The organism is Mesorhizobium sp. WSM4887, assembly GCF_029625865.1.
Classification (GTDB): domain Bacteria; phylum Pseudomonadota; class Alphaproteobacteria; order Rhizobiales; family Rhizobiaceae; genus Mesorhizobium.
The window spans coordinates 1,559,526-1,612,370 of the sequence record NZ_JARTVP010000001.1; the positions used below are offsets into that span (position 1 = coordinate 1,559,526).

A 52,845-nucleotide genomic window follows, 5' to 3' on the forward strand; every position below is an offset into this window, starting at 1 on the left:
TCGAAGCCTTCACCGATCTGAAATACCTTTGTCTGGACGTCGCCTAGCGCACGCCGGAAGAATTCCCTGCAAGGAGAAAAAAGATGCTCGAACAGTCCAACGAACTTTCGGCCTGGGATCGCGACCACTTCTTCCATCCCTCGACGCATATGGGCACGCATGCGCGGGGCGAGTCCCCGGCACGCATCATGGCCGGCGGCGAAGGCGTCACCGTCTGGGACAACACCGGCAAGAAGAGCATCGATGCCTTTGCCGGCCTCTATTGCGTCAATGTCGGCTATGGCCGCCACAAGATCGCCGATGCCATTGCCGATCAGGCCAAGAACCTCGCTTATTATCACGCCTATGTCGGGCACGGCACCGAGGCCTCGATTACGCTCGCCAAGATGATCATCGACCGCGCGCCGAAGGGCATGTCGAGGGTCTATTTCGGCCTCTCCGGCTCCGACGCCAACGAGACCAACATCAAGCTGATCTGGTATTACAACAACGTTCTCGGTCGGCCGGAGAAGAAGAAGATCATCTCGCGCTGGCGCGGCTACCACGGCTCCGGCGTCATGACAGGATCGCTGACCGGGCTCGAGCTGTTCCACAACGCCTTCGACCTGCCGCGCGCGCCGATCATGCACACCGAGGCCCCCTATTATTTCCGCCGCGCCGACCGCTCGATGAGCGAGGAGCAGTTTTCGCAATATTGCGCCGACAAGCTCGAGGAGATGATCCTTGCCGAGGGCCCGGACACCGTCGCGGCCTTTATCGGCGAGCCGATCCTCGGCACCGGCGGCATCGTGCCGCCGCCCGCCGGCTATTGGGAAAAGATCCAGGCAGTGCTGAACAAATACGACGTGCTGCTTGTCGCCGACGAGGTGGTGACCGGCTTCGGCCGTCTCGGCACCATGTTCGGCTCCGACCATTACGGCATCAAGCCGGACCTGATCACCATCGCGAAGGGCCTGACGTCTGCCTATGCGCCGCTTTCCGGCGTCATCGTCTCCGACAAGGTCTGGCAGGTGCTGGTCAGGGGTTCCGACAAGCTGGGCTCGCTGGGCCACGGCTGGACCTATTCGGCGCATCCCATCTGCGTCGCCGCGGGCGTCGCCAATCTCGAACTGATCGACGAGATGGATCTGGTGAGGAATGCCGGCGAGACCGGCGCTTATTTCCGCGCCGAGCTAACCAAGGCCGTCGGCGACCACAGAAACGTCGGCGAGGTCCGCGGCGACGGCATGCTGGCTGCGGTCGAGTTCGTCAGGGATCGCGACGATCGCGTCTTCTTCGATCCGGCGCTCAAAGTGGGCCCGCAGATCGCCACGGCGCTCGCGGCAAGCGGCGTCATCGCCCGCGCCATGCCGCAGGGCGACATCCTCGGCTTCGCGCCGCCGCTTTGCCTGACGCGCGAGGAGGCCGACACCATCGTCGCCAAGACCGCCGACGCCGTGAACAGCGTGTTTGCCAGCCTCTGAGGCAATCCAAGAAAGGTGTGAAACGGTTTTCCGTGGGGAATTGCGCGAAGGCAAAGGAACAGATTGACATGAATGCCATGACCAGAACCGTCCCGGCCACGATGGCCGCCGTGCAGCTCACCGGCCACGGCGGCCTGGAAAAACTCGTCTACCGCACCGATGTGAAGGTGCCGTCGCCGGCTGCCGGCGAGGTGCTGGTCAAGGTCAGCGCCTGCGGCATGAACAACACCGACGTGTGGGTGCGCCAGGGCGCCTATGGCACGGAAGAAGATGCGGCCGCGGTATCGACCTGGCGCCGGCAAGGCAACACGCTGACCTTTCCTCGCATCCAGGGCACCGATACGGTCGGCACCATCGTCGCCGTCGGTGACGGCGTACCCGCCGAGCGCATCGGCGAACGCGTCATGGTCGACTTCTCCATCTACAACCGTGACGACGATTCGCTTGCCGACATCGACTATATGGGCCACGGCCGTGACGGCGGCTATGCCGAATACCAGGCGCTGCCGGCCGAGAACGCGCATGTCGTCAATACCGATTTGAGCGATGTCGAGCTCGCCACCTTCTGCTGCGCCTATCTCACCGGCGAGCAGATGCTGGAACGTGCAGGCTTGAAGGCCGGCGAACGGGTGCTGGTCACCGGCGCCTCCGGCGGTGTCGGCTCCGGCATCGTGCAGCTGGCGCGGGCGCGGGGCGCCATTCCCTATGCCGTGGTCGGCAAGGGCAAGGAGCAAGCGGTGCTCGACATCGGCGCCGAGAAAGTGATCACGCGCGGCGTGGCCGACCTGCCTGCCGCCGTCAACGAAGCGACCGCTGGCCAACCCATCGACGTGGTCGCCGATCTTGTCGGCGGCGCCATCTTCAATGATCTGCTGCGCATCCTGCGGCCCGAGGGACGCTACACCACCGCAGGCGCCATCGCTGGGCCGGTGGTGCAGCTGGACCTGCGCACCATGTATCTGAAGCAGCTTCAGCTGCACGGATCGAGCCAGGGCACCAGGGCCGATTTCCGCCGCATCGTGCGCTACATCGAGGAGAAGAAAATCCGCCCGCTGGTCGGCGGCGTCTACAAGCTGTCGGACTTCCACCGCGCCCAGACCGACTTCATGGCCAAGGACTTCGTCGGCAAGCTGGTGGTGGTGCCGGACGCGATTGCCGACACGAACAAGTAACGGCCGATGGCGGCGGCCGACGGTTGACCTTCGCGGTCAGCCCTTGCGCTCCTGAAGGATGTTGCCGCCATCCATGACGAGGACGGCCCCGTTGACATAGCTGGCGCCGTCGGACGCCAGGAACAGCACAGCCGCAGCGACCTCCTCCGGAGTGCCGGCGCGTCCAAGCGGCGTGTTTTGCGCCGCGACGAGCTCTTCCGGCGTCGAGGCGCCCGTCGCGATCCAGCCCGGCGCCACGGCGTTGACGGTGACGCCGCTGCGGCCGACCTCCAGCGCAAGCGCATGCGTCAGCCCGACCATGCCTGCCTTGGCGGCGGAATAAGCGGCCTCGCCTTCGTTGGAGACGTAAGGGCCGGTGACCGAGGCCATGTTCACCACGCGTCCATGACCGCGCTCTACCATGCCGGCCAGAAATGCGCGTGTGGCAAGGAATGTGGTCTTCAGGCTGACATCGATGCCGCGGTCCCAGTCGCGCTCGCTGAGATCGAGAAATCGCCGCTGCAGCGCCGGCTGAGCGACCGTTCCCATCCCGGCATTGTTGACGAGGATATCGATCTCGCCGACCTCCGAGCAGAGCCGCTCGACATCCGCTGCACGCGTCAGATCGGCCACCACCGCACGAACGTCGAGCCCCTCCGCCCGCAGCTCTTCAGCGCGCTGCTCGACGCGATGCGACGAGGCGGTGATCGCGACCGCAAGCCCGGCGTCGCCGAGTGCGCGCGCCACCGCGACGCCGATGCCGTCGGCGGCGCCCGCGCCGGTCACCAGCGCCGTGCGGGATTTGCGAAACGTGGTCATGAGCCCTCCAAGGCGATGACGCCAATGCCGCGAGTCAGTATCCGGCGCTGATGCCGAAATCGATCGAAAGCGCGGCCCCGGTGATCGGCGCCGCGCCGGGCTGGCAAAGATAATGGATGAAGGAGGCGATCTCTTCCACGCCGATGAACCGTGCTCTTTCCCCTTGCGGGTAGTGCCCAAGGAGCCGGCGCTTGTAGCCGTCCGGGTCATCTCCGCCATAGGTCCTTGCCTGATACTCGATCATCGGCGTCGCCGTGTCGCCAGGACAGACGGCGTTGACCCTGATGCCGTGCCGCGCAAGCTCCAGGGCGAGAGCCTTGGTCAGCATCACCAGCCCGCCTTTGGAGGCGCAATAGACCGCCGCGCCGCTGTTGCCGACGATGCCCGCGTCGGAGGCGATATTGATGATAACGCCCTGCGCCGCCGACAGGTGCGGAATGGCGGCCGAGATCAGGAAGAAGGCGCCTTTGAGATTGACATCCAGCACCAGGTCCCATTGCTCTTCGCGGACCTCGCTTGCCGCTCCCTCGAGCCAGACGCCGGCGGCGTTGACGAGAATGTCCAGGCCGCCTCCCCACTCGCGGGCCTTGTCCACAACCTCCCGGCAGGCGGCGACGGAACGGATATCGAGCGGCAGACCGATCGCGTTCGTACCGGTCGCGGCAATCCTTGACACGGCCTCGTCGAGTTTCGCGCCGGGAAGGTCGGCGAGCACGATCCGCTCACCGTCAGCCGCAAGGCGCAGTCCCGTCGCAAGACCCATTCCCCCGGCGCCGCCCGCGATCAGGACGGTTCTTGCAGCCATTCGATAACCTCCGCTGTGCGATGAGCGTTGCGGCGAGACACAGTCCGGCATCCGAACCACGTCGGAGAGACATCTCGCATGCGCCACGCCGGACAAACAATGATCACAGCACCGAAGCCATTCGCTTCGCGATCACCCCAGCTCCAGCGTCGTGATGCCGAAAACCTTCGACGGCACATTGCCTGGTTTGCCGCCCCGATACATGCGGGTCGTCGTGAATCCGGGGACCATGCCGACAGCCTGAAGCACGGCGGTGAAGCCGATCTGGGTGGCCGGCACGTCGATATGCAGCGCCTCGCCTGCCGTCCTTTCCGTCAGTTCCGCCATCAAAGCCAGGGCTGTCTCCATGTCGTCCGCGAACAGCGGACCGATCTTGAAACCTTCGCGGCATCGGCGCGCCACGCCGTAGCCGGCAAGGCCGGTCGAGCCAGTGGACATCATCGCGATCCGGGGCGGCCGCAGCCATGCCCGCAGGAAGGCCTCCCGAGGCGCCGGGAAGCACTGGCGGTCATAGGCCAGGATCTCGGCTGTCTCGGCGGCGGCAACGGACCGGATTTCCCGACCCCCGGTCAGTCGGGCCGGACGACCAGTGAAGCGGACGGTCTCATAAGCCGGCACGAAGCCTTTGTGTTGGTAGTTGGCGCGCTGCTCGGCTACGCCGTCGAGGCCGACAATGCGGTCGCCGAGCCGAGCCATGCCGGCATCCCAGACCGCCTTGCCATGGCCTTCACCGCGCCGATCGGGCCGGCAGATATAGAGGCCGATGAAACCGAACTCCGCGCCATAGGCGACGGCCGAGATGCCGGCCACCATCTCGCCGGTGACGAAGGCGCCGATGAACCCTTCAGGATCGGCAGCCCTGAGCGCGGCGGCATCGTCGATGCCCGGATTCCATCCCTCCCTCGCCGCCCACTCGACGAGCGTTTCGACCTCGCTGGCGGTCAGCGTCCGGATCGTTCTCGGCATGGCTTCACTCGGCGGCGGCTTAGAGGCAACGGATTTCAAGCCTCCAGGATAGGTCGCCGCCAGCAGGTTGCAAAGACCGGTTTTGGACGTTGCCGACCTGTCCACTCACGAAGCCCAAGCGTCGATGCTCCTTCGCCGATTCGGCGAAGAGGCCGCCCATTGAACGCTAGACCGTCGAGCGAATTATTATCCGGGTTTTTCGAATCGATGCAAAGGGTTAGCAAGAACGCGTCGAAACATCAGCTGTTGTTCCAATGGGTAACTGGACACGACCGTGGAAGGCGGGGAATCTTCTTTGGTCGTTGCTTCGAATTGAATGGAGTGCCCGAGGAAATGCCCCTGAGCGCCGAAGAAATCGCCAGTCATCCGGCAGCTCTGCGCGGTGTCAAGGAGCAGTCGCGCGCGCTCATCCATATCTACGAAACCAGCCCGCGCCTTGCCGCCGTTTTTGCCACTCAGCAGCGCTGGCTGCTCGGCCATGTCGGACTTGCGCTGCATTTCAGGCGCGACCCCGATGACCGTCGCACCGAAATGACCGTAGCGCGTTTCATCGAGGTCGTGCGCCGCAATTCAGTCGCCAGCCGCAACACCGCCGAAGCGTTCGTCAAGGAAATGCTCCGTTACAACGTCGCCGAATATATTTCGTCGCGTGGCGATGGCCGGGCTCATCCGTTGCGGGTGACCGCGGCCACCATCGAGACCTTTACCGGCTGGATCCATGCCCATTTGCGAACGCTCGACCGCATCGATGGCGGAGCCCGGCTGACGACTTTCCTCGGACACCCCGATATGCTGGCCAAGCTGCAGCCATTGATCTGCGACGGATTGCTCGCATCCATTCCGGTGCGGGAACCCCAGCAAACCTTCTCGTTGTTCATCTGGCTCAACAACGGCGGCATCGTCATGGACTGGCTGATGTCGGGTATCGATCCGGAGGACGCCAGCCTCGAGAAGATTCCGACCGGCGTCATCTCGATCAGCGAATTTGCGCATTGGCTGAAGCTGTCGCGCACGCATCTGGCGCGCAAGCTCCGCGACGCCGAGGCGCTCGGCAGCATCGGCTGGGTCGGCCAGCGCGGACATTCCGTCATGTGGGTGTCGCGGCAGTTCTTCGACGAATACATGGCCGTCCAGGCAGCCAAGCTCGCCATCGTCGACGCAGCCTTCGAGGCGAGTTTTTCCGGCGCGAGCGAAGGCTGAGCGCCGCGGCGCCTGCTCCGAGCTTGCCGTGACGGCGCGCAAAGAGACGCGCCGTTGAGCCGCTTCGACCATGACGCGGCGCTCAGAGCAATTCCAGGAAAGTGTGAAACGGTCTTCCGTCCGGAATTGTCAAATCAAAGAGATAGGGAGGCTTGCCGTTTCCGTGGAACGGTGAACCGCTCTATGTCCTCAGTCGATGTCGAACGACACGCCTTGCGCCAAGGGCAGGGCCTTGGAGAAGTTCACCGTGTTGGTGGCGCGCCGCATATAGGCCTTCCAGGCGTCCGAGCCGCTCTCCCGGCCGCCGCCGGTTTCCTTCTCGCCACCGAATGCGCCGCCGATCTCGGCGCCCGACGTGCCGATATTGACATTGGCGATGCCGCAGTCCGAACCGTCGACGCCGAGAAAGCGCTCCGATTCCTGCAGGTCACGGGTAAAGATCGAGGATGACAGGCCTGCGCCGACCGCATTGTGCAGGTCGAGCGCCTCGTCGAAATCGGCATACTTCATCACATAGAGGATCGGCGCGAAGGTCTCTTCCGTCACCGGCGAAACCTGCTTCGGCATTTCGACGAGCGCCGGATGCACATAGTAGGCCTCGGGATGGCCGTTCTCGAACCGCTTGCCCCCGGTCACCTTGCCGCCATGCGCTTCCGCTTCGTTCAACGCCTTCTGCATATTGTCGAAGGCGGCCTTGTCGATCAGCGGACCGACCAGCGCCGAGGTCTCCAGCGGATTGCCGACCGAAACGCTCTGATAGGCCTTCTTCAGGCGCGGCAGCAGCGCGTCATAGACACTCTCGTGCACGAACAACCGCCTGAGCGTCGTGCAGCGCTGGCCGGCGGTGCCCATGGCGCCGAACGCAATGGCGCGCAGCGCCATGTCGAGATCGGCGCTCGGGCATACGATGCCGGCATTGTTGCCGCCGAGCTCGAGCACCGCGCGTGCAAAACGCTTGGCCAGCCGCGGACCGACCTCGCGGCCCATGCGGGTCGAGCCCGTGGCCGAGACCAGCGGCACCTTCGGATGGTCGACCAGCACCTCGCCGACGGCGCGGTCGCCGATCAGCACCTGGAGTAGTCCTTCCGGCGCATCGGCGCCGAAACGCCTGGCGGCGCGCTCGAAGATCGCCCCGCAGGCAAGCGCCGTCAGCGGCGTCTTTTCCGACGGCTTCCACACCACCGCGTCACCGCACACGAGTGCAAGTGCCGCGTTCCACGACCACACCGCGACGGGGAAGTTGAAGGCCGAGATCACGCCGACGACGCCGAGCGGATGCCAGGTTTCCATCATGCGGTGTCCAGGGCGCTCGGTGGCGATGGTCAGGCCGTAGAGCTGGCGGGAAAGACCGACCGCGAAATCGCAGATGTCGATCATCTCCTGTACTTCGCCAAGACCCTCGGACGGGATCTTGCCGACCTCGATCGACACCAGCCGGCCGAGCTCCGCCTTGTGAGCACGCAACTCCTCGCCGAGCAGGCGCACCAGTTCGCCCCGCTTCGGCCCCGGCACCAGCCGCCAGGCCTGGAAGGCCTTGTGCGCGGCATCGATAGCCTTGCCGGCATCGACCGCCGAGATCGACTTCAGTGCCGCGATCTGCTCGCCCGTCACCGGGCTGCGCACGATGAGGTCGCCGCCGGAAAGCGTATCCTTGGCGACGCCAAGTTTCTCCAGAAGTGAGGCCGTTTCCTTCGCAATCGTCATGTTTGTTCCTTTTCAGATCTCGCCTTGGATATGGCGAGCGTCGAAGTCTTGCGCCACGTCTTGTCGCCGCCCTGAGGCACGACGGCGCTTTCATGGCGTGGCATTACTCGTTTCAGGGAAAAACCGCCACCCCGGGATGGTCCAACCCCCGGCGCGCAAAATTGGGCCAGCAGTGAAAATGGGATCAGCGCGCCTTCTTGGCCTGCGACTTCTCGGTGCTTTCCTTGATCAGCCGGTCGATATGCATGCGGATATGAGCGGCTTCGGCGGCGGTGTTGGCTAAAGCGATCGCGCGGTCGAAGGCCACGCGCGCCTCCTCGCCACGGCCGAGCTGCATCAGCAGGCCGCCCTTCAGGCCGAAGAAGTGGAAATAGCCTGCCAGCCGATCCTCTAGCGGCTCGATCATCGCCAGCGCCGCTTCGGGGCCGCGCACCTTGCTCACCGCAACCGCGCGGTTCAGCGTCACTACCGGCGACGGCTGCATCTGCTCGAGCAAGCCGTAGAGCAGGTCGATCTCGGTCCAGTCCGTATCCTCGGGTGTTGCCGCCCGCGCATGCAATGCCGCGATCGCCGCTTGCACCTGGTATGGGCCAGGCTTGCGATGACGCAGCGCCTTGTCGACCAGCGCCAGGCCCTCGTCGATCATCTTGCGGCTCCAGAGCGACCGGTCCTGATCCTCGAGCAGCACGATCTCGCCATGCGCGTCGAAGCGCGCCGGCGCGCGTGCATGCTGGAGAAGCAGCAGCGCCGTCAGCCCCATGATCTCCGGTTCCTGCTGAAACAGCCTGAGCAGCAGCCGGGCGAGCCGGATCGCCTCCTCGCAAAGCGGCGCGCGGGCCGGCGCCTCGCCGCCATTGGTCGAATAGCCCTCGTTGAAGATCAGATAGATCATGGCCGCGACCGCCGCCAAGCGCTCGGAACGCTCGACCGCGCCTGGCGTCTCGAACGGCACGCCGGCATCGGCGATGCGCGCCTTGGCCCGGGTGATGCGCTGCTCCATGGCGCTCTCGCCGACGAGAAAGGCGCGCGCGATCTGCTTGACGGTCAGGCCGGAGACGATGCGCAGCGCGACCGCGATCTGCTGCGTCGCCGGCAGGTCCGGATGGCAGCAGATGAACAGGAGCCGCAGGATATCGTCGCGATAATGCGCGCCGTCCAGCCGCTCGGCCATATCGCCTTCGGCATCCTCGAGATCGGAGATCTGGTCCTCTTCCGGCATCGGCGCCTGCTTGGCGCGCTTGCGCACCGCGTCGATGCCGCTGTTGCGGCCGACGAAGATCAGCCAGGCCGCCGGATCGCGCGGCGGCCCGTTTTTCGGCCAGTTCTTCAGCGCCCTCAGGCATGCATCCTGGAAAGCTTCTTCCGCGGCGTCGAGGTCGCGGAAATAGCGCAGCAGCGCGCCCATCGCCTGCGGACGGGCGGTGCTGATCGCGTTGCTGATCCAGGCAAGCTCGGTCATGCGGGAACCTTTGTCGGATTGAAGACCGAGATCGGCCTGATCTCGTAGGAACCACCGCTCGCATTGACCTCGGAGAGTTCGCGAGCGAACTCGACGGCTTCGTCCAGGTGATTGCATTCGAGCGTGTAGAAGCCGAGGAACTGCTCCTTGGTCTCGGCGAACGGGCCGTCGAGCACCACCGATTCGCCCTTGACCTTCCGAAGCGTCGTCGCGGCTGTGGTCGGCAGCAGGCGCGCCACCGGCCCCAGCCGGCCTGCCCTGGCGTATTTGTCCTGTACGTTGAGGAGCTTTGCCATGACCTCCTCGTCCTGTTCCTTGCTCCAGGAGCAGACCACGTCTTCGGAGGCGTAGCAGAGAATGGCATAGAGCATGGTGCGTCCTTTCCGTATCAAAGGACGCAACAGTAGGACCCTTCCCGACACAAGGTCGACAAAAAAGTTGTAGAGCTATCGAGGGTTTACGCTATCCTCCTGGTGGTCAGGCTTCGCGCGCCTGCAGCCATCTCAGCACCAGCGTCTCCTCCTCGTCGAGGCCCGGTATAAGGCGCTTTCGTTTGTTGGCTTCGGCCATTTCGCCGAGCAGCTTCCCTTCGGCCCACGCCTCGAAGACGAGCGGATGGATATAGCACCGGCGGCAGACGGCTCGCGTATTGCCGAGTCGTTCGGCGACCTTGTCGACGATACTGTTCATCACGCGGTTTTTCTGGGTCATGCTCTCGGGCAACTCCGCCTGCGCGAACAGGGATGCCGCATGGATGGTGCCGCCCCAGGTGCGAAAATGCTTGGAGCTGAACTCCGGGCCAGATGCCTCGCGAATATAGCGATTGACGTCCTCCGACCGCAGCGGCCGGCGTGTTCCCTCGTCATCAAGATACTGAAACAGCTTCTGGCCAGGCAGGTCCTGCGCGCCGCGCACGATTTTGGCGATGCGTTGGTCGACGAGCTTCAGCTTCCATTCCTTGCCGGACTTGCCCGTGAAGGAGAAGCGCAGGCTGGAACCGGTGATTTCGACATGGCGGTCGCGCAGCGTGGTCAGGCCGAAACTCTTGTTGTCGCGGGCATAGGCGGCATTGCCGACACGGATCATGGTGTTGTCGAGCAGCCAGACGACAGAGGCGACAACGCGCTCCAGCGGAAGTCCATGACGGCGCAGGTCGGCATCGACCTGGCGCCTCAAGGAGGGCAGGCTTTGCGCGAAAGCAACGAGGCTGGAGTATTTGACGCCGTCCCGTTCCTCGGTCCACTGCGGATGATAGCGGTACTGCTTGCGTCCGCGCTGATCCCGGCCGGTCGCCTGGATATGGCCGTTCGGGTCGGGCGAGATCCATACATCCGTCCACGCGGGCGGAATGACGATCGCCTTGATACGGTCAAGGGTGGCCGCGGTGACCGCACTCCCGTTCGGGCCGACATAGGAAAATCCCTTGCCTTTTCTCAGGCGCCGGATGCCCGGATCGGCATCGCTGACATAGCTGAGCGCGGCGCGCTCGGCGGAACTCTGCGCGCCGTTCCCTTGTATTTCCAGACCACCCGCCAGGCGGCCGAAGGACGATTGTGCTCGTTGCAGCATGGTAACTCCACGGAACTGGTCCGTAGATAAGCCGCGCGACAGCGGCTGGTTCCGCCGTCCCCAGAGGGCGTCCTTCAGCTCCGCCGGTCGGCGGACACCTCAGCCATCCAAAGCCTGCCGTCGTCGACATGGGTGGGAAAGTAGTCTCGCCCGGCCGGTATCGCTTCCAGAACCGCTCCCGACTCGTCCGTCAGATAGTCGTAGCCGATCTGCTGCAAACGTTGCTCCGGATCGAGATGATTGTAGAGGTCGCGACGTGCCACGCGCCGTTTCGGCTCGATCATCTTCAAATGATAAAGGTTAAGGCCGCTGTCCCGAAGCTTGAAGCGCAGATCTTCGGGGAACCAGGCCTCATGCAGCCCTTGCGACCGGCTCAGATCCGGGTGATAGGCGGGGAAAAGCCTGTGCTGCATCTTTTGGCCCCAGACGCCGTCGATGCGATAGCTTGCCAGCGTATACATCTCCCTTAGGCGAAATCCCCAGGCATTGCGCCTGGACCCGCTGGTCAGTTGGCCTATCCGGCTTGCCACGGCATCTTCCAGCCTTTCGTCCGGATCGATTGCCAGAAGCCAATCGGCACCCGCCTCATAGGCCGCGGCAATAAGCGCGCGCCGCCTCTGCGGTTCATTGCTGAAGACCGCATCCGCCGAGCGATCGTCATAGGCGATCCAGCCATCGACGATTGCGTCGAGATTGGCGAGGAGGTCTGGCACCAGATGCGCATCGTAGCGATAGCTGAAAATGGCGACGATCCTTTGCCGCGACCAAAGCCATCGACCGCGCCGCCGGCGCGGCTGCTTCATCTCCATGGTGATCATGGCCGCGTGCCTGTCCTATCGCCATGCGTTACGCCGACGGCTGCCCCCAGCGATTTTGCGAACAATGCCGCCCATACGATCGGCAGCGATAACATCGCGAAACGTCTATCCTCTTCGGCCAGGCCTTCTTTTGCGAACTTGCCGACATTGCGCCGGTCCCGAAACACCCCTTTGAAAATCCGCAATGGCTTTCGGTGTCCAACGGATTTGAGGTAGGTCCCATATCGGTATCCGCGCAGATACTGGTCGACAATCACTCGGATCAGCCCTGTCTCGTTGCGATGGACGGTAAGCACCGCCGGCTCCCATAGCGGCACGACCGCCTTCGGCAGCCTTTCCAGGAATTCCGTGTCTTCTCCCGTCGCCATTTGTTCGTCGAACAGGCCATACCGATCGAACAATTTTCGGTCGAAAGAAACGCCGTAGCGAAGTGCCTTATGAGCGGGAAGACCTGGCAGGCGCCGCATATAGGTAACGAGATGGGCCGCGCACGCGACCAGATTGCGCGGATGACTGTTGGCGATGGCGCTTGCCACGGCCGCGACGCCTTCCCGGTGATGGCGCAGCCGGACCTCTGCCCATCGCGGGCATGCCAGGCAATCATCCGCGAGAAAGGCGATGAAAGGAGCTTTCGTCGCCGCTATGCCGCGATTTCTCGCGGCCCCGGCAAAGAGCCTTTCTTCGCACTCGATGACTGGCACGTCGAGTCCGGCATTGGCCAGAAGCGCCTGGGCATTCCCGCCGCCGGAATTCACGACCACCACCTCGAGCGGGATGTTCTGGCCGAGCACCGACCTGACCGCCGCGACCAGATCGGTCGGAGCCCGAAAACCTATCACCACGACTGCAAGTTCCGGCCCGTCGGCCATCAGGCACTTTGCAGCTGGGCGCGATGAGCCGGGAACCGGCGCCGCGCTGCGATTTTGAGCCGGTAGCGCATGCAGCGCCAGATGTCGGTGGAAACCTTGGGCGCCGCTTCGGCAACCGCCAGGAATTTTGCCGCCGTTTCGAGATCGCCGCGGGCGTAGTGAACGCGGGCGATCTTGAGCGCCACAAGCCCTTCCCTCGCTTTCAACGACGATTTCGCAATGCCGCAGTCGGCGAGTTCGCGCAGCGCCAGGCGCCATTCGAGGAAGCGACGCGCAGGCTTTATCGCGAAGCGGTCATCCGAGCGGTCCGACGATACGAAGTAGATCATGATTGGTTGCCTCACGACCGCGAGCGATGCCTTGCGCATAACCCGCGCCCAGAACAACGTGTCCTCGTCGTAGGCGAGCCCGGTCGGGAAGCGCGTGTCCCCGACCGTATGCCGCGACACCAGCGCGCTGCCGACGGCAATCGACCGTATCCTGCCTTCCACATAAGCGGAGGCATTGGCGAGCCCGGCAGTCATGTAGCCGGCCGGCGTTTTGAACTGTCGGTCCCGGCCATCGGTCCGCCGGCGGTAGGCGCCGACCACCATGTCGGCGCCTGGCTTGGTCCTGGTCTTGGACAGCAGCGTCCGCAACCCGCCCTCGATATGCAAATCGTCGGCGTCGATCATATAAATCCAGGGGAAGCGCGCCTCGGCCAGCGCAAGATTGCGGGAGCCGCCCGCGTCCCGACAATTGGACCGGATGACCCGGAACGGCAGCGCCAGCCGCGAGGCTGCGTCCGCGGCCACGGCCGCCGTGTTGTCCGTCGAGGAATCGTCGACCAGTATCACTTCGCCGATGACCTCGGCTTCCGAGCGCAAGGTTGCCAACGTGTCTGCAACGGTTGCCGACGCATTGTGTGCTGGAATGATGATGCTGACCGATGTCAACAATTGAACTCCGCGCAAGTGCCCGGCAGGCCGGTCCACGGTCCGGCGGCAAGATAGCGGCGGGATCGCGATTTGAGAAGCAGCCGCATCACCGATCGTGCGCCTTCAGGCAGCGACCGGGATGACATCGACCGCCTGCTCGCCGATCTGCTCGCCGGTGGTTTTCAGGACGCCGACAATCGGCGCCACGTCGGAATAGTCGCGGCCGTATCCCACCGTGATATGGTCGTTGCTCGCCCGCATGCCGTTGGTCGGATCGAATTCCTGCCAGCCGGCATCGCGCCCGCACCAGGCCTTGACCCAGGCATGCATGGCGTCGGCGCCTTCGAGCCTCGGCTTGCCCTTGGGAGGGATCGTGCGCAGGAAGCCGCTGACATAGCCGGCGGGGATGCCAAGCCCGCGCAGCCCGGCGATCATGATGTGCGAGAAATCCTGGCAAACTCCACGCTGAAGCGCAAAGGCATCGCTGGCGCGCGTCTGCACGGTAGTTGCCTTGCCGTCATAGGTGAAATCGCGGTGGATCCGATTGCAGAGATCGACCGCCGTGGCGATCGCCGAACCGGCGAGGCTTTCCCGCGCATAGTCCGTGATTACCGGATCGATGCTGGCGTGGTCGCTGGCGGCGAGGAAGTGATGCGGCGCCTCGGCGGACAGCGAACGCACCGCGTCGAGTTCCGCCCTCAAGCCGTGAATGTCGGGCGAGACGTCGAGGCCGGCTTCCGGCCGCGATACCGACACACGGGCGCTCATCCTGACGTGGAGCTCCTCATGCGCGTCGCGAACGGCGATCGCAGTGACGTTGTTGCCGAAGAAATCGGAAAAATCCGCGCGCTCGGCCGGATTCGGCTGGAACGACAGCGAGGCGGCGATAACCCGCTGCACGCCGGCGATCGTCTGTGGCAGCACGCGCACCTGGTGCCTGCCGCCGCCGGCTGCGGCCGCATAGCCGTAATGAAGATGGAGCCTGATGTCGTAGAGCATTTATCCGAAATAGGCCCTGGCGAGACTGTTGTAGAGATCGCCGATCTGAATGGCGAGATCGTCCAGCACCTTCGCGGTCATGTCCTGAGGCTCCATCACGGCGAGCGCCGTGTTGAGCTGCAGGATTTCTTTCGCCGCGGGCGACATATGTCCCTCGCCCCCGACGGAAGGCAGCATGCCGATCTCGGCCTTGAGCCGCTCGAGCTGGAACAGGATCGAGCGCGGGTTGAGCGGATCGAGCGCCAAGAGGTCTATAACCGTGCGCCGGCCTGACTGAACCGGATATTGCCGGCGGTGGGTCATGACGCTGTCGCCGATCTCCAGCATCATGTCGAGTGCGCCGTCGGGCGCGTCTGCCTTTGTCAGCCTGGCTAGCGTGCGCGCGATCTGGATGCCACGTTCCAGTCGGCGGCCGATCTCCAGGAAGCGCCAACCGGTGAAGCGGTACATGTTCTCGTGCAGCAGCCCCGAGAAGCCCGCAAGCTTTCGCAGCATCACGGTCATCGCCCGCGTCGCGTCGTCGCCCGGAGCGACCGTCTCCGCGAATTTGTGGATGGTCTTCGACAGATCCTTCAGCGCCAGCCAGCCATCCGGCGAGAAGCGGTCGCGGATCTGGCCGGCGCTGTAGACGGCGCTGTCCAATGTGCCGATCAATCCAAGCGGGATCGCGGTTTCGACCTCGATGCCGAACGGTTCGAGATAGTCTCTGATGTCGGCGAGCAGCGGCATCTCGGGATCGGATGTCTCCGCCAGCCTGACGTGATAAGCGCGCAGCACCCGCACCGTGTCTTCCGAGCGCTCGATATAGCGGCCAAGCCAGGTCAGGTTTTCCGCGGCGCGGCTCGGCAGGCTGCCGGGCATGGTGCGGGTGAAGCCGTCGGTCTCCTGCGGCAGCAACGTCTCCCGCTCGACAGGCCTGTCGCTGACCACCCAGACATCCGCCGCCTGACCGCCGCGCTGCATGGCCATCGCGGTCGGGTCGAGCGAGAAGCCGACGCGCGCAAAGCCGCCGGGCATCACCGTCCAGCCTTCCTGTGTTCGCGCCAGGTAGACGCGCAGGCTGGCGGGCCGCGGCTCCAAGCGGCCGCCGGCAAAGACCGGCGTAGTCGAGAGCGTGACCGCCTCCTGGCCGACGAAGCCAACCCCGTCGGCTTCGATCCGCGCGATAAGCTCCGCCCGCTCGCCGGCCGAAAGCGCCGAACCGAGCCTGGTCGCGCCATCGTCCTCGAAGGCAAGCCGTGTCGACAGCGCCGGGCCGACCACCATGCGGTCGATATTGGCCAGCACATGGTCGCGTTCGGCCTGCTGTCCGCACCACCAGGTCGCAATGTTCGGCAGCTTGAGTTCCTCGCCATGCAATTCCCGCGCGATCCGCGGCAGGAAAGAAAGCAGCGCCCGCGTTTCCGCCAAGCCGGAACCGAGCCCGTTGACGGCCGAGACGGTGCCGCGCCGGATCGCCTCGACCAGCCCCGGCGTGCCGATCTGCGAGTCCGGTTTGAGCTCCAGCGGATCGGCGAAAGCGGCATCGAGCCGCCGCCACAAAACGCCGATCGGCATCAGGCCCGAAACCGTGCGCACCATCAGCCGGCCGCCGGACACCGTCAGGTCCTCGCCTTCGAGCAGCATAATGCCGAGATAACGCGCGATATAGGCGTGCTCGTAATAGGTCTCGTTGAGCGGTCCGGGCGTCAGGATGGCGACGCGGCCGCCGGAATCCTTCGCCATGCCGTTCAGCGCATCACGGAAGCGGCGGAAGAAGCCGGCCAGGCGATGCACATGCAGCTCGCCATGGATGTCAGACAAGGCGCGGGTGGTGGCAACGCGGTTCTCCAGCGCAAAGCCGGCGCCCGACGGCGCTTGCGTGCGGTCGCCCAGAACCCACCAGCGGCCGACGGGGCCGCGGCCGAGCTCGAAGGCGACCATGTGCAGGAAATGGCCGCTGGCCGGACGGACGCCGACCACCGGGCGCAGATATTCCGGGCTCGCCGCAATCAGCCCCGCCGGCAGGATTCCCTTCTCGATCAGCCGGTTCGGCCCGTAAATGTCGGCCAGCATCGCCTCGAACAGGTCGGCGCGCTGGACGAGGCCGGCGCTGATCTCGGCCCATTCCTTCTCGTCGATCAGCAGCGGGACATGCGCCAGCGGCCATTCGCGCTCGTTGGCGCCGGCTTTGTCGTAGACGCGGTAGTAGACGCCGGCATCGCGCAGATATTGGTCGGCGCGGGCAAAGCGCTGTCCGAGCGCCTCAGCCCCCAGATCGTCCAGCGCTCCGATGAAGGACCGCCAGGCCGGGCGCGGATTGCCCGACGCGTCGACCATCTCGTCGACGACGCCTTCGATCGGCCGGTAATGCTCCAACAGGCTCTGCGCCCGCGGCCTGCCGCCCGCCCGTTTCTGATTCCCCTTGGCCATGCTCGATCAGAATCTCGCCGGTCGCCTGAGGTCAAGGGTCATGGGAAACTCTTCAGAACCTTGTTCTTCACGCAGCACATAGGCACCCGGCGTATGGCCGCGCGGCTCGAAGCGGGCCAGCCGCCGCGCCTCCGCCTCGTTGCCGTTGACCGGGAAGGTCTCGTAGTTGCGGCCGCCCGGATGCGCGACATGATAGACGCAGCCTCCCAACGAGCGGCCCGACCAGCGGTCGTAGATGTCGAACACCAACGGCGTGTTGACCGGAAGGGCCGGATGCAGGCCGGAGGCCGGCTGCCAGGCCTTGAAGCGCACGCCTGCCACCGCGACCTCTCTGCTGTCGGTCGCCTTCATCGGTACGATGCGGCCGTTGCAGACGACCGCGTGACGCTCCGGATTGAGGCCTTGCGTCCTCACCTGCAGCCGCTCGATGGACGAATCGACGAAGCGGACCGTGCCGCCGATCGCGCCTTGCTCGCCCATCACATGCCAGGGCTCCAGCGCCTGCCTGAGCTCCAGCTTGACGCCGCCATGCTGCACCTCGCCGCAGAACGGGAAGCGAAATTCGAGTTGGGCTGCGAACCATTCCGGGCGGAAGTCGAAGCCGTTGAGCTTCAGATCTTCCAGCACGTCGAGGAAATCCGCCCAGACATAATGCGGCAGCATGAAACGGTCATGCAGCGACGTGCCCCAGCGCGCGAAGCGGCCGTCCAGCGGCTTCTTCCAAGCCCGCGCGATGATAGCCCGGACCAGCAATTGCTGGGCGAGCGACATCCGGGCATTGGGTGGCATTTCGAAGCCGCGGAACTCGACCAAACCGAGCCGTCCCGTCGGACCGTCCGGCGAGAACAATTTGTCGATGCAGATTTCCGAACGGTGCGTGTTGCCGGTCACGTCGGTCAAGAGATTGCGGAACAGCCGGTCGACCAGCCACGGCAACGGCGCCTCGCCCTTGTCGGGATGCGGCACCTGGGCCAGCGCGATCTCGAGTTCATAGAGGGAATCATGCCGTGCCTCGTCGATGCGCGGCGCCTGGCTGGTGGGGCCGATGAACAGGCCGGAAAACAGATAGGAGAGCGATGGGTGCCGCTGCCATTGCAGCACCAAGCTCTTCAACAGGTCCGGCCGGCGCAGGAACGGACTATCGTTGGGCGTCGCACCGCCGACAACGACATGATTGCCGCCGCCCGTGCCGGTGTGACGGCCGTCGATCATGAACTTGTCGGTGCCGAGCCGCGACTGCCTGGCTTCCTCATAGATCGCCGTGGTCGTCGCGACGCATTCCCGCCAGTCGGCGGCCGGGTGGATGTTTACCTCGATGACGCCGGGATCGGGCGCCACGCGGATGACGTTGAGGCGCGGGTCGTGCGGCGGCCCATAACCCTCGATATGCACCGGCAGGCCGATCGCCTTGGCCGCGTTCTCGGCCGCCGCCACCAGCTCAAGATAGTCCTCAAGCGCCTCGACCGGCGGCATGAACACGCAGAGCCGCCCGTCACGAGGCTCGACGGTGAGCGCCGTGCGCACCGCACCGCCGATCTCGGTGATCTCCTGCTCGACGCGCTCCTGCTGGCCCGTTGTCGCGGTGAAGGACGCTGCCAGCTGGCGGCGCGCCATTTCCTCGGGGCCCTCAAGTTCTGCTGGGGCAGGTTCCGGCAAGAGAGCGTCGCGCGCCGGCAGCGTAGCGCGCGGCAGCGACGGATCGACCGGCACGATATAGGGGTATTGCGCCGGCGGCACGTAAGGCAGCGCGCCGAGCGGCAGCCGATAACCGACCGGGGAATCGCCCGGCACCAGGAACAGCCGGCCGCGCCGCGTCTTCCACTTTTCCGAACGCCAGCGCTGCCCGGCGGCCTGGCTGTTCCAGCGCTGCACCGGCAGCACATAGCCTGACGGCTTGGTCAGGCCGCGCTCGAACACACGTGCCATGCGGTTGCGCTCTTCCGGATCCTCCAGCTTCGAGTTGGACGGGTCGACATTGTCCGGCAGCTTGCTCTCCTTGAGCAGCCAATCGGCCGGATCCTCATAGGCCTCGCCGACCATCGCCTTGTCGATGCCGAGCTCGGCGGCGATCGCCGTGAGCAAGCTTGCGGCCTGCTCAAGCCCGACAGAGACGGTGCTCGTTTCGCGCGCGATCAGCGACGGGTCGCGCCAGACCGGCTCGCCATCGGTGCGCCAAAAGAGCGAGAAGGTCCAGCGCGGCAGGCTCTCGCCCGGATACCACTTGCCTTGACCGTAGTGGAGGAAACCGCCCGGCGCGAAGCGCTCGCGCAGGCGCCGGATCAGCTGATCCGCCTTGTCGCGCTTGGTCGGCCCGACGGCCGCCGTGTTCCATTCGGCAGCCTCGAAATCGTCGATCGACACGAAGGTCGGCTCGCCGCCCATGGTGAGCCGCACATCCTGCTCGCCCAAAACCGCGTCGACCTTGTTGCCCAAGGCGTCGAGCGCCTCCCAGCTTTCATCCGAGAACGGCTTGGTGATGCGCGGATGCTCGGCGATGCGCTGGACGCGCATGTCGAAGCCGAAATCGACATTGGCGAAGCTCGCCATGCCGGAGATCGGCGCGGCATTGCGGAAGTGCGGCGTCGCCGCCAGAGGCACATGGCTTTCGCCGGTGAGCAAACCGGAAGTCGGGTCGAAACCGATCCAGCCGGCGCCCGGAATATAGACTTCGCACCAGGCGTGCAGGTCGGTGAAATCGACCGAGGTTCCAGGCGGTCCGTCCAACGAGACGAGGTCCGGCTTCAACTGGATCAGGTAACCGGAGACAAAACGCACCGCGATGCCGAGGTTGCGCAGGATCTGCACCAGCAGCCAGCTTGAATCCCGGCACGAGCCTTTGCCTGCGGCCAGCGTCTCCTCCGGCGAATAGACGCCGGTCTCCATGCGCACGATATAGGCGATCTCGCGCTGCAGCCGCGCGTTGAGGCCGACCAGGAAATTGACCGTGTTTGTCGGACTGCGGTCGATGGTTTTCAGGAAGGCCGACAGCAACGGGCCGGCCGGCTCGGGCGTGCGGTATATGGCGAGGTCTTGGCTGATCTCTTCCGGGTACTCGAACGGGAAATTCTCGGCCGATTCCTCGACGAAGAAATCGAACGGATTATAGACCGTCATATCTACGACGAGATCGACTTGGATCTTCAGTTCCGTCACCGGCTCCGGGAAGACGAAGCGGGCGAGGAAGTTGCCGTACGGGTCCTGCTGCAGGTTGACGAAATGGTTCTTCGGCTCGACCTTCAGCGAATGGCTGAGCACCTTGGTGCGCGAATGCGGCGCCGGCTGCAGCCTGATCACCTGAGGGCCGAGAACGACCGGCCGGTCGTATTTGTAATGGGTCAGGTGGTGGACGGCTGCCAGAATTGCCATGGTGCCCCGGGGAACGGCGTTTCAATCGCCGAACCCTGACATAAGTGCTGGGCATTCTCCAAGCAGAGATGTTGCGCTGCACCTAATTTAATCAGCGTTGCCGGCTTAGAAAAACGCCTGAAGCCCCGTCTGCGCCCTACCCAGTATCAGCGCATGCACGTCATGCGTGCCCTCATAGGTGTTGACCGTCTCCAGGTTCTGGGCATGGCGCATCACGTGATAGCCGATCTGGATGCCGTTGCCACCATGCATGTCGCGAGCCTGGCGGGCGATGTCGAGCGCCTTGCCGCAATTGTTGCGCTTGACGATCGAAATCATCTCCGGCGCCATCTTGCCTTCGTCCATCAGCCGGCCGACGCGCAGCGAACCCTGCAGGCCGAGCGCGATCTCGGTCTGCATGTCGGCGAGCTTCTTCTGGAAGAGCTGTGTGCCGGCGAGCGGCTTGCCGAACTGCTTGCGGTCGAGGCCGTACTGCCGCGCGCGGTGCCAGCAATCCTCGGCCGCGCCCATGGCGCCCCACGAGATGCCGTAGCGCGCGCGATTGAGACAGCCGAAGGGTCCCTTCAGGCCCGAGACATTGGGCAGCAGCGCCTCCTCGCCGACCTCGACGCCTTCCATCACTACCTCGCCGGTGATTGAGGCTCGCAGCGAAAGCTTGCCGCCGATCTTCGGCGCCGACAGCCCCTTCAGGCCCTTTTCCAGCACGAAGCCGCGGATCTGGTTGTCATGCGCGGCCGACTTTGCCCAGACGACGAAGACGTCGGCGATCGGCGCGTTGGAAATCCACATCTTGGAGCCGGAAAGCCTGTAGCCGTTCGCCGTCTTCTCGGCCCGTGTCTTCATGCCGCCCGGATCGGAGCCGGCATCCGGCTCGGTGAGGCCGAAGCAGCCGATCCATTCGCCGGAGGCGAGCTTCGGCAGGTACTTCTTGCGCTGCTCTTCCGAGCCGTAGGCATGGATCGGATACATGACCAGCGACGACTGCACGCTCATCATCGAGCGGTAGCCGGAATCGATGCGTTCGACTTCGCGCGCCACCAGCCCGTAGGTGACGTAGTTGGCGCCGAGCCCGCCATATTCCTCTGGAATGGTGATGCCGAGCAGGCCCGCCTCGCCCATCTCGCGGAAGATCGAGGGATCGGTTTTCTCATCGGCATAGGCTTCCTCGATGCGGGGCGCCAGCTTGTCGGCGGCGAACGCCGCTGCGCCGTCGCGCACCATCCGCTCGTCTTCGGAAAGCTGGTCCTCGATCAGGAAGGGATCGTTCCAGACGAAGGTGTTCTTCTCGGCGGCCATGAGGTGGGTCTCCCGGTAAAATCTTGGATGGCCCGGCTTATCCGCCTCCATCTGGAAAAAATCAAACGAAATTGCATCAAGCATCAATGAGCGATAGTAATAGGTCATGAACGTCCAGCGCCGCCTCTTGCCAAGCATCAGCGCGCTTGCCGCCTTCGAGGCGGTGGCGCGTCTCGGCTCCTTCACCGCCGCGGCCCGCGAGCTCGATCTCACGCAAGGTGCCGTCAGCCGGCAGATCAATCTGCTGGAAGAGCAGTTCGGGCGCCGGCTTTTCGAACGCGACAGCCGCAATGTCAGGCTGTCCACGGCGGGCGAAATCTACGCCGGCGCGGTGCGCTCAGCACTCGCGCAGTTGCGCGATGCGGCGCTTGGATTGATGAGCAATCGGCATAGCGGTGTTCTCAACCTTGCCATCCTGCCGACCTTCGGCACGCGCTGGCTGATGCCGCTCATTCCGGATTTCGTCGCCCGTCATCCGGACATCACGATCAATTTCGCCACGCGCATTGGCCGCTTCGACTTCGCGCGCGAGCGGCTCGACGCCGCAATCCACCACGGCATGCCTGATTGGCCGGACGCTGATTGCACGCTTTTGATGCGCGAGACCGTGATGCCGGTCGCCGCGCCCGAATTCCTGGCGCAGCGGAAGGTCGCGACGCCGGCCGATATCGGCCGCCTGCCGTTGCTGCACATGGCAACGCGTCCCGACGCCTGGAGCGAATGGTTCGAGCATCAGGAGCTCGACGCGCCGACCGGCCCCGGCATGCAGTTCGAGCAGTTCGGTACGGTCGCGCAGGCCTGCATGGCAGGGCTCGGCGTGGCGCTGCTGCCGCAGATCCTGATCGCCGGAGAATTGCAGCGTGACCAGTTGGCGCCGGCGCCGGGCAAGCCGATGCAGAGCCGCAGTGCCTATTATCTCGTCGTGCCGCACGCCAAGCGCGGCCATCCGCCGGTTGCCAGCTTTCGCGACTGGCTGCGGGGCCAGGTTGAGAAGGAGCCGGCTGTTCTGGCGTGGTAGCTATTTCCGCTTCATCGCCTCGGCGAGCGCCGCGCCGAACGCACCCTGTGACGGCTTTTCAGGCTGGCGCTGCGGCGCCGGCGAGCGCGGTACGGGCTTGCCGCCGCCGCTGTCGCGCTGGCCGACCCGAGGCGCCCCACCCTGGCCGCCATCCTTGCGCATCGAGAGGCCGATGCGATTGCGCTTGATGTCGACATCGACCACTCGAACTTTCACGACATCGCCGGCCTTTACCACCTCATGCGCGTCCTTGATGAAGCGGTCGGCCAGCTGCGAGACATGCACCAGCCCGTCCTGGTGCACGCCGATGTCCACGAAGGCGCCGAAGGCGGCGACATTGGTGACCGTGCCTTCGAGCAGCATGCCGGGCTTCAGGTCCTTGATGTCGTTGACGCCTTCGGCAAAGGTCGCCGTCTTGAAGCCCGGCCGCGGGTCGCGTCCGGGCTTTTCCAGTTCCGCGATGATGTCACGTACCGTCGGCAGGCCGAAGCGCTCGTCGACGAAGACACGAGGGTCAAGTGCCTTGAGCGCGGCACTGTCGCCCATCAGCGCGCGCACGTCGCGGCCGCAGGCGGCGACGATCTTCTTTGCCACGCCATAGGCTTCCGGATGCACGGATGAAGCGTCGAGCGGCTCGGAGCCGTCCGGGATGCGCAGGAAGCCTGCGCACTGCTCGAACGCGCGCGGTCCAAGCCGCGCCACGTTCAGCAGATCGCGGCGCGTAGCGAACGGACCGCCGACGTCGCGATGCGCGACGATCGCTTCGGCAAGCGATGGCCCCAGTCCCGAGACGCGCGCCAAGAGCGGCGCCGATGCCGTGTTGAGGTCGACGCCGACGGCATTGACCGCATCCTCCACCACCGCCTCCAGCGAGCGGCCGAGCCGGTACTGGTCGACATCGTGCTGATACTGGCCGACGCCGATCGACTTCGGCTCGATCTTGACCAGCTCGGCGAGCGGGTCCTGCAGGCGTCTCGCGATCGACACAGCGCCGCGCAGCGACACGTCGAGGTCGGGAAACTCGGCGGCCGCCGTCGCCGAGGCTGAATAGACCGACGCGCCGGCTTCGCTGACGATCACCTTGATCGGCTTCGGCCCGCCGTCGGACGGCAGGCTGGCGAGCATGTTGGCCACCAGCTTTTCGGTCTCGCGGCTGCCGGTGCCGTTGCCGATCGAGATCAGCTCCACCTTGTGGAAGCGAATGAGCCTGGCAAGTTCCGCCTGCGTGCCGCGCACATCGTTCTTTGGCGGAAACGGATAGACGGTGGTCGTCGCCACCAGCTTGCCGGTACGGTCGACCACCGCCACCTTGACGCCGGTACGGATGCCGGGATCGAGACCCATCGTGGGCCGCGAGCCTGCGGGCGCGGCTAGCAGCAGGTCCTTGAGGTTGCGGGCAAAGACATGGATGGCCTCGTCCTCGGCCCGCTCGCGCAGGTCGCGCATCAAATCAAGCGTCAGATGGAGTGATAGTTTTATCCGCCAGGTCCAGCCGGCCACTTCCATCAGCCAGCGGTCGCCCGGCAGGGTGCTACCAATCGCATAGGCGTTGGCGATCATCCGCTCGACCGGTCTCACCTGCGATTGATCGTCGGCATCGACTTCGATGTCGAGCGACAGCACCTCTTCGTTGCGGCCACGCAGCATGGCCAAGGCGCGATGGCTGGGCACGTTCGCCCAGCGCTCGACATGATCGAAATAGTCGGAGAATTTCGCGCCCGCCTCCTGCTTGCCGTCGACGACCCTGGCGCGCAGGAAGGCGCGCTCCTTCATATAGGCGCGCAGCCTGCCGACCAGCTCGGCATTCTCGGCGAACTGTTCGGACAGGATGTCGCGCGCGCCTTCGAGCGCCGCCTTGGCGTCGGGAACCTCCTCTGTGAGATAGGCTAGCGCGAGTTCGGCAGGCACCGCCGAACGGTCGGCGAGGATGGCCTCGGCCAGCGGCCCCAGTCCACGTTCCCTGGCGATCTCGGCCTTGGTGCGGCGCTTCGGCTTGTATGGCAGGTAGATGTCTTCGAGCTCGGCCTTGGTGGTCGCCGCCGCGATTTTTGCCTCGAGGTCCTCGGTCAGCTTGCCCTGCTCACGGATCGAACCGAGGATGGTGTCGCGGCGCGCATCGAGCTCGCGCAGATAGGCAAGCCGCTCGGAAAGGTCGCGCAACTGCGTGTCGTCGAGGCCGCCGGTGACCTCCTTGCGGTAGCGCGCCACGAAAGGCACCGTTGCGCCCTCGTCCAGCAGCCCGATTGCGGCTGCCGCCTGCTCCGGCCGCGAGCCGATCTCGGCCGCGATGATTGCTGCGATGCGCTTGATGTCCGATGCCATGCTGGTTCCTGCCGAAAAGAGCGGCGACAATAGGCCGGGACGACGGCTGCGCCAACCGCGCTGTCTCAACCCGACAGGAAAGCTCCACAGGAAAGAGCTGCGGGGAAGACCAGCCGAACGGCTCAAACCATCCCGCTCAGCGCCTCGAAGAAAGCGACGACATCGAGATCAAGCTGATCGTCGACCGGCTCCGGCTGCGACGACACCTTGGCGATGACCACCTCGTCGCTCGGGTTGACGTAGATCCACTGGCCGTGAATGCCGATGCCGCAGAAGGCGCCGCTTGGCGTGCCCATCTGGTACCATTTGTTGCGGTAGCGGCCCTTGGGGAAGAGGAACACCATCGTGCCGCGCCGCCAGGCTTCGTGGCTGCCGCCGCTGGCAACCGTGTCATGCACCCAGGTTTCCGGCACGATGCGGCGGCCATTGGCCGTGCCGCCCTGTCGCATCATTTCGCCGATGCGGGCAAGGTCGCGCGGCGTCATCGACATGCCGCCGGCGGTACGCGCTGTGCCTTCCATGTCGACCGTCACGGACATCTCGCTCGCGGCGCCCAGCGGCAGCCACAGTTTCTCGCTGAGCAAGTCGCTGACGCGTTTGCCGGATGCCCGCTCCACCAGGATGCCCAGCATATCCGAATTGGGTGAGCGATAACGGTAGGTCTGCCCATGCGGCTCGGCGAGCCGCGGCAACGTCAACAGAAACGCAGCGAGGCTTTCCGACCCGCCGCCCGGATTCCACAGTGTCGCGCGGCGATAGCGGGCGAAGGCGCTTTCCGGATCGAGATAGGCCTCCTCGAAGTCGAGGCTGACCGTCATGTCGAGCACATTGCGCACGCTCGCATCGCCATAGGCCGAGCCCTTGGCTTCGGGGATGTATTCTGTCACCGGCGCTTCCGGGTCGAACACTCCCTCGCCTTGCAGGATGCCGGCGAGGATCGCCGTCACCGACTTGCTGATCGAAAAGATGATGTGGCGCTGACCGAACGCCATATGCGGCGCCGACCAGTCGCCGACCAGCCTGCCGCCCTTCAGGATCGTCAGCCCGTCAGTGTCGGAGCGCTTCAGGAATGCTTCGACTGTTTCGGCGCCGCCGGCCAAGGTGACTTTCTCCTCGAGCAGCGCGCCGAGCGATTTCACCTCTTCCTCGCCGCCGGGCGCGGCGGCAACGTGGACGCTCGGCACCAGTTCGCCGACATTCTGGAACGACCATTGGCTGAACGGCCTCAGCCGCCAATTATCGAGCCGCACATACTTGCGGGCAAAGCCGTATCTGGTCTCGAACGCGGTGTTGCCGGTCACGATTGTCTCCCGGTCGTCTATCTCTGACTTTCAGCCTAGCGCGGCGGCTATGGCGTGCACGGCCTTAAGCGTCGCCACCGAATAGGCGGCGTTGAGGAAATCCGGATAGGTCGAAAGCTTCACGACGACCATCCTGTGCTCCCAGCTGATATGGATCATCTGGCCGAACACGCCCTTGCACATCAGTGCGCGAGAGCGTGGATCCTCGATCCAGAACTGGTTGCGGTAGCTGCCGTCCGGAAGGCTCGGGCTGAAGTCCGGTCCGTGCTTGCCGCTGCGCGTCGTTTCGATCCACTCGGCAGGGATGACTCCGCCGCCATTGTCGAGGATCAACTGGCCGAAGCGGCCATAATCGCGCAGCGTCGCGTTGAAGCCGCCATCGGCCAGCGCATAGCCGGCGCTGTCGACGGTGAAACAGGCGCTCTCGTCGGCGCCGAGCTTTTGCCAGAGTTCTTCCGAGACCAGCTGCGCCAGGCGCTTGCCGCTCACCCGCTCCATGATGAAGGCAAGCACATCGGTCTCGATCGAGCGGTATTCGAAGGCCTCGCCATGTTCGCGCACCTTGTCCTTCAGCCGCAGGATCAGCTCGAACAGATGCGCGGGCCACCGGAAATCAGGATCGCTGCCCGGCGGTATCGGCTTCCAGCCGGTGGCGACATCGACCTGGCCGATCTCGGAATAGCGATCGGTGTATTCCTCGGAGAAGCGCACGCCCGTGGTCATGTCGAGCACTTGCTGCACGGTGGCCCCGGCCCAGGCGGTCTCGCCGAGCTCCGGAAGATAATCCGTCACCAGCCTGGCCGGGTCGATCAAGTCGCGCCCGACCAGGATGCCGAACACCGATCCCGTGACCGACTTTGCCATCGACTGCGACAGATGCAGCGTGCGCTCGTCCATGCCGTTGAAGTAGCGCTCATAGGCGACCCTGCCGTCCTTCAGCACCAGCAAACCGTCCGTGTAGGTCTCGTCGAGCAGGCCGGCGAGCGTTGTCGGCCGGCCCTCGCTATCCGCCACCGCCAGGTCGTCGAGATCGACCTCGGCGCGCTCGAGCCGACGGCGATGACCTTGGCCGCGCCAGACCTCGACGGTCGGCAAAAACTCACGCACGTGCTGGAAGGCCCAGCGGTTCCACGGTCGCCGATCCCAGTCGAGCTTCGGCAGAGCCATGGCCGGCGGCGAGCCCTGCATGATCGGCGGCCGCGGATCGGAGTTGCGGTAAGATGTCATGAGAATTTCCCTATCGCCGCCTGCCGTCTTCCACTCACTTGGATGAGGAGCGGTCAGCACGGCGGGCGATAAGCCCCCGAATGGGCCTTTCGAGTGGCTCCGCCTTCTTCCCGTTCGCGCGGGAAGAAGGCGGAGTGCCGCTATTTCTGAACGTCCGTCCAGATGCGCGTGTAGAGTTGCTGCACCTCGGGCGAGCAGGGGGTGAGGAACTCGCCCGCTTCCTCCAGTTCCGGCGGTACCACCAGTTCGGGCGCATCCTTCATGTCGGCTGGCATGAACGCCTTCGAACCCTTGATACCATTGGCATATTTGGCGAAGGCGGAGATCATGGCGGCGTTCTCGGGATCCATGATGAAGTTCATGAACAACTTGGCGTTCTCGACATTCTTTGCATCCTTCAGGATGGCAACACTATCCATGAAAAAGGGGAAGCCCTCCTTCGGGTAGCCGAACTTGATGTCGGGGTTCTTGATGCGCGAGCGCATGATGGCGCCGTTCCAGTAGTACACGGCCGAGTAGTCGCCGGCCGGTAGCTTCTCGGTCACGCTGTAATCCATGGCCAGCCATTTCGGCTTGGCCTCCACTAGCTTGTCGCGCACTTTCTTGAGCAGTTCCTTGTCGTCCGTGCACCAGTCGCCGCCCAGATACTTGATGGTGGCGAACAGAACGTCGTTCATTTCTGGCGCGACGTTGATCTTGCCGACCAGTTCCTTCGGCGGGTCGAGGAAGATGGCCGAGGTGTTGATGTCGCCGCTATAGACCTTTGTGTTGACGCCGATACCGGTCAGGCCCCACTGCCACGGAACCGTATAGTGACGGCCCGGGTCCCAGGGAACGTTCACCCAGCGCTCGTCGACATTCTTGAAGTTCTCCATCTGGTCGGGCCGGGCCTCGAGCAGAAGCCCTTCCTTCACCCAGATCGGCACGTAGTTGGCCGACGGCACCACAATGTCGAAGCCGTGACCACCGGCGCGTACCTTTGCTAGCGCGGTGTCGTTGGAGTCGTAGTCGGTGATCGTCACCTTGACCTTGTAGGCATCCTCGAACTTCTTGATCATCTCGGGGCTGGTGTAGTCGCCCCAATTGAAGATGTTGAGTTCGCCTTCCGCATACGCACTGCCCGCAAAAGCGAACAATGCGAATACCGCCGTAGCGGCCGTTATCTTCCTTTTCATTGCTATTCTCCCGTTTGGCAATCGTTAGTCATGGCTTGCGCCGATTGACGAAGTAGAACGCAGTTACGAGCACCACCGACAGCGCCAGGAATAGCGTGGCGATCGCATTGATTTCCGGGCTCGTTTCGCGCCGCAACTGGCCGAGCATGTAGGTGGGCAGCGTATCCTGCCCGCCGGACTTTACGAATTCGGTGATGACCACGTCGTCCAGCGAAATGACGAAGGCGAGCATGAAGCCCGCGATGATGGCCGGCCTCAAGAGCGGCAGCGTCACAAAGCGGAAGGCTTTCCAAGGCGTGGCGTATAGGTCAGCGGCTGCGCGCTCTAGCGTCAGGTCCATGCTCTCCAGCCGCGCCCGGATCGGCAGGTAGGCGAACGGGATGCAGAAGGCGGTGTGCGCGGCGATCAGGTAGCCGAGCCCTGAGTAACCGGTCCAGACCTTGATGCGCGAGAACACGATCAGGAGCGCGACGCCGGTGACTATCTCCGGCACCATCAGCGGCTGGTTGATGAAGGCGTACTTGAAGGTGAGGCCGGGATAGGGCCGCGTGCGGGTCGTGGCCAGCGCAGCCATGGTGGCGGCGATCGTCGACAGCGCGGCGGCCGAGACCGCCAGCACGAGCGAGCGGACGGAGGCATCCTGCACGGCCGAATTGTGCCAGGCCGAAATAAACCAGCGTAGTGAGACGCCATCCCAGCGCGAAAGCGAATCCGCCGCGTTGAACGAATAGGCGACGAGCGCCGCGATCGGCAGATAGAGCGCGAAGAAGGTCAGAAGCGCCATGAAGCCGAAGCCGGGCTGCGCCTGGATGTCGAACGGACGCTTAGCCATGGACACCCTCCGAACGGGATGCGTTGCGCACGTAGAACAGGAGCGCGATCATCACCAGCACCATGAGCGTAATCGAAATAGCCGCGCCCAGAGGCCAGTTACGACCCGCGCCGAACTGCAGTTCGATCAGGTTGCCGAGCATCATGTTCTTGCCGCCGCCCAGCACCCGCGGAATGACATAGGCCCCGAGCGAGGGAATGAAGACCAGTATCGAGCCGGCGATGACGCCGGGCTTGATCAGCGGGAAGATGATGCGGCGCAGGACCTGCCAGCGACCCGCGTAGAGGTCATATCCGGCCTCGACCAGCCTGAAGTCGAGCTTCTCCATCGAGGCGTAGATCGGCAGCACCATCAGAGGGAGGTAGATATAGATCATGCCGAGCAGGATGGCGGCGTCGGTATTCATGATCTGCAGCGGTTGCTTGATGATGCCGAGCGTCATCAAGGCCGTGTTGACCAGCCCTTCGTTGCGGATCACCTGCTGCATGGCGAAGGTGCGGATCAGGAGGTTCGTCCAGAACGGAATGGTGACGAGGAAAACCCAAACCTCGCGCGTCTTCGGCGGTCGCGTGGCGATGAAATAGGCCGTAGGAAAGCCGAAGAGCAACGTCAGCACGGTGGTGTAGAACGACAGGCTTATCGAACGCCAGAAGATGGTCAGATGCGCGTCCGCCAGACCCAGCGTGTCGTCGAAGATGTCACGCTGGAACAGGACCGATGTCCATCCGTCCAGCGAGAACGTGCCGACCTGCACGTCGCCATAGTCGCCCTTCAGCATGAAGGAATAGGCCAACATGACGAAAAGCGGCCCGATGGCGGCCAGGAGGATGATGACGAGCGCCGGCGCCGAGAGCAGCCAGCGGTCGCGTATGTCCCTAGCGTCGGCGGCGCGAGCAATTTCCTCGGCGTTGGCCATGAATGGAAGTCCTCTAGTCCTTCAGCGCTTGAGCGGCATTCGCGCCAATCGCGACGCCCGCGCGGCTGCCCGGCGCCAGCGCTTCGCCGCCTCCGCGGCTGTTCTGCCGCCGCACGATAAAGGCACTGCCGTCGTCGAGCTTGAGATGGAAATGCGTGTCAGTGCCGAGATAGACGACGTTCTCGACCGTGCCCCTGAGCGAAGCGTTGGCGTCCGCCGGACCGATCTGAGCGTGCTCCGGCCGCACCACCAGCGTAACGCCAACCGACGGCGTGAAACCTTCCGGCAGCGATGCCGAGATTTCCGCGCCGGACGAGAGCCTGACGGTGGCGCGCCCATCGGCCACGCTTTTCACTTCGCCCTTGAGGAAATTGCTCTCGCCGATGAAATCGGCGACGAAGCGTTCCGCCGGCTTGTCGTAGATGTCGCGCGGCGTGCCGACCTGGAGGATCTTGCCGGCCGACATCACCGCGATGCGGTCGGACATGGTCAGCGCTTCTTCTTGGTCGTGGGTGACGAAGATGAAGGTGATGCCGGTCTCGTGCTGCAGCCGCTTCAGTTCGATCTGCATCTCCTTGCGCAGCTTGTAGTCGAGCGCCGAGAGCGGCTCGTCGAGCAAGAGCACCTTCGGCTGTGGCGCGAGCGCCCGGGCGAGCGCCACGCGCTGCTGCTGGCCGCCCGAGATCTGGCTGGTGCGGCGCGCCTTGAGCGCCTCCATCTTGACCAGTTTCAGCATCTGAGCGACCCGTGCCTCGATTTCGCCCTTGGGCTTGCCGAGCATCTCCAGACCGAAGCCGATGTTCTGCGCCACCGTCATGTGCGGGAAGAGCGCGTAGCTCTGGAAGACGGTGTTGACGGGTCGCTTGAACGGCGGCAGCGGCGCGATGTCCTGGCCGTGCAGCATGATTTCGCCGGCGCTTGGGAAATCGAAGCCGGCAATCAGTCTCAAAAGCGTCGTCTTTCCGCATCCGGACGGGCCGAGCAGCGTGAAAAACTCGTTCTCGCGGATCGAGACGGACACCGTGTCGAGAGCGGCTACCTGGTTTTCACCGGTTCCAAATACTTTTCGTACGCCGCGAACTTCGATCGCGTTCTTACCCGGTTGTTCCGGCACGATTACCCCATTGAGAGAGCCTGCTCTTGGCGGCAGGTGCGTTCCTGTTTGATTGTCACCATAAGCCGACCGGCTTGGCAACTGCGGAGCTGCTACTCGTTTTTTTAACGCAATACCCATGCCAGCCTCAGGCCTAGTCAATCCTAAGCTTGGAAAGTGATCTTGCCGCCACAGATGGTGGTGACCGGCCGCACGGTGTGCAGCGCCTCCGGCGCCGTCTTCTCGATATCGGCCGACAAAACCACGATATCGGCGAGGTATCCGGGCTTCAGGCGCCCCTTGCGGTGTTCCATGAACTCGGCATAGGCGCCTTCGACCGTGTAGCCGGCAATCGCTTCATGCAGCGAGAAGCTCTGGTCCGGCAGGCCTTCTGCCCAAGGTTTGCGCAAGACCGCCGCCTGGATGCCCAGGATCGGGTCAACCGGCGAGACCGGCCAGTCGGATGCGAAGACGACCCGCGCGCCGGCATTCTTCAAGGTGCGCCAGGCATAGCTCAGCGGCCACTTATCGTGGCCAATGCGCGAGATCGTCGGCTCCAGCGGGAAATTCATCGCGCCCGGCGGATGCGGCGGCTGCATCGAGGCGAGCACGCCGAGCTCGGCGAAACGCGGCACATCGGACGGGGTGATCACTTCGATGTGCTCGATGCGGTGCCGGCTGTCGCGCCTGCCGTTTTTCTTCGCTGCCGCCTGGTAACCGTCGAGCACGGCGCGCACCGCTCCGTCTCCGATCGAATGAACGGCGATCTGCAGGCCGCGCCTGTCGGCTTCGACCGCAGCCTCGGCGAAATGCTCGGGGGAAAAAAGCGGCTCGCCGCGCCAGCCCGGACGGTCGGCATAATCGTCGACCATCACCGCGGTCCAGGAATCCAGCACCCCGTCGTAGAAGACCTTGACCATGCCGGACGACAGCCACTCGGAATTGTACGCCGCCGCCATGCGCGAGGCTTTTTCCAGCATGTCCAGCTTCATGAAATTCTTGAAGTGGAACGGGATCTTGGTGCGGCAGATGAGCCGTCCTTCCTCTTGCAGTCCGGCGAGCAGCTCGAGCTGGTAGAGGTTGCCGTCCATGTTCTGGATCGAGGTGATGCCGTGCTTTGCGCACCACTCAAGCCCGCGATGCATGAGGTCGCGGTCGGCGGCAAGCTCCGCTGCCGACGGATAGGGATCCGGCTCCGCACCTTGGAGGCCGAGCCGTGTCCGGTTCGCGCCGAAATGATCGAGTACGGGACCGAACGCCTCGCCTTCGCGCAACTCGCCGGCGGCAAGCCCGTCCGCGCCCATGACGATTTCGTTGCCTGGTCCCACCTGCTTGCCATGCAGCAGGCCGGCCTCTTCCAGCGCCTTGGTGTTCGCCCACATCGTGTGATGGTCGGAGGCCGACATGGCGAAGGGCCGGTCGGGAATGATACGGTCGAGGTGATGGCGGGTCACCGGCTCGGGCAGGATCGCATAGTCTACACCGGCGCCGAGCAGCAGCCTGGCTTTCGGACGCTTCGCCGCAAAGCCCTGGATCGCGTCGCGAAGCGCGTCGAAGCCCTGCACGCCTGTCAGATGCAGATTGTCGAGCTCGGCCGCGCCGCCGAACAAATGCATGTGCGCTTCGATGAAGCCCGGCAGGACGGAGCCGCCCTGAGCATCGACGACACGAGTGGCAGGGCCTTTGCAGTCGCGGAGGCTATCGCGATCTGCGATCGCAATTATCTTATCACCTTTGATGGCAATGGCCTGGGCGGCGGGGGTATCCGGATCCATCGTCAATATGCTGGCGTTCTCGACGATAAGATCGGCCGTTTGCGGCATCATTTTCTCCCATTTCTGCCTAGGCTAGCAGAGTATTGGCGTCTGGCAAGCCGTCCCATGCTGGCCCGAAAGACAAATTGAAATGCCCCTTGGCGGCGCCGGAACTCTCTGCCACAAAGCTGTTTGAGGCCCCGTAACCAGAACTCGAACAGCGAGCCAACTCCCAAAATGAAGACAGTTTTTTCGCCGCTTCACGCAGGTCACGCCGGCCAGATGGAACTGGTCACCTCGGCGATCGTGCCGGGTTTCGAGAAGCCCTCGCGGGCCGAATTCATCAAGGCAAGGGTGGAAAGCGAGAAGCTGGGGCCGATCATCGGGCCGGTCGAGCACGACCTTGCCGCCGCCAAGCGCGTGCATGAAGCGCACTACATCGATTTCCTGCCGACGGTTTGGCCGGAATGGGTCGCCGCCGGCTTCAAGGGCTCGGCGATGGGCTTCACCTGGCCGACGCGCGGCCTGCGCGGCGATGTCCCGCCGAAGCGCATTGACGCCCTGCTCGGCTACTATTCCTTCGATGCCGGCGCCACTTTCGTCGAAGGCACATGGAAGGCGATCAAGTCATCCTATGACGTCGCGCTGACGGCGGCCGCCCTGGTCAAGGGCGGCGAGCGGACCGCCTTCGCGCTCTGCCGCCCGCCCGGCCACCACGCCGGCGCTGCCTTCATGGGCGGCTACTGCTTCATCAATAACGCCGCCGTCGTCGCGCAACGGTTCCGCGACCAGGGCGCAAGCCGCGTCTCGATCCTCGATGTCGATTACCACCACGGCAATGGCACGCAGGAGATTTTCTATCGCCGCGGCGACGTCCAGGTGCTCAACCTGCATGGCGATCCGATGGTCGAGTACCCCTTCTTCCTCGGCCATGCCGACGAGCGCGGCGAGGATGAAGGCGAAGGCTTCAACGTCAACTACCCGATGCCCTTCGGCACCAACTGGGACGGCTGGAACGCAGCGCTGGAAGACGCCTGTGCCAAGCTTGCCGCCTATGCGCCGGACGTGGTCGTGGTCTCGCTCGGCGTCGACACCTTCGAGAAGGATCCGATCAGCCAGTTCAAGCTGAAGAGCGAAGACTATCCCAAGATCGGCCGGCGCATCGCCAAGCTCGGCCTGCCGACGCTGTTCGTCATGGAAGGCGGCTACGCGGTTGAGGAAATCGGCATCAACGCCGTCGGCGTGCTGACCGGCTTCGAGGACCGCTGAGCCATATCTGATCAAAAGGACGCGCTCCACCTGCAACGGAGCGTTATTTTTTCGATTTCACCGGGAAATCATCGGCTCGATGCAGCTCTGAAGCCACCCCCAAGTAACGCGATGAGCAGCAGCTGAGTCGCAACACGAGTCCAGCGGATTCGATTTTGTCAAATCGCGTTTGATGTCGGATTCATCTGCGGGTAGATTAGACCCGAATCAGCCGGTCCACGGGGGGCGCGGCGACCACCCAAAGTCTCAAGTTCCGGCGTCCTGCCGGTACCAGACGCGGACGGCTTCGCGTTCCCTGTAAGGATTCGGCTCGGTTGGGCGCTGTGCGCGCCCGTGGGTGTGTCTTCGTAAACGTGATGCGTTTCGGGTCCGAGCGCTGGCCAATGCCAGCACCGGGCGCAAGGATCGATTCCGGTCAGAATATCAAAATGAGCAGTCCCGCCGCGCTTCTTCAATCCGACGCTTCAGGCTCGCGCCTGGCGTCGCGCGGCGATCTCACCAGTTTCTTCATGCAGCTTTCAGCCGATATCGGCGCCGACAGCTATATGTTGGTCGCCATGGTGCACGATCAGGATCGAAACGACGCGCGTATCGTGTCGTCGAACTGGATTTTCGACGCCATCGAGTTGATCGGCAAGCGGCTGATTGCCAATCTCGCGCTCGGCCCGCTGACGGCAGCGCCGGGCGTGCGCCCCAAGCCATTGGTCGCGGCGCATGCGCCCGACGCCGGCGCGCTACTGAGCGGCGAGGAAGCGCGGCTGCTCGATGTGCTCGGCCACGCCGAGATCTATTCGCTGCGGTTGAATGTCGGCCGCCAGCGCCTTTTCGTGCTGTTTTCCGCCGCCGAGCCCGGCAAGATCGACCTTACGGCCTTGATGAAGGCGCAGCTGAAATGCTGCTACGCGTTATCCAGCATCCCGCAATTGATCGCCGCGGCATCCATGCAGGATCCGCTGTCGGACCGCGAGCGCGAATGCCTGTTCTGGGTATCGGAGGGCAAGACCACCGACGAGGTGGCCCTCATCCTTGGCGTCTCGTCGAACACCGTCAACAGCTACATCACGCATGCCATCCAGAAATTCGCGGCTTCGAACCGCGCGATGGCGATTGCGACCGCTATCAGGAGCGGCATCATTTGAAGCACGCACAGATCAAAGAGGCCGCTGCCGCCCTTTTCAACGAGCAGCGCAATCCGTTCGGCGCCTTCTCGCTCGGATCGGAGACGCATCACGCGGTGACCATTCCGGACGCCGTGCGCCGCTGCCGCTGGATCGCGGTCGATATCAACGCTTCTGGTTTCGGACTGTTCTTCGTCAGCCCCTCGCTGGAGCGAGCGCGCCTGGTCGCCTGCTTCGATTCGGATTATCCGTCGACCGGCCTCACCACCAAATTCATCTCGGGCGCCAGCGGCGAGGAAATGGTGCGCCACAGCCGCATCTCGACGACGCCGCGCTGGTGGGCCGACAGCGGCATGGCCGTTTCGCAGCAGAGGTTGGAGAGCCTGGCATGGTCCGAACCGGCCGCGCCGCTCGCGCCCGGCACCGACGGCATCGCCTTTCCGGTGCATGCGGAGCGCGGCCAGTGCGGGCTGGTCGTCTTCCTGGGGCCGGATATGACCCTTTCGGACGACACGCTATGTGAAATCCACGCGCGCTGCTTTGCCCTGTTTGCGTCGGTCGCCCGCATCCGTCCAAGCGAAACCGGCAGGACGCGCGCCATTTCCAAGCGCGAACTCGAATGCCTGAAGCTGACCGCCAACGGCAACACCAGCGAGGAGATCGCGAAGCTCCTGAAACTGTCGGTGCACACCGCCAACCAGTATCTCACCCAGTCGACGCAGAAGCTCAACGCTGTCAACCGCAACCAGGCGGTCGCGAAGGCGCTGCGGCTTGGCCTGATCGAGTAGCTCGCCCAGGCCGGGCGCCGAGAACCTGAAACATCGTCAAGGGAAAGTGAGCGGCTCGGTCCTCCGGATGCGCGCCTCGTCGATCGCGTCCTCGAGCAGGGCGGTGTTGTGCTCCGGCGTCTCGCCCGGCTTCTCGAAAGAAACGTAATTGACGATCACGGACGTGCCCTGCCCGGTCAGCATCAGCTGGAAATAGACTGTCACGCCGCGCGGCCGAAGCTCGAGATCGAGCACGATGCGCGGACTGCCGTTCCAGTCGACATGCGCTTCGCCGCCATGGCCGAGCCTGAGCGTGCCCGGCTGGAAGTAGAGCTCCGCAGCCGAGTCCACCAGGTCCGACAGGCAGGCGAAATGCTCCAGCCGGATGAAGGCGATATAGTCAGCGACCTCGATCAGGCGCAGCTCGCCCACCACGTCCTGGATGGCATTGGCGACGATCTGCTCGCGTGAATTGGCGTGTGGTTGCCGGTTCATGGATAGAAACAGCGTCCGATCATTGGGTTACTTTTCGCTCGGTCTTCTTCGAGTAGACGATCCGCACCAATTCGGCGACGGCCTGGTAGAATTGCGACGGGATCACGCTATCAACTGAAACTTGCTTGTACATGGAGCGGGCAAGCGCCACGTCCTCGAAGATCGGGATGTTGTTCTCTCTCGCGATCTCGCGGATTTTCAGCGCCACCAGATCCTGGCCCTTGGCGAGCACCAGCGGAGCGGAGTCCTCTTCGCGCACATATTTCAGCGCGATGGAATAGTGGGTCGGATTAGCGATGACGAGCGTCGCGCGCGGCACCGCCGTCATCATGCGCCGCCGCGCCCGGTCACGCGCCAGCGAGCGCAGGCGCGACTTCACGATCGGATCGCCTTCCGACTGCTTCAGCTCGTCTTTCACTTCCTGCTTGGTCATGCGCAGGTCACGCCGCCAGTGGAAGCGCGACCAGACGATGTCGGCGACCGCGATCACCCCCATGACGAAGACGATCGCCACCAATATGTCGACGAAGATGCCACGGATGACCATGCCGAACGACACCGGGTTGGTGATCATGCCGGCGAGCAGCCTGCGGTGATCTTCCGACAGCGTGAAGGCGAGCACGGCGATGGCGAAGGCAAGCTTGGCCAGCGACTTGGCGAATTCGACAAAGCCCTGCACGCCGAACAGGCGGCTCCAGCCCTTGGCGATCGAAATTCGCGACAGCTGCGGCCGGATCCGATCGCCGACGAATTGCGGGATGTTCTGGAACACCGAAGCGCCGACGCCGGCGACCACCAGCAGCACCAGCAGGCTGACGACGGCGCGACCGATTTCGAACAGCACGGTCTTGTAGAGCTCGATGACGTCGGTCTCGGTGTCCATCGGCCAGGCTTCAGGCTTTTCCAGGAACATGGCGAGGAACATGCCGAGATTGACGATGGCGTCCTTGGCGTAAAAGACGCTGAACACCAGTATGGCGAGGAAGGAAGCGAAGATCGCCGTCTCGCGCGAGTGAGGCAGCTTGCCCTGCTCGATCGTGTCGCGGATCTTCTTTTCTGTGGCTTCCTCGGTTTTGGAATCCTTGTCGACCCCCTCAGCCATGATGCCCTGACCGCATTGCTGTCGTCAGGCGGCTTCGGCAGTGGTCTGCATCGAGGGAAGCTCGAACGCTCCCTGCCGCGAGAGACGAATGGTCGCCACGGCGATCGTCTTTCGCGCCGCCATGATGTCGGCCAGCGCGATACCTTCCGATCCCTGTCCGAGCTCGGATTCGATCATGCGGCGCGAGCGAGCGCCGATCGCCGACAGCACGGATTCGGTTAGCTCCGCCGGCGCGCCGCGCAAAGCCAGTGTGACGAGCTCCGTCGACAGCCCGTCGAACAGAAGCACGCGCGCCTTCTGGGCGAGCAGCGGCAAGTCGTCGAAGGCAAACAGCCGCGACCTGACCCCGGCCAGATCCGGCGTGCCGGCGTCCTCCAGGTCCTGCATGAGTTCGTCGAGCTCGGGCTTGGCCATCTCGTTGAGAACGCTGGCGACGCGCTCCTGGCCGACCGAGGTGTCCCTGGTCGCTTTTTGCGAAAGCACGCTGGCGCGCAACTGGTTCTCGACGATCCTGGCTGCCGCATCCGGAATGTTGGCCATCGTCACCATACGCTTGATGATCTGGCTGCGTATCGGCTTTTCCATCGTCAGCAGCACATTGGCCGCGGTCTGCGGCGCAAGCTTCGACAGCACCATGGCGGACGTTTGCGGGTGTTCGCCGGCGAGGAAGGTGCCCAGGCGCGTCGGCTCGAGCTTTTCCAGATCCGGCCAGATCGGCGGCGGCCCCTCAGGAGCGGGCTCGAACTTCTTCTCGCCCATGATGGCGCTCATTTCCTCCGGCGACAGCGATTCGTTGAGGATCGTGTCCATCCGGTCCGCCGAGTCGAGCAGGCCTGCGCCCTCGGTGAACTCGGCCTCGAATTCCGCAACGATGCGCTCCAGGTCGGTTTGCGGAATGGTGCGCAGCAGCCGCGCGCCCTCGATCAACGCCTTCAGCTCCTCCTGCTTGAAGAATTTGAGCAGCCGGCTGGCCGAGGGCTTGCCCATCGCCACCAGGATGGCGGCGGCCTTTTGCGGGCGCGTCAGCGTCAACGACGTCATTGGGCATGGCTCCGCTGCCGGTGAATGCTCTCGCCGTCCATGCTCAGGCGCTCTTGGTAGCAGCGTTGATTTCGGTAAGCCTGATGCCGAAGCGCGACGGATCGTGTTCCAGCACCGTGATCTCGCCACGCGCGATTCTGCGGCCGTTGACCACCACGTCGACCGGCTCGCCTATGCGGCGGTTGAGCGCTACCGTCGAGCCCTTCTGCAGCGCCATCAGCTCCGACACCGGCATTTCGGTGCTGCCCAGAATGATCTGCACATCGACCGGAATCGTCATGATGATCGCGGAATTGGCGCCGGCCTGCAGGGCAGCGTCGGGGCGGTTCTCCTCCTCCCGCAGCACGCCCCGCAATTCCTCGATGGCGCGGTCGAGCTGCTCGTCCGGCTGGTCGGCTTCGGGTTCGGCTTCCACCTTGGTCTTCGCCATGCCTCGTCTCCAATAATCCCAAGCCAGGCCTCAGCCCGGCACCAATCCGTCGACGAAATCCTGCCCGCCATCGTGAGGATGCCGGATGCGGACCGTGTAGTTCTGTCCGAGCTTGCCGAACTCGCAGACAAACAGCGTCTTGTCGCGCGCGCTGAGCTTTGCCTGCAGCTGCGCATCTTCCTCGAACTCGATCACCTGTCCGGGCTGGAAGGCGGCGAGATCGCCAAGCGACAGCCGGGCGAGCGGCATGGTGGCCTCGAGCCGCACGGCCGAGCGCATCACTTCCTCCGAAAAGCGGGCTCGCCAGTCGAATTCCGTCGTCTGGTCGCCGCCGTGATCGGCGGTGGCGCCGCGGGTCGCCAAAAGGATTCGCTGCGGGATCATCACCGTCACCGTGCCGGTGTCGGTCGGCGTCGAGATGCCATAGATGATGCGAACCGCCGCCCCGTCGCGTAGCACGCGCCGTTTCGCCTCGTTGCCGGACATCGCCCTCGGGACAGGCTGGCGCAGCTCGAGAGAACGCCGGCCCGATCCGTTCAGCGCCATCGCGACCTCTTGGAAGACGGTGGTGGCGACGTCGGTCTCGATCTGTGACAGGTCGCGCTCGATCGGCGCCACCGGCTGGTCCGGATCGCCGCCGAACAGCGCCTGGACCATGACGGCGATCGCCGGCGCGTCCATGACGAGCGTCATGGCGTCGGCCGAGGTCGGCGAAGGAACGATAGTCATGGCGAAGGTTTCGCCGGCGCGCATACGCGCATCGGGGACACGTCCCACTTCGACCGCCTGCAGGTCGACGGTGACCGGCGCGCCCAGCTCTGCGGAAAGTGCTTTCTGCAGCAGCGGCAGCGAGCGCTCGGCCATGCCGCGGCCGACGCCGATCACCTGCGCGGCCTCGCCGCTGTCGCCGACGAGACGCTCGATGATGAGAGCCCGGGTTTGCGACGGACTTGCCGGACTGGTCATGACGCCAAACGGCCCCGGCTGAAGTTCTGCATGCTCAGGCCGCCTTCTTCTCGGCGGTGCCGGTATTCATCGTGCTCTGCTCGACGGCATCGATCGTCGGACGCTCATAGGACGAAATGGTCTTGCGGCCGAACTCGATCGCGACCTGCGGCAAGGCGCCGTTCATGTAAGCGAGCAGCGTCTGCTTGACGATGATGTACAGGCGGTTCTTCTTCTCGCGCACCGTCTTGATCTTGGTGGCGACCGGACCGACCACGGCATAGGACAGGAAGATGCCGAGGAAGGTTCCGACGAGCGCAGCACCAATCAGCCCGCCGAGAATTTCCGGCGATTGGTCGAGCGCGCCCATCGCCTTCACCACGCCGAGCACGGCCGCGACGATGCCGAGCGCCGGCAGGCCGTCGCCGACCGCGACCATCGCGTGATAGGCCTTCAGCTTGTCGGTGCGGATCGTCTGGATCTCCTCATCCATCAGCGCCTCGATCTCGTGCGAGCGCGCATTGCCGATGATGATGATGCGGCAATAGTCGCAGATGAAATGCGTCAGGTCGTGGTTCTTGAGCACCGTCGGGAACGCCTGGAAGATCGCCGACTCTTCCGGATTGTCGATATGCGCCTCGACCTCGCTGCGCGACTTCGATCGCAACTCGCGCATCAGGCTGTGCAGGACGCCAAGCGTTTCGAGATAGTCGCGCTCCTTCGGCACGGCCTGCTTGAAGGCCTCGAGAATGCCCTTGCCGGTGTCCTTGACCGTCTTCATCGGGTTGGCGACAAGGAAAGTGCCGAGCGCTGCGCCGCAGATGACCACCGCTTCCCAAGGCTGGATCAGCACATGCAGATGCCCACCCATGGCCATGAAGCCACCGAGCACGCAGCCAAGCGTCACCACAAGTCCGATCAGAATACCCACGACAGGTCCTTCCGCATGTCACGTCGGGGATCAGGGATAGTCCTCGTGCCTTGTGTGAGGCTTGAATCGCGATGCGGAAACCGATTCAGCCTCGCACAAGGAAGCATCGCTATCGTCACCGGAAAGCTTCGGCCGGAGGCGCAGATGTTGAACACGTATACGAGCTATCAGCTCATCGCCAAGGACATCCCAAAGGCAATCGACCAGGTCGAGTCGCAGCCCGTCGTGAAGCGTGACACCGACTACTATTTGGCCAATATCGGCAACGTCAAAAGCATCGACGATTTCGTCAACAACACTCGGCTGTTCAACTACGCGATGAAGGCGTACGGGCTGGAAGACATGGCCTATGCCAAGGCCTTCATGGTCAAGGCGCTCAAGGAAGGCGTGTCCGACTCCGACAGCTTCGCCAACAAGCTGAGCGACAAGCGTTACGCCGACTTCGTCAAAGCGTTCAACTTTGCGGCTTACGGCTCGACCGCCACGCTCTATCCCTCCGCCCAGCAAGGCGCGGTCGACAAATACATGCGCCAGACACTGGAGGAGAATGCCGGCGAAACCAATCAGGGCGTGCGGCTGGCGCTCTATTTCCAGCGTAAGGCGCCTGACATCAACAGCTGGTATGACGTGCTCGCCGACACGGCCCTTTCGAGCGTGGTGCGCACGGCTCTCGGCCTGCCCGACTCCATCGCGTCGGCCGACATCGACAAGCAGGCGCAGATGTTCGAGCAGAAGCTCGATATCGCCGACTTCAAGGATCCCGACAAGCTGAACACCTTCCTTACCCGCTTCACCAGCCTGTGGGAGATCAACAACCCGACGACCACTGCCGTGACCTCGGTCAGCGTGCTGTTCGCGCAGCCGACCACGGTCGGCATCTCGACCGATCTGATGATGGCCATGCAGAAGCTGAAGTTCTGAGAACACCATGCAGGACAGTCTCTACGTCGCCCTATCTTCGCAGATTGCGCTCGAACGCCGTCTCGACACCATCGCCGACAATGTCGCCAACGCTTCGACCATCGGCTTTCGCGCCACCGGCGTGAAATTCGAGGACGTGGTCTCCGGCACCGGGCCGAAGTCGGTATCCTTCGCATCCTCCGGCAAGACCTATCTTTCCAGCGCGCACGGCTCGCTGACCGAAACCGGCAATCCTTTCGATTTCGCCATCCAAGGCGACGCCTGGTTCGCCATCGAGACGCCGGCCGGCACGGTGATGACCCGCGACGGCCGTTTCTCCATGAACGAGAACGGCGAGCTGATGTCGATCGAAGGCTATCCGGTGCTGGACAGCGGCGGCGCGCCGATCCAGCTCGATCCGCGCAACGGTCCGCCCAAGGCCGGCGCCGATGGCTCGCTACGCCAAAACGACCAGCTCGTCGGCGCCATCGGCCTCTACGATTTCGACCCCGGCGCCAATTTCGTCCGCTACGGCAATTCGGGCATCGTTCCCGCGCGGACCCCGGAACCGGTCACCGACCGCTCCGATGTCGGCGTAGCTCAAGGGTTTCTCGAGGAATCCAACGTCAATCCGGTGCTGGAGATGACCCGGCTGATCCAGGTGCAGCGCGCCTTCGAGAATACGGCTGCGCTGATCCGGCAGAGTGCTTCGTCCACCGACGATGCGATCAAGACGCTCGGCGACAAGTAACGGGATGGCGAACGGCTCGTCCCTGCTCCGCGCGCCTGAGAAGCTTGCAGACGCCGGTCCCACGGATCGGCTGGCCGCGCTCGAACGCATCTGGCGGCGGTTCGACAACCCGGAAACGCTGCTCAGCCGCGGCGGCCGCGTCGTCGAGATCTCGCCCACTCACTACAAGGTGCGCGGCCTTTCGGACATTGCCAGGCTCGGCGACATCGTCGAGCAGCGCGGCAAGACCGGCACGCGCCGCGGCGAGATCGTCAGGATAGGCCGCGACGAGGTGGTGGTCGCGCCGTTCGAGCGCCACGCCGATGCCGGCATCGGCGACACCGTTTTCCGGCGCGGCCCACTCGCGGTCGCGCCGGATGTTTCCTGGCGCGGGCGCGCCATCGATGCTTTGACTCGCGTCATCGACGGCGGCCCGCCGCTGGTCAGGCCGAATGCCGCCGGCAGCGCCGACACATTGACGCCCGGCGCCATGTCGCGGCAGCGGGTCGGCACCGGCTTCCTGACCGGAGTGCGGGTGATCGACATCTTCACGCCGCTCTGCTTCGGCCAGCGGCTCGGCATTTTCGCCGGCTCCGGCGTCGGCAAGTCGACGCTGCTTGCCATGCTCGCAGGTGCCGAGGCCTTCGACACGGTGGTCGTGGCGCTGATCGGCGAGCGCGGCCGCGAGGTACGCGAATTCCTCGAGGACACCATCGGCGCCGACAGCATGGCCAAGACCGTCGCGGTCGTCGCCACCAGCGACGAGAGCGCCATGATGCGCCGGCGCGCGCCCGACACAGCCATGCGCGTGGCCGAGCATTTCCGCGACCAGGGCCATCGCGTGCTCCTGGTGCTGGATTCGATCACCCGCTTTGCCCATGCGCTGCGCGAGGTGGCGACGGGCACCGGCGAGCCGCCGGTCGCGCGCGGCTACCCGGCATCGGTCTTCACCGATCTGCCGAAGCTGCTCGAGCGCGCCGGACCAGGCGCCGAGGGCAAAGGCTCGATCACCGCCATCATCTCGGTGCTGGTGGACGGCGACGACCACAACGATCCGGTGGCCGATTCGGTGCGCGGCATCCTCGATGGCCACGTCGTGCTCGACCGCGCGATCGCCGAGCAGGGACGCTACCCGCCGGTCAATCCGCTGTCGTCGATCTCACGTCTCGCCGACAAGGCCTGGAGCGCCGAGCAGCGCATGCTGGTGACAAGGCTGAAAGCGATGATCGCGCGCTTCGAGGACACGCGCGACATCCGTCTGCTCGGCGCCTATCAGGGGGGCGCCGACGCCGAGCTCGACATCGCCGTGCGCCAGGTGCCGCTGATCTACGAGGCGCTCACGCAGTCGCCGAGGGACCGCGCATCGGCCGATCCGTTCACCGATCTCGCCCGCCATCTCAAGGGGAAGCAGAATGGCGATCAAGGAGACTGACCTGCAACAGACCGAGCGCATGCTGCGTGAGATGATTGCCGAGGCCAAGGCCGCCGAGGAGGCCGACGCCAGCCGCGACTCGCTCATCAACGGCCTGTTCCCGAAAAAGGTGGAGTGGCCGCAGCCGCCGCCGGCCCAGTTCCCGCGCCTGGCCAACAGGAAAGCGGACCGGCGCAGCGATTTCGTCGTCGCAGCGCTCGGCATCACGCTCGGCCTGATCTGCGCGCTGTTTCCCTGGTATATCTTTTTCAACCAGGAGCAGTTCGGCGTCCAGACCATCAAGTTCGGCGGCAGCGGCAGCAATTCCGGACGCGAGGGCGGCGGCGTCGCGGCCGAACGCAGCGGACCGCTGACGGCCAAGGACGTTCCCAACGCCGATATCGACCTCCTTGCCACTGGAACGGTGCAGGACGAACCCCCGCCGGCGCCTGGCGACCAGCCGTTCCCTGCGGCCGCGGCGGAATTCAGGATGGTGCATGTCGCCAATGGCCGCGCAATGATCGAGGACGACACCGGCCTGTGGATCGTCCAGCGCGGCTCCGTCCTGCCGGACTCCAGCCGCGTCGCCGCGATCGAGCAGCGCGGTGGCAAGTGGGTGATCGTCACCGATGCCAACAAGGTGATCCAGCTTTCCAGGTAATGGCCTCGTAACGGGCCGCGGGCTCGCTCCGCGCAAGGTCCGCGCAAGACTGGCGGCCTAGTCTTGTGCGTACTCGCCCGGAGAGTCCCATGGAACCCGTCAACCTCTTTGACCTCGCCACCCGGCAGTCGCAATGGCTAGCCGTGCGCCAGTCGGCGATCGCATCCAACATCGCCAATGCCAACACGCCGGGCTACACGGCAAACGACGTCGAACCGTTCGAAAAGGTCCTCGACCGGACTGCGGTGACGCTGGCGGCCACCCAGACCGGCCATTTGGGCCCCGAGGGGACCAATGCCGGCTTCAATCTCAAGCCGGAGGATGTCACGGGCTCGATAATGCCGTCGAAGAACACGGTGGTGCTCGAGGACGAGTTGATGAAGGCCGGCGAAGTTCGCCGCTCCTTCGAGCTCAACACGGCGATCGTCAAAGCCTTCCACTCGATGATGACGATGGTGGTGAAGAGCTGACCATGGACGCCCTGACCGCAGCCCTTAAAGTCGCGGCATCCGGCCTTGGCGCCCAGTCGGAGCGTCTGCGCGTGGTGTCGGAGAACCTCGCCAATGCGCAATCGACGGGCAACACGCCTGGCGCCGATCCCTATCGCCGCAAGACGATCAGCTTCCAGTCCGAGCTCGACCGGACGAGCGGTGGTTCGCTGGTCGAGGTGAGCTCGATCGCGCGCGATCCGTCGGACTTCCCGATCGAGTTCCAGCCCGGCAACGAGGCCGCCGACGCAAAAGGGTACGTGAAGATGCCCAACGTCAACGTGCTGGTCGAAATGGCCGACATGAGCGAGGCCAACCGCTCCTATGAGGCCAACCTGCAGGTCATCAAGCAGGCTCGCGATCTGATTTCCATGACCATCGACCTGATGAGGAACCAGTAATGATCGGCGGTATCGGGGCACTACAGTTCAAACCGGCAATCGACGGCACGGAGGCCGCCTCGCCGGGCCTGCTTCAGGGCGGCGTCGGCACCAAAGCAGGCGAAGGCGTCGGTAGCAGCTTTGCGGAGGCTCTCAGCCAGGCTGCGACCAAGACCGTCAACACGCTGCAGAACGCCGAGCAGATGTCGATCCAGGCGCTCAAAGGCGACGCCGACACCCGCCAAGTGGCCGATGCGGTGCTGAGCGCCCAGCAGGCCCTGCAGACGACGATCGCCATCCGCGACAAGGTCGTCTCGGCCTATCTCGAAATCAGCCGCATGAGTATCTAGGACCGCGTCATGAAAGCCCTTGCCATCGCCGCGACCGGCATGAACGCCCAGCAAACCAATCTGGAAGTCATCGCCAACAACATCGCCAACATCAACACCACCGGCTACAAGCGGGCGCGCGCCGAATTCTCCGACCTGCTCTACCAGGTCGATCGCACCCAAGGGGTGCCCAACCGCTCCAACACCTCGCTTGTGCCCGAGGGCGTTTCGATCGGCCTCGGCGTCAAGACGACGGCCGTGCGCAACGTCCATACACAGGGCGAGCTGACCAGCACGGGCAACAGCTTCGACCTGGCGCTGACCGGCCGCGGCTGGTTCCAGATCGAGGGCGCCGACGGCAGCACGCTCTACTCCCGCGCCGGTGCCTTCAACACCAATGCCACCGGGCAGCTGGTCACCGCCGACGGCGCCACCGTCATTCCGGCGATCACCGTGCCGACCGACGCGGTCGAGGTCATCGTCAACAAGACCGGCCAGGTCTTTGCCCGTATCGACGGCCAGACCGACCTTCAGCTTCTCGGCCAGCTTCAGATCGCCAACTTCGCCAATGAGGCGGGCCTGGCGCCGCTCGGCGACAATCTGTTCCAGGAGACGGCGGCCTCTGGCCCGGCCAATGTCGGCGTTCCAGGCGATCCGGGCTTCGCCACCATCGAGCAGGGCTATCTGGAGTCCTCCAACGTCGATCCGGTCAAGGAAATCACCGAGCTGATCTCGGCGCAGCGCGCCTATGAAATGAACTCGAAGGTCATCCAGGCCGCCGACGACATGGCCTCGGTGGTCTCAAAGAACATCAGGTAACCGACGATGGCCATGCCGGCTTCCTGCCCTGCTTTTCGTCGCGCCGTGCTGGCCCTTGCGCTGGTGGTCGTCGGCGTGCCGGCGCTTGCGCAAGAGACGGGCCCATCTCCCTTGCGATCCGGGGAGTCGGCCAACCAGCTCGCCGCCAATCAAGCGGTCTGCGAAGCCGTGCTGATCCCCAACCGGGTCATCTATCCCGGCGAGACGATCGAGCTTGCGGCGCTGAAGCAGGTGACGCTTGTCCCGGGCAAGCACAAGCCGGACGGAATGGCGACGCGCTCCGAGGAACTTCGGGGCAAGGTCGCCAAGCGCACCCTCGTGCCCGGCCGCTACATTCCGGCGGCCGCGATCCGCGATGCCTGGCTGGTCGAGCAGGGTGCCTCGGTGCAGGTCTATTTCACCGCCGGAGCGCTGACCATCTCGGCCGCCGGCGTCACGCTGCAGCCGGGCGCCGCCGGCGACCTCATCAAAATTCGCAATGTCGACAGCGGCAAGATCATTTCCGGCACAGTAATGGCCGACGGCACGATTCGGGTCGGCGCATCGTGAGGCGCGTCTTTGCCCTTCTGCTGAGCGCCGCGATCGGCCTTCAGCCCGCATTGGCCGATGGGCTCACGTCCAAGGCCAAGCGCGAACTTGCGCAAAAAAATGGCGGCGTCTACGACGACCCGGAATACGATCCGGCCACCACCACCCGCATGTTCCGCGTCTCGACGGGACCGAGCACGCTGCCGCCCGGCCAGGTCGCCGCGCGCATCAAGGACATTGCCCAGCTGCAGAGCGCGCGCGACAACCAGCTCGTCGGCTACGGCCTGGTCATCGGCCTGGCGGGAACCGGCGACAGCCTGCGCAACTCGCCGTTCACCGAACAGTCGATCCGCGCCATGCTGGAGAACCTCGGCATCGCCACCGAAGGTGGCAGCGCGCGCGCCAAGAATGTCGCCGCCGTCATCGTCACCGCCAACATGCCGCCCTTCGTCCAGTCGGGCGCGCGCATCGACATCGACGTCTCCTCGATGGGAGATGCCACCTCGCTTGCCGGCGGCACCCTGGTGATGACGCCGCTCAAGGCCGCGGACGGCGAGATCTACGCCGTCGGCCAAGGCTCGGTGATCGTGGGCGGTTTCACCGCGCAGGGCCAGGCCGAGCAACTGACGCAAGGCGTGCCCACCGCCGGCCGCGTGCCGAACGGCGCCATCGTCGAGCGCTCGGTGCCCGCCGAGTTCGACGACCAGGGCGTGCTGACGCTGCAATTGCGCAATCCCGATTTCTCAACCGCCATCCGCATCGCGGACGCCATCAACGACTACACCTCGCAGCGCTTCGGCATGCGGGTTGCGGCCGAGCGCGATGCCCGCACCGTGCAGATCAGACGGCCGAAGAACGTATCGGCCGCGCGCTTCTATGCCGAGATCGAAAACCTGGTCGTCGAGTCGGATGCGCCTGCCCGCGTCGTCATCGACGAGCGCACCGGCACCATCGTCATCGGCAACAACGTCAAGATCTCGCGCGTCGCCATCAGCCACGGCACTCTCACCGTGCGCATCACCGAGGCGCCGAAAGTGGTTCAGCCGGAGCCCTTCTCCAAGGGCGAGACGGCGGTCGAGCCCTTCACCGCCATCGAGGCCTCGCGACCCGACGCCCGCGTCGCCGTGCTCGACGGCCCCGACCTTGAAACGCTCGTTTCCGGTCTCAACCGTCTCGGCGTGAAGCCCGATGGCATCATCGCCATCCTGCAAGGCATCAAGTCGGCCGGCGCCCTGCAGGCCGACCTGGTTCTCCAATAGGCATGCCGATGATGGAGCTCTTCTCCTCAAACCCGCATCGTCGCCCGAGACTTCATACGACCATGAAGCTGATAGCCGCTGTCGCGATCGCTGCGCTTATGGGCGGCACTCCGGGTCGCGCGGAAGAAGTCCGCCAGGTGCTGCCCGGCGGACAGGCCCCGGCCCAGCCGGCTGAGCTCGCGCGCGGGAAGGCGCCGGACGAGAGCGAGATCCAGCGCTTCTGCTCCAACATCGCCGATGCGGCTCGCGACCGCCGCTACGCGTTGCAGGCCGAGGAGCTGAAGCAGCTCCAGGCAGGCATCGACGAGCGCATGAAAGCGCTGGAGACAAAACGCGCCGAGTACGAGCAGTGGCTGAAGCGACGCGAGGTATTCCTGGCGCGCGCCGAAGAGAGCGTCGTCAAGATCTATGCCGGCATGAAGCCAGACGCCGCGGCCGAGCGCCTGGCAATGGTCAACGCCGAGCTCGCTGCGGCCATCCTGATGAAGCTCGATGCGCGCAAGGCCGGCGTCATCCTCAACGAAATGGACCAGAAGGCGGCGGCGACGCTCACCGGCATCATGGCCAGCGCGGCGCGAAGGGTTGATCCGTCATGAAGTTGAAATTGCTCGTCCTTGTCGCGGTCGCGGCACTGTCCGGCTGCGGCACCGACCTCAAGGAAGTCGGCCGGGAGCCTGCGCTCTCACCGGTCGGCTCCGGCATCGGCAATGGCGGCGCTGCCCCCTACTCCTATCCGGAGCCGCCGGCGAGACCCGTCAAGAAATTCTCGCTTTGGGATGATCGCCAGAGCAGGCTTTTCACCGATCCGCGGGCGCTACGCGAGGGCGATATCCTGACCGTCAACATCAAGCTCAACGACAAGGCCAATTTCAAGAATAAGAACGACCGCAGCCGCACCGCCGCGCGCAAGCTCGGCTACGACGTGACGCTCGGTTGGGACGGCAAGAGCACCAGCGGCAAGGGCGATGCCGGCTTGAGCTCCAGCACCGAGACCAACGCCGACGGCGAGATCAATCGCTCGGAGAATCTCGAGCTCAATGTCGCCGCCGTCGTCACCGAAGTGCTGCCCAACGGCAATCTGATGATCAGGGGCTCGCAGGAAGTGCGCGTCAATTACGAACTTCGGGTCCTCACCATCGCTGGCATGGTGCGTCCCTCCGATATCGGCGCCGAAAACACCATCCCCTACGAGCGCATCGCCGAGGCACGTATCTCCTATGGCGGACGCGGCCGCGTGAGCGAGGTCCAGCAGCCGGCCTACGGTCAGCAGATCCTCGACCAGGTTCTTCCTTTCTAGGCGGGGAGATCGCTGTCGTGGCAAACGTCGAGCAGGCTCAGTCCAAGAAGGGACCTTCCCTTGTGGTCCAGCTCGCCATGCTCTTGGCCATGACGGGCGCGGCCGTCGGCATGGGCTGGTTCTCGGGCGGCTATCTCAAGCAGGGAGAAGCCCCGGCGCCTGTTCCTGCCGCACCTGAGAACGCCGGCAACCCGGAGAAGTCGGCCGAAGTGGGCAAACAGATCGCCGGACCGACGGTGGTCCAACTGGCGCCGATCACCACCAATCTCGCCGCACCTAGCGAAATCTGGATAAGGCTGGAGGCATCGGTGCTCTACGACGCGCCGCAGCCGCAGGAAATGACCGAGCAGATCCATCAGGACCTGCTGGCGTTCGTGCGCACGCTGAAGATGCATCAGATCGAAGGCGCCAGCGGCTACCAGCATCTCAAGGCCGATCTCGACGAGCGTGCGGCGCTGCGCAGCGGCGGCCACGTCAAACAGGTTCTCATCAGGACGATGCTGCTCGAATGAGAAAGTTCCTCATCGCCACGGCGCTCATCGTCGCCACCACCTCTGTCGCCGCGGCCCAGCAGCTCGATCTCGGCGGCATAGGCAAGGCCGACGGCACCACGGTCGGCTATCTCATCCAGATGTTCGGGCTGCTCACCGTGCTTTCGGTGGCGCCGGGCCTGCTGATCATGGTGACGAGCTTCACCCGCTTCGTCATCGCCTTCTCGATCCTGCGCGCCGGCATCGGCCTACAGTCGACGCCGGCCAACCTGATCCTGATCTCGCTGTCGCTGTTCATGACCTTCTATGTCATGGCGCCGACCTTCGACCAAGCCTGGAACACCGGCGTCAAGCCGCTGATGGACAACCAGATCACCCAGGCCGAGGCCTTCGAGAAGATCTCGGATCCGTTCCGCAGCTTCATGCTGCACAATGTGCGCGACAAGGATTTCGATCTTTTTGCCGATCTCGCCCGCGAGCGCGGCCAGACCGTCTCGCGTGACACCGTGGACCTGCGCATTCTGGTGCCCGCCTTCATGATCTCGGAAATCAGGCGCGGCTTCGAGATCGGTTTTCTGATCGTGCTGCCGTTCCTGGTGATCGATCTCATCGTCGCCACCGTGACCATGGCGATGGGCATGATGATGCTGCCGCCGACGGTGGTTTCCCTGCCGTTCAAGATCCTGTTTTTCGTGCTGATCGACGGCTGGAACCTTCTGGTCGGCAGCCTGGTGCGATCCTTTACCTGATCGCCCCGCCGGGCTCCAGGACGACACTTAAGGCTTCGCCTGCTAAGGCCCGCGCGAATTATTTTGGATTAACCGTCCAGTTTAGCCGTTTGGTAGGAAGTTGCCCGCATAGTCCGCTCCAGATGGCGGGTGATCGGGTCTCAGCGATCATGGGCATGATGCCGCACCGTCATACCGGACAAGCCGGTATGTCAAAAAAATCCGTGTAAAAACCAAGGTACGAGTATCATGTCCAGTATCATGACCAATTCCGCTGCGCTGACCGCGCTGCAGAGCTTGAACAACACCAACAAGCAGCTCGAGACCACCCAGTCCCGCATTTCCACCGGCTACCGTGTCGCCACCGCCAGCGACAACGCCGCTTACTGGTCAATCGCCACCTCGATGAAGTCCGACAACAAGGCGCTCTCGGCCGTTCAGGACTCGCTCGGCCTCGGCGCAGGCAAGGTCGATACCGCCTACACCGCCATCAACGACGTCAAGGATCAGGTCGACCTGATCAAGACCAAGCTGGTTACCGCCCGCGGCGCCAGCCAGGAAGACCAGCAGAAGATCGCGACCGAAATCAAGGCCATCCAGGATCAGATCAAGTCGTCGGTCACCAACGCCAACTTCGCCGGCTCGAACCTGCTGCAGAACGACGGCACGGCTGCTTCCGATCTGAACATCGTTGCTTCGTACAACCGCACCGGCTCGACCGTCACCATCGACACCATCAAGGTGGCCTCTGCCGACACGCAGGTCCTCGACACGGCGGGCACCGGCGGCATCGTTGGCGGTCTGCTTGCGACGACCTTCTTCGACCCGAGCTCCGCCGCCGTCGCCGACACCGCCATCGACACCGCGCTCGGCAGCGTTGAAACGGCGCTCGGCAAGCTGTCCACCGGCGCCGCCTCGCTCGGCGCCGCAAAGTCGCGCATCGATACCCAGCAGAGCTTCCTGTCGAACCTGTCGGACTCGATCGACAAGGGCGTCGGCGCTCTGGTCGACGCCGACATGAACAAGGAATCGACCCGCCTGCAGGCCCTCCAGGTGCAGCAGCAGCTCGGCATCCAGGCGCTGTCGATCGCCAACGGCAATTCGCAGCAGATCCTGTCGCTCTTCCGCGGCTGATCGCCCGGCGAACTTCAGGCATCTTTGTGGGGGGGGGGGCCCCCCCCCCCCCCCCGCGACCGGCTTCTGGAATTGCGGGATCCCCACACCCCCCCGGCCCCCCGGCGAAGAAAAAAACAGCCCCGACGGAGCGGGGGGAGG

General features: G+C 64.4%; 51 protein-coding genes (1 of these 51 cut by a window edge). 23 read left to right on the forward strand and 28 right to left on the reverse strand.

The features are described from left to right. The 3 genes from P9230_RS07460 to P9230_RS07470 all read left to right on the forward strand — a co-directional run. A protein-coding gene (locus P9230_RS07460; protein WP_278118130.1) for an NAD-dependent succinate-semialdehyde dehydrogenase crosses the window boundary here: on the forward strand, positions 1-47 show its final stretch. 1,447 nt of this gene lie to the left of the window's left edge; 47 of the gene's 1,494 nt are visible here — the last part of the coding sequence; its start codon lies off the left edge, out of view; it ends in the stop codon at positions 45-47. 36 nt (positions 48-83) lie between these two features. Next, positions 84-1,463 carry an aspartate aminotransferase family protein gene (locus tag P9230_RS07465; RefSeq protein ID WP_278118132.1) on the forward strand — a complete coding sequence of 460 codons (1,380 nt, stop codon included), beginning with the start codon at positions 84-86 and terminating at the stop codon, positions 1,461-1,463. Between the two features lie 68 nt (positions 1,464-1,531). Beyond that, positions 1,532-2,635 (forward strand): alcohol dehydrogenase family protein, encoded by a 1,104-nt coding sequence (locus P9230_RS07470; RefSeq protein ID WP_095800413.1) that lies wholly within the window; start codon positions 1,532-1,534, stop codon positions 2,633-2,635. A 36-nt stretch (positions 2,636-2,671) separates the two neighbouring features. Here P9230_RS07470 and P9230_RS07475 read toward each other — a convergent pair whose 3' ends face one another. From P9230_RS07475 to P9230_RS07485, 3 genes are all read right to left on the reverse strand, one after another. Next, positions 2,672-3,433: an SDR family NAD(P)-dependent oxidoreductase gene (locus P9230_RS07475; RefSeq protein WP_278118134.1), complete on the reverse strand. Its 762-nt coding sequence runs from the start codon at positions 3,431-3,433 to the stop codon at positions 2,672-2,674. A gap of 34 nt (positions 3,434-3,467) precedes the next feature. Next, the gene (locus tag P9230_RS07480; protein WP_278118136.1) at positions 3,468-4,238 is read right to left on the reverse strand and encodes an SDR family oxidoreductase; all 771 of its coding nucleotides are present in this window, start codon (positions 4,236-4,238) and stop codon (positions 3,468-3,470) included. A 132-nt stretch (positions 4,239-4,370) separates the two neighbouring features. Next, entirely contained in the window at positions 4,371-5,204 is an 834-nt protein-coding gene (locus P9230_RS07485; RefSeq protein ID WP_278118138.1) for a GNAT family N-acetyltransferase, read from the reverse strand. A gap of 333 nt (positions 5,205-5,537) precedes the next feature. Here P9230_RS07485 and P9230_RS07490 point away from each other — a divergent pair, with 333 nt between their 5' ends. Next, positions 5,538-6,404: a hypothetical protein gene (locus P9230_RS07490; RefSeq protein WP_095800417.1), complete on the forward strand. Its 867-nt coding sequence runs from the start codon at positions 5,538-5,540 to the stop codon at positions 6,402-6,404. A gap of 189 nt (positions 6,405-6,593) precedes the next feature. Here P9230_RS07490 and P9230_RS07495 read toward each other — a convergent pair whose 3' ends face one another. The 11 genes from P9230_RS07495 to P9230_RS07545 form a co-directional block, all read right to left on the reverse strand. Further along, a complete protein-coding gene (locus P9230_RS07495; protein ID WP_127239529.1) occupies positions 6,594-8,108 on the reverse strand; it encodes an aldehyde dehydrogenase family protein in 1,515 nt (504 codons plus the stop codon). 184 nt (positions 8,109-8,292) lie between these two features. Next, positions 8,293-9,567: an RNA polymerase sigma factor gene (locus P9230_RS07500; protein WP_095800418.1), complete on the reverse strand. Its 1,275-nt coding sequence runs from the start codon at positions 9,565-9,567 to the stop codon at positions 8,293-8,295. Beyond that, positions 9,564-9,938, reverse strand: a complete 375-nt coding sequence (locus tag P9230_RS07505; RefSeq protein WP_278118141.1) for a YciI family protein — start codon at positions 9,936-9,938, stop codon at positions 9,564-9,566. Before P9230_RS07505 ends, P9230_RS07500 begins: the two co-directional genes overlap by 4 nt. A 106-nt stretch (positions 9,939-10,044) precedes the next feature. Continuing rightward, positions 10,045-11,136, reverse strand: a complete 1,092-nt coding sequence (locus P9230_RS07510) for a DNA topoisomerase IB (protein WP_067326145.1) — start codon at positions 11,134-11,136, stop codon at positions 10,045-10,047. Between the two features lie 74 nt (positions 11,137-11,210). Continuing rightward, entirely contained in the window at positions 11,211-11,954 is a 744-nt protein-coding gene (locus tag P9230_RS07515; protein ID WP_278118142.1) for a hypothetical protein, read from the reverse strand. Then, entirely contained in the window at positions 11,951-12,823 is an 873-nt protein-coding gene (locus tag P9230_RS07520) for a glycosyltransferase family 2 protein (protein WP_278118143.1), read from the reverse strand. Before P9230_RS07520 ends, P9230_RS07515 begins: the two co-directional genes overlap by 4 nt. Then, positions 12,823-13,758 (reverse strand): glycosyltransferase family 2 protein, encoded by a 936-nt coding sequence (locus P9230_RS07525; RefSeq protein WP_278053787.1) that lies wholly within the window; start codon positions 13,756-13,758, stop codon positions 12,823-12,825. Before P9230_RS07525 ends, P9230_RS07520 begins: the two co-directional genes overlap by 1 nt. Positions 13,759-13,863: 105 nt before the next feature. Beyond that, positions 13,864-14,739: a transglutaminase family protein gene (locus tag P9230_RS07530; RefSeq protein ID WP_278118145.1), complete on the reverse strand. Its 876-nt coding sequence runs from the start codon at positions 14,737-14,739 to the stop codon at positions 13,864-13,866. Then, positions 14,740-17,151, reverse strand: a complete 2,412-nt coding sequence (locus P9230_RS07535) for a circularly permuted type 2 ATP-grasp protein (RefSeq protein ID WP_278118147.1) — start codon at positions 17,149-17,151, stop codon at positions 14,740-14,742. It lies immediately after the preceding gene. 6 nt (positions 17,152-17,157) lie between these two features. Further along, a complete protein-coding gene (locus P9230_RS07540) occupies positions 17,158-20,517 on the reverse strand; it encodes a transglutaminase family protein (protein WP_278118149.1) in 3,360 nt (1,119 codons plus the stop codon). A 105-nt stretch (positions 20,518-20,622) separates the two neighbouring features. Next, entirely contained in the window at positions 20,623-21,813 is a 1,191-nt protein-coding gene (locus P9230_RS07545; protein WP_278118151.1) for an acyl-CoA dehydrogenase, read from the reverse strand. 106 nt (positions 21,814-21,919) lie between these two features. Here P9230_RS07545 and P9230_RS07550 point away from each other — a divergent pair, with 106 nt between their 5' ends. After that, a complete protein-coding gene (locus P9230_RS07550) occupies positions 21,920-22,831 on the forward strand; it encodes a LysR family transcriptional regulator (protein WP_278118153.1) in 912 nt (303 codons plus the stop codon). Here the strand turns inward: P9230_RS07550 and P9230_RS07555 are convergent, their stop codons facing one another. The 8 genes from P9230_RS07555 to P9230_RS07590 form a co-directional block, all read right to left on the reverse strand. Beyond that, on the reverse strand, positions 22,832-25,153 hold the full coding sequence (locus P9230_RS07555) for a Tex family protein (protein WP_278118155.1): 2,322 nt from the start codon (positions 25,151-25,153) through the stop codon (positions 22,832-22,834). It lies immediately after the preceding gene. A 122-nt stretch (positions 25,154-25,275) separates the two neighbouring features. Next, the gene (locus P9230_RS07560) at positions 25,276-26,454 is read right to left on the reverse strand and encodes a serine hydrolase (protein ID WP_278118157.1); all 1,179 of its coding nucleotides are present in this window, start codon (positions 26,452-26,454) and stop codon (positions 25,276-25,278) included. 30 nt (positions 26,455-26,484) lie between these two features. Then, complete coding sequence (locus P9230_RS07565) at positions 26,485-27,681, reverse strand: serine hydrolase (protein ID WP_278118159.1); 1,197 nt, start codon at positions 27,679-27,681, stop codon at positions 26,485-26,487. A 140-nt stretch (positions 27,682-27,821) separates the two neighbouring features. Continuing rightward, positions 27,822-28,856, reverse strand: a complete 1,035-nt coding sequence (locus tag P9230_RS07570; protein ID WP_278118161.1) for an extracellular solute-binding protein — start codon at positions 28,854-28,856, stop codon at positions 27,822-27,824. Between the two features lie 28 nt (positions 28,857-28,884). Next, positions 28,885-29,688, reverse strand: a complete 804-nt coding sequence (locus P9230_RS07575; RefSeq protein WP_095823377.1) for an ABC transporter permease — start codon at positions 29,686-29,688, stop codon at positions 28,885-28,887. Next, positions 29,681-30,604, reverse strand: coding sequence for an ABC transporter permease (locus P9230_RS07580; protein ID WP_278118163.1), 924 nt, complete (start codon positions 30,602-30,604; stop codon positions 29,681-29,683). The genes P9230_RS07575 and P9230_RS07580 overlap by 8 nt, the downstream gene beginning before the upstream one ends. 13 nt (positions 30,605-30,617) lie before the next feature. Then, complete coding sequence (locus P9230_RS07585; RefSeq protein WP_278118165.1) at positions 30,618-31,718, reverse strand: ABC transporter ATP-binding protein; 1,101 nt, start codon at positions 31,716-31,718, stop codon at positions 30,618-30,620. Positions 31,719-31,861: 143 nt separating this feature from the next. Next, positions 31,862-33,520 (reverse strand): amidohydrolase, encoded by a 1,659-nt coding sequence (locus P9230_RS07590; protein WP_278118167.1) that lies wholly within the window; start codon positions 33,518-33,520, stop codon positions 31,862-31,864. A gap of 168 nt (positions 33,521-33,688) precedes the next feature. Here P9230_RS07590 and P9230_RS07595 point away from each other — a divergent pair, with 168 nt between their 5' ends. From P9230_RS07595 to P9230_RS07605, 3 genes are all read left to right on the forward strand, one after another. After that, on the forward strand, positions 33,689-34,720 hold the full coding sequence (locus P9230_RS07595; protein ID WP_067326110.1) for a histone deacetylase family protein: 1,032 nt from the start codon (positions 33,689-33,691) through the stop codon (positions 34,718-34,720). 428 nt (positions 34,721-35,148) lie between these two features. Beyond that, positions 35,149-35,859 carry a helix-turn-helix transcriptional regulator gene (locus P9230_RS07600; RefSeq protein ID WP_067002732.1) on the forward strand — a complete coding sequence of 237 codons (711 nt, stop codon included), beginning with the start codon at positions 35,149-35,151 and terminating at the stop codon, positions 35,857-35,859. Continuing rightward, positions 35,856-36,626 carry a helix-turn-helix transcriptional regulator gene (locus P9230_RS07605; protein ID WP_278118171.1) on the forward strand — a complete coding sequence of 257 codons (771 nt, stop codon included), beginning with the start codon at positions 35,856-35,858 and terminating at the stop codon, positions 36,624-36,626. The genes P9230_RS07600 and P9230_RS07605 overlap by 4 nt, the downstream gene beginning before the upstream one ends. Positions 36,627-36,662: 36 nt before the next feature. Here the strand turns inward: P9230_RS07605 and P9230_RS07610 are convergent, their stop codons facing one another. The 6 genes from P9230_RS07610 to motA are packed head-to-tail and all read right to left on the reverse strand — an operon-like array spanning position 36,663 to position 41,549. Beyond that, positions 36,663-37,100, reverse strand: coding sequence for a hypothetical protein (locus P9230_RS07610; RefSeq protein WP_278118173.1), 438 nt, complete (start codon positions 37,098-37,100; stop codon positions 36,663-36,665). Positions 37,101-37,119: 19 nt separating this feature from the next. Then, a complete protein-coding gene (flhB, locus tag P9230_RS07615) occupies positions 37,120-38,202 on the reverse strand; it encodes a flagellar biosynthesis protein FlhB (protein WP_278118175.1) in 1,083 nt (360 codons plus the stop codon). 24 nt (positions 38,203-38,226) lie between these two features. Next, positions 38,227-39,243 (reverse strand): flagellar motor switch protein FliG, encoded by a 1,017-nt coding sequence (locus P9230_RS07620; protein WP_278118177.1) that lies wholly within the window; start codon positions 39,241-39,243, stop codon positions 38,227-38,229. Between the two features lie 43 nt (positions 39,244-39,286). Then, on the reverse strand, positions 39,287-39,673 hold the full coding sequence (gene fliN, locus P9230_RS07625; protein WP_278118179.1) for a flagellar motor switch protein FliN: 387 nt from the start codon (positions 39,671-39,673) through the stop codon (positions 39,287-39,289). 30 nt (positions 39,674-39,703) lie between these two features. Then, the gene (locus P9230_RS07630) at positions 39,704-40,639 is read right to left on the reverse strand and encodes a FliM/FliN family flagellar motor switch protein (RefSeq protein ID WP_278053809.1); all 936 of its coding nucleotides are present in this window, start codon (positions 40,637-40,639) and stop codon (positions 39,704-39,706) included. Between the two features lie 34 nt (positions 40,640-40,673). Continuing rightward, the gene (gene motA, locus P9230_RS07635; protein WP_067002381.1) at positions 40,674-41,549 is read right to left on the reverse strand and encodes a flagellar motor stator protein MotA; all 876 of its coding nucleotides are present in this window, start codon (positions 41,547-41,549) and stop codon (positions 40,674-40,676) included. 144 nt (positions 41,550-41,693) lie between these two features. Here motA and P9230_RS07640 point away from each other — a divergent pair, with 144 nt between their 5' ends. From P9230_RS07640 to P9230_RS07710, 15 genes are all read left to right on the forward strand, one after another. Then, complete coding sequence (locus P9230_RS07640) at positions 41,694-42,470, forward strand: DUF1217 domain-containing protein (RefSeq protein WP_067326092.1); 777 nt, start codon at positions 41,694-41,696, stop codon at positions 42,468-42,470. A gap of 7 nt (positions 42,471-42,477) precedes the next feature. Then, positions 42,478-43,200 (forward strand): flagellar basal-body rod protein FlgF, encoded by a 723-nt coding sequence (gene flgF, locus P9230_RS07645; protein ID WP_067002386.1) that lies wholly within the window; start codon positions 42,478-42,480, stop codon positions 43,198-43,200. 4 nt (positions 43,201-43,204) lie between these two features. Beyond that, on the forward strand, positions 43,205-44,611 hold the full coding sequence (gene fliI / locus P9230_RS07650; RefSeq protein ID WP_067326089.1) for a flagellar protein export ATPase FliI: 1,407 nt from the start codon (positions 43,205-43,207) through the stop codon (positions 44,609-44,611). Beyond that, entirely contained in the window at positions 44,592-45,251 is a 660-nt protein-coding gene (locus P9230_RS07655) for a hypothetical protein (RefSeq protein ID WP_095830734.1), read from the forward strand. Before fliI ends, P9230_RS07655 begins: the two co-directional genes overlap by 20 nt. Positions 45,252-45,340: 89 nt before the next feature. Next, on the forward strand, positions 45,341-45,721 hold the full coding sequence (flgB, locus tag P9230_RS07660) for a flagellar basal body rod protein FlgB (protein WP_095823386.1): 381 nt from the start codon (positions 45,341-45,343) through the stop codon (positions 45,719-45,721). A 2-nt stretch (positions 45,722-45,723) separates the two neighbouring features. Beyond that, entirely contained in the window at positions 45,724-46,140 is a 417-nt protein-coding gene (gene flgC, locus P9230_RS07665; protein ID WP_067326083.1) for a flagellar basal body rod protein FlgC, read from the forward strand. Next, positions 46,140-46,469 carry a flagellar hook-basal body complex protein FliE gene (locus tag P9230_RS07670; protein ID WP_095800438.1) on the forward strand — a complete coding sequence of 110 codons (330 nt, stop codon included), beginning with the start codon at positions 46,140-46,142 and terminating at the stop codon, positions 46,467-46,469. Before flgC ends, P9230_RS07670 begins: the two co-directional genes overlap by 1 nt. 9 nt (positions 46,470-46,478) lie before the next feature. Continuing rightward, positions 46,479-47,267 carry a flagellar basal-body rod protein FlgG gene (flgG, locus tag P9230_RS07675; protein ID WP_067002397.1) on the forward strand — a complete coding sequence of 263 codons (789 nt, stop codon included), beginning with the start codon at positions 46,479-46,481 and terminating at the stop codon, positions 47,265-47,267. 6 nt (positions 47,268-47,273) lie between these two features. Beyond that, positions 47,274-47,816 (forward strand): flagellar basal body P-ring formation chaperone FlgA, encoded by a 543-nt coding sequence (flgA, locus tag P9230_RS07680; RefSeq protein WP_278118183.1) that lies wholly within the window; start codon positions 47,274-47,276, stop codon positions 47,814-47,816. Next, the gene (locus P9230_RS07685) at positions 47,813-49,054 is read left to right on the forward strand and encodes a flagellar basal body P-ring protein FlgI (protein ID WP_067002401.1); all 1,242 of its coding nucleotides are present in this window, start codon (positions 47,813-47,815) and stop codon (positions 49,052-49,054) included. Before flgA ends, P9230_RS07685 begins: the two co-directional genes overlap by 4 nt. Before the next feature lie 62 nt (positions 49,055-49,116). Further along, positions 49,117-49,650 carry a MotE family protein gene (locus P9230_RS07690; RefSeq protein WP_245322266.1) on the forward strand — a complete coding sequence of 178 codons (534 nt, stop codon included), beginning with the start codon at positions 49,117-49,119 and terminating at the stop codon, positions 49,648-49,650. Then, positions 49,647-50,351 (forward strand): flagellar basal body L-ring protein FlgH, encoded by a 705-nt coding sequence (flgH, locus tag P9230_RS07695; protein ID WP_067002405.1) that lies wholly within the window; start codon positions 49,647-49,649, stop codon positions 50,349-50,351. The genes P9230_RS07690 and flgH overlap by 4 nt, the downstream gene beginning before the upstream one ends. 17 nt (positions 50,352-50,368) lie before the next feature. After that, positions 50,369-50,863, forward strand: coding sequence for a flagellar basal body-associated FliL family protein (locus P9230_RS07700; RefSeq protein WP_095823390.1), 495 nt, complete (start codon positions 50,369-50,371; stop codon positions 50,861-50,863). After that, the gene (gene fliP / locus P9230_RS07705; protein WP_127241320.1) at positions 50,860-51,591 is read left to right on the forward strand and encodes a flagellar type III secretion system pore protein FliP; all 732 of its coding nucleotides are present in this window, start codon (positions 50,860-50,862) and stop codon (positions 51,589-51,591) included. The genes P9230_RS07700 and fliP overlap by 4 nt, the downstream gene beginning before the upstream one ends. A 228-nt stretch (positions 51,592-51,819) precedes the next feature. Beyond that, complete coding sequence (locus P9230_RS07710) at positions 51,820-52,704, forward strand: flagellin (RefSeq protein WP_067326063.1); 885 nt, start codon at positions 51,820-51,822, stop codon at positions 52,702-52,704. Positions 52,705-52,845 lie beyond the last annotated feature (141 nt).

What these genes read in the sequence shown, in the direction of transcription:
- P9230_RS07465 (WP_278118132.1), top strand. Translation starts at nt 84, where the DNA reads ATGCTCGAACAGTCCAACGAACTTTCGGCCTGGGATCGCGACCACTTC.
- P9230_RS07470 (WP_095800413.1), top strand. Translation starts at nt 1,532, where the DNA reads ATGAATGCCATGACCAGAACCGTCCCGGCCACGATGGCCGCCGTGCAG.
- P9230_RS07475 (WP_278118134.1), bottom strand. Translation starts at nt 3,433, where the DNA reads ATGACCACGTTTCGCAAATCCCGCACGGCGCTGGTGACCGGCGCGGGC.
- P9230_RS07480 (WP_278118136.1), bottom strand. Translation starts at nt 4,238, where the DNA reads ATGGCTGCAAGAACCGTCCTGATCGCGGGCGGCGCCGGGGGAATGGGT.
- P9230_RS07485 (WP_278118138.1), bottom strand. Translation starts at nt 5,204, where the DNA reads ATGCCGAGAACGATCCGGACGCTGACCGCCAGCGAGGTCGAAACGCTC.
- P9230_RS07490 (WP_095800417.1), top strand. Translation starts at nt 5,538, where the DNA reads ATGCCCCTGAGCGCCGAAGAAATCGCCAGTCATCCGGCAGCTCTGCGC.
- P9230_RS07495 (WP_127239529.1), bottom strand. Translation starts at nt 8,108, where the DNA reads ATGACGATTGCGAAGGAAACGGCCTCACTTCTGGAGAAACTTGGCGTC.
- P9230_RS07500 (WP_095800418.1), bottom strand. Translation starts at nt 9,567, where the DNA reads ATGACCGAGCTTGCCTGGATCAGCAACGCGATCAGCACCGCCCGTCCG.
- P9230_RS07505 (WP_278118141.1), bottom strand. Translation starts at nt 9,938, where the DNA reads ATGCTCTATGCCATTCTCTGCTACGCCTCCGAAGACGTGGTCTGCTCC.
- P9230_RS07510 (WP_067326145.1), bottom strand. Translation starts at nt 11,136, where the DNA reads ATGCTGCAACGAGCACAATCGTCCTTCGGCCGCCTGGCGGGTGGTCTG.
- P9230_RS07515 (WP_278118142.1), bottom strand. Translation starts at nt 11,954, where the DNA reads ATGATCACCATGGAGATGAAGCAGCCGCGCCGGCGGCGCGGTCGATGG.
- P9230_RS07520 (WP_278118143.1), bottom strand. Translation starts at nt 12,823, where the DNA reads ATGGCCGACGGGCCGGAACTTGCAGTCGTGGTGATAGGTTTTCGGGCT.
- P9230_RS07530 (WP_278118145.1), bottom strand. Translation starts at nt 14,739, where the DNA reads ATGCTCTACGACATCAGGCTCCATCTTCATTACGGCTATGCGGCCGCA.
- P9230_RS07535 (WP_278118147.1), bottom strand. Translation starts at nt 17,151, where the DNA reads ATGGCCAAGGGGAATCAGAAACGGGCGGGCGGCAGGCCGCGGGCGCAG.
- P9230_RS07540 (WP_278118149.1), bottom strand. Translation starts at nt 20,517, where the DNA reads ATGGCAATTCTGGCAGCCGTCCACCACCTGACCCATTACAAATACGAC.
- P9230_RS07545 (WP_278118151.1), bottom strand. Translation starts at nt 21,813, where the DNA reads ATGGCCGCCGAGAAGAACACCTTCGTCTGGAACGATCCCTTCCTGATC.
- P9230_RS07550 (WP_278118153.1), top strand. Translation starts at nt 21,920, where the DNA reads ATGAACGTCCAGCGCCGCCTCTTGCCAAGCATCAGCGCGCTTGCCGCC.
- P9230_RS07555 (WP_278118155.1), bottom strand. Translation starts at nt 25,153, where the DNA reads ATGGCATCGGACATCAAGCGCATCGCAGCAATCATCGCGGCCGAGATC.
- P9230_RS07565 (WP_278118159.1), bottom strand. Translation starts at nt 27,681, where the DNA reads ATGACATCTTACCGCAACTCCGATCCGCGGCCGCCGATCATGCAGGGC.
- P9230_RS07570 (WP_278118161.1), bottom strand. Translation starts at nt 28,856, where the DNA reads ATGAAAAGGAAGATAACGGCCGCTACGGCGGTATTCGCATTGTTCGCT.
- P9230_RS07575 (WP_095823377.1), bottom strand. Translation starts at nt 29,688, where the DNA reads ATGGCTAAGCGTCCGTTCGACATCCAGGCGCAGCCCGGCTTCGGCTTC.
- P9230_RS07580 (WP_278118163.1), bottom strand. Translation starts at nt 30,604, where the DNA reads ATGGCCAACGCCGAGGAAATTGCTCGCGCCGCCGACGCTAGGGACATA.
- P9230_RS07590 (WP_278118167.1), bottom strand. Translation starts at nt 33,520, where the DNA reads ATGCCGCAAACGGCCGATCTTATCGTCGAGAACGCCAGCATATTGACG.
- P9230_RS07595 (WP_067326110.1), top strand. Translation starts at nt 33,689, where the DNA reads ATGAAGACAGTTTTTTCGCCGCTTCACGCAGGTCACGCCGGCCAGATG.
- P9230_RS07600 (WP_067002732.1), top strand. Translation starts at nt 35,149, where the DNA reads ATGAGCAGTCCCGCCGCGCTTCTTCAATCCGACGCTTCAGGCTCGCGC.
- P9230_RS07610 (WP_278118173.1), bottom strand. Translation starts at nt 37,100, where the DNA reads ATGAACCGGCAACCACACGCCAATTCACGCGAGCAGATCGTCGCCAAT.
- flhB (WP_278118175.1), bottom strand. Translation starts at nt 38,202, where the DNA reads ATGGCTGAGGGGGTCGACAAGGATTCCAAAACCGAGGAAGCCACAGAA.
- P9230_RS07620 (WP_278118177.1), bottom strand. Translation starts at nt 39,243, where the DNA reads ATGACGTCGTTGACGCTGACGCGCCCGCAAAAGGCCGCCGCCATCCTG.
- fliN (WP_278118179.1), bottom strand. Translation starts at nt 39,673, where the DNA reads ATGGCGAAGACCAAGGTGGAAGCCGAACCCGAAGCCGACCAGCCGGAC.
- P9230_RS07630 (WP_278053809.1), bottom strand. Translation starts at nt 40,639, where the DNA reads ATGACCAGTCCGGCAAGTCCGTCGCAAACCCGGGCTCTCATCATCGAG.
- P9230_RS07640 (WP_067326092.1), top strand. Translation starts at nt 41,694, where the DNA reads ATGTTGAACACGTATACGAGCTATCAGCTCATCGCCAAGGACATCCCA.
- flgF (WP_067002386.1), top strand. Translation starts at nt 42,478, where the DNA reads ATGCAGGACAGTCTCTACGTCGCCCTATCTTCGCAGATTGCGCTCGAA.
- fliI (WP_067326089.1), top strand. Translation starts at nt 43,205, where the DNA reads ATGGCGAACGGCTCGTCCCTGCTCCGCGCGCCTGAGAAGCTTGCAGAC.
- P9230_RS07655 (WP_095830734.1), top strand. Translation starts at nt 44,592, where the DNA reads ATGGCGATCAAGGAGACTGACCTGCAACAGACCGAGCGCATGCTGCGT.
- flgB (WP_095823386.1), top strand. Translation starts at nt 45,341, where the DNA reads ATGGAACCCGTCAACCTCTTTGACCTCGCCACCCGGCAGTCGCAATGG.
- flgC (WP_067326083.1), top strand. Translation starts at nt 45,724, where the DNA reads ATGGACGCCCTGACCGCAGCCCTTAAAGTCGCGGCATCCGGCCTTGGC.
- P9230_RS07670 (WP_095800438.1), top strand. Translation starts at nt 46,140, where the DNA reads ATGATCGGCGGTATCGGGGCACTACAGTTCAAACCGGCAATCGACGGC.
- flgG (WP_067002397.1), top strand. Translation starts at nt 46,479, where the DNA reads ATGAAAGCCCTTGCCATCGCCGCGACCGGCATGAACGCCCAGCAAACC.
- flgA (WP_278118183.1), top strand. Translation starts at nt 47,274, where the DNA reads ATGGCCATGCCGGCTTCCTGCCCTGCTTTTCGTCGCGCCGTGCTGGCC.
- P9230_RS07690 (WP_245322266.1), top strand. Translation starts at nt 49,117, where the DNA reads ATGAAGCTGATAGCCGCTGTCGCGATCGCTGCGCTTATGGGCGGCACT.
- flgH (WP_067002405.1), top strand. Translation starts at nt 49,647, where the DNA reads ATGAAGTTGAAATTGCTCGTCCTTGTCGCGGTCGCGGCACTGTCCGGC.
- fliP (WP_127241320.1), top strand. Translation starts at nt 50,860, where the DNA reads ATGAGAAAGTTCCTCATCGCCACGGCGCTCATCGTCGCCACCACCTCT.
- P9230_RS07710 (WP_067326063.1), top strand. Translation starts at nt 51,820, where the DNA reads ATGTCCAGTATCATGACCAATTCCGCTGCGCTGACCGCGCTGCAGAGC.